At 37.4% G+C, this 57,671-nt stretch carries 61 protein-coding genes (2 of these 61 cut by a window edge); 53 read left to right on the plus strand and 8 right to left on the minus strand.

Annotation, left to right across the window (positions count from 1 at the left end):
- Positions 1–201 carry the end of an ATPase, T2SS/T4P/T4SS family gene (locus CLMAG_RS12495; protein WP_066622527.1) on the plus strand. Its footprint begins 1,296 nt before the window's first position, so the window shows 201 of its 1,497 coding nt (coding positions 1,297–1,497); its start codon lies off the left edge, out of view; the stop codon is at positions 199–201.
- A gap of 5 nt (positions 202–206) precedes the next feature.
- Positions 207–1,172 carry a type II secretion system F family protein gene (locus CLMAG_RS12500; RefSeq protein WP_066622529.1) on the plus strand — a complete coding sequence of 322 codons (966 nt, stop codon included), beginning with the start codon at positions 207–209 and terminating at the stop codon, positions 1,170–1,172.
- Positions 1,173–1,463: 291 nt separating this feature from the next.
- Here the strand turns inward: CLMAG_RS12500 and CLMAG_RS12505 are convergent, their stop codons facing one another.
- Entirely contained in the window at positions 1,464–2,906 is a 1,443-nt protein-coding gene (locus CLMAG_RS12505; protein ID WP_066616982.1) for a DDE-type integrase/transposase/recombinase, read from the minus strand.
- 178 nt (positions 2,907–3,084) lie between these two features.
- Here CLMAG_RS12505 and CLMAG_RS12510 point away from each other — a divergent pair, with 178 nt between their 5' ends.
- From CLMAG_RS12510 to CLMAG_RS12540, 9 genes are all read left to right on the plus strand, one after another.
- Positions 3,085–4,230 carry a hypothetical protein gene (locus tag CLMAG_RS12510; protein ID WP_066622531.1) on the plus strand — a complete coding sequence of 382 codons (1,146 nt, stop codon included), beginning with the start codon at positions 3,085–3,087 and terminating at the stop codon, positions 4,228–4,230.
- 478 nt (positions 4,231–4,708) lie between these two features.
- On the plus strand, positions 4,709–6,001 hold the full coding sequence (iscB, locus tag CLMAG_RS12515) for an RNA-guided endonuclease IscB (RefSeq protein ID WP_082831904.1): 1,293 nt from the start codon (positions 4,709–4,711) through the stop codon (positions 5,999–6,001).
- 82 nt (positions 6,002–6,083) lie between these two features.
- A complete protein-coding gene (locus tag CLMAG_RS32420) occupies positions 6,084–6,236 on the plus strand; it encodes a hypothetical protein (RefSeq protein WP_161486962.1) in 153 nt (50 codons plus the stop codon).
- 213 nt (positions 6,237–6,449) lie between these two features.
- The gene (locus tag CLMAG_RS12520; protein WP_066622533.1) at positions 6,450–7,577 is read left to right on the plus strand and encodes a tyrosine-type recombinase/integrase; all 1,128 of its coding nucleotides are present in this window, start codon (positions 6,450–6,452) and stop codon (positions 7,575–7,577) included.
- The gene (locus tag CLMAG_RS12525; protein WP_066622535.1) at positions 7,578–9,560 is read left to right on the plus strand and encodes a tyrosine-type recombinase/integrase; all 1,983 of its coding nucleotides are present in this window, start codon (positions 7,578–7,580) and stop codon (positions 9,558–9,560) included.
- The gene (locus tag CLMAG_RS12530; RefSeq protein ID WP_066622537.1) at positions 9,560–9,934 is read left to right on the plus strand and encodes a DUF6262 family protein; all 375 of its coding nucleotides are present in this window, start codon (positions 9,560–9,562) and stop codon (positions 9,932–9,934) included. Before CLMAG_RS12525 ends, CLMAG_RS12530 begins: the two co-directional genes overlap by 1 nt.
- Positions 9,935–10,082: 148 nt before the next feature.
- The gene (locus tag CLMAG_RS32425; RefSeq protein WP_161486963.1) at positions 10,083–10,247 is read left to right on the plus strand and encodes a hypothetical protein; all 165 of its coding nucleotides are present in this window, start codon (positions 10,083–10,085) and stop codon (positions 10,245–10,247) included.
- A 75-nt stretch (positions 10,248–10,322) separates the two neighbouring features.
- On the plus strand, positions 10,323–10,787 hold the full coding sequence (locus CLMAG_RS12535) for a hypothetical protein (protein WP_066622538.1): 465 nt from the start codon (positions 10,323–10,325) through the stop codon (positions 10,785–10,787).
- Positions 10,788–10,792: 5 nt separating this feature from the next.
- Entirely contained in the window at positions 10,793–11,254 is a 462-nt protein-coding gene (locus tag CLMAG_RS12540; protein WP_066622539.1) for a hypothetical protein, read from the plus strand.
- Between the two features lie 512 nt (positions 11,255–11,766).
- Here CLMAG_RS12540 and CLMAG_RS12545 read toward each other — a convergent pair.
- Both CLMAG_RS12545 and CLMAG_RS12550 read right to left on the minus strand, forming a co-directional pair.
- A complete protein-coding gene (locus CLMAG_RS12545; RefSeq protein ID WP_066622540.1) occupies positions 11,767–12,927 on the minus strand; it encodes a helix-turn-helix domain-containing protein in 1,161 nt (386 codons plus the stop codon).
- A gap of 21 nt (positions 12,928–12,948) precedes the next feature.
- Positions 12,949–13,713, minus strand: coding sequence for a DUF5986 family protein (locus CLMAG_RS12550; protein WP_066622542.1), 765 nt, complete (start codon positions 13,711–13,713; stop codon positions 12,949–12,951).
- Between the two features lie 356 nt (positions 13,714–14,069).
- Between CLMAG_RS12550 and CLMAG_RS12555 the strand changes: the two genes are divergently transcribed.
- The 14 genes from CLMAG_RS12555 to CLMAG_RS12620 all read left to right on the plus strand — a co-directional run bounded on the left by CLMAG_RS12555 (position 14,070) and on the right by CLMAG_RS12620 (position 28,283).
- Positions 14,070–14,921, plus strand: a complete 852-nt coding sequence (locus tag CLMAG_RS12555) for a hypothetical protein (protein ID WP_066622544.1) — start codon at positions 14,070–14,072, stop codon at positions 14,919–14,921.
- A 226-nt stretch (positions 14,922–15,147) separates the two neighbouring features.
- Positions 15,148–15,807 carry a metal-dependent hydrolase gene (locus tag CLMAG_RS12560; protein ID WP_066622547.1) on the plus strand — a complete coding sequence of 220 codons (660 nt, stop codon included), beginning with the start codon at positions 15,148–15,150 and terminating at the stop codon, positions 15,805–15,807.
- Positions 15,808–15,847: 40 nt separating this feature from the next.
- The gene (locus CLMAG_RS12565) at positions 15,848–16,093 is read left to right on the plus strand and encodes a hypothetical protein (RefSeq protein ID WP_066622548.1); all 246 of its coding nucleotides are present in this window, start codon (positions 15,848–15,850) and stop codon (positions 16,091–16,093) included.
- 24 nt (positions 16,094–16,117) lie between these two features.
- Positions 16,118–16,372 carry a hypothetical protein gene (locus CLMAG_RS12570; RefSeq protein WP_066622549.1) on the plus strand — a complete coding sequence of 85 codons (255 nt, stop codon included), beginning with the start codon at positions 16,118–16,120 and terminating at the stop codon, positions 16,370–16,372.
- 59 nt (positions 16,373–16,431) lie between these two features.
- Positions 16,432–17,841 carry a nuclease-related domain-containing protein gene (locus tag CLMAG_RS12575; protein WP_066622550.1) on the plus strand — a complete coding sequence of 470 codons (1,410 nt, stop codon included), beginning with the start codon at positions 16,432–16,434 and terminating at the stop codon, positions 17,839–17,841.
- Positions 17,842–17,938: 97 nt separating this feature from the next.
- The gene (locus CLMAG_RS12580) at positions 17,939–18,664 is read left to right on the plus strand and encodes a thermonuclease family protein (protein WP_066622552.1); all 726 of its coding nucleotides are present in this window, start codon (positions 17,939–17,941) and stop codon (positions 18,662–18,664) included.
- 528 nt (positions 18,665–19,192) lie between these two features.
- On the plus strand, positions 19,193–19,468 hold the full coding sequence (locus tag CLMAG_RS12585; protein ID WP_278330546.1) for a DUF3888 domain-containing protein: 276 nt from the start codon (positions 19,193–19,195) through the stop codon (positions 19,466–19,468).
- A gap of 532 nt (positions 19,469–20,000) precedes the next feature.
- Positions 20,001–21,059 carry a cyclic GMP-AMP synthase DncV-like nucleotidyltransferase gene (locus tag CLMAG_RS12590; RefSeq protein ID WP_066622556.1) on the plus strand — a complete coding sequence of 353 codons (1,059 nt, stop codon included), beginning with the start codon at positions 20,001–20,003 and terminating at the stop codon, positions 21,057–21,059.
- The gene (locus CLMAG_RS12595; protein WP_066622558.1) at positions 21,040–22,683 is read left to right on the plus strand and encodes a ThiF family adenylyltransferase; all 1,644 of its coding nucleotides are present in this window, start codon (positions 21,040–21,042) and stop codon (positions 22,681–22,683) included. The genes CLMAG_RS12590 and CLMAG_RS12595 overlap by 20 nt, the downstream gene beginning before the upstream one ends.
- Positions 22,664–23,182 carry a Mov34/MPN/PAD-1 family protein gene (locus tag CLMAG_RS12600; protein WP_066622560.1) on the plus strand — a complete coding sequence of 173 codons (519 nt, stop codon included), beginning with the start codon at positions 22,664–22,666 and terminating at the stop codon, positions 23,180–23,182. Before CLMAG_RS12595 ends, CLMAG_RS12600 begins: the two co-directional genes overlap by 20 nt.
- Positions 23,183–23,501: 319 nt before the next feature.
- Positions 23,502–25,190, plus strand: a complete 1,689-nt coding sequence (locus CLMAG_RS12605) for an SAVED domain-containing protein (protein ID WP_066622562.1) — start codon at positions 23,502–23,504, stop codon at positions 25,188–25,190.
- 327 nt (positions 25,191–25,517) lie between these two features.
- Positions 25,518–26,090, plus strand: coding sequence for a hypothetical protein (locus CLMAG_RS12610; RefSeq protein ID WP_066622564.1), 573 nt, complete (start codon positions 25,518–25,520; stop codon positions 26,088–26,090).
- Between the two features lie 902 nt (positions 26,091–26,992).
- Positions 26,993–28,009, plus strand: coding sequence for a DNA cytosine methyltransferase (locus CLMAG_RS12615; protein ID WP_066622565.1), 1,017 nt, complete (start codon positions 26,993–26,995; stop codon positions 28,007–28,009).
- A complete protein-coding gene (locus tag CLMAG_RS12620; RefSeq protein ID WP_066622566.1) occupies positions 27,975–28,283 on the plus strand; it encodes a hypothetical protein in 309 nt (102 codons plus the stop codon). Before CLMAG_RS12615 ends, CLMAG_RS12620 begins: the two co-directional genes overlap by 35 nt.
- On the opposite strand, the gene CLMAG_RS12625 is transcribed toward CLMAG_RS12620, so the two are convergent.
- From CLMAG_RS12625 to CLMAG_RS12635, 3 genes are read right to left on the minus strand one after another with little or no spacing between them, the layout of a single operon-like run.
- Positions 28,264–29,058 (minus strand): PDDEXK family nuclease, encoded by a 795-nt coding sequence (locus CLMAG_RS12625; protein WP_066622567.1) that lies wholly within the window; start codon positions 29,056–29,058, stop codon positions 28,264–28,266. The two genes, CLMAG_RS12620 and CLMAG_RS12625, sit on opposite strands and share 20 nt — an antisense overlap.
- Positions 29,059–29,071: 13 nt before the next feature.
- Positions 29,072–30,040, minus strand: a complete 969-nt coding sequence (gene dcm, locus CLMAG_RS12630; RefSeq protein WP_066622568.1) for a DNA (cytosine-5-)-methyltransferase — start codon at positions 30,038–30,040, stop codon at positions 29,072–29,074.
- Positions 30,041–30,078: 38 nt separating this feature from the next.
- Positions 30,079–30,282, minus strand: coding sequence for a helix-turn-helix domain-containing protein (locus CLMAG_RS12635; RefSeq protein ID WP_066622569.1), 204 nt, complete (start codon positions 30,280–30,282; stop codon positions 30,079–30,081).
- A gap of 273 nt (positions 30,283–30,555) precedes the next feature.
- Between CLMAG_RS12635 and CLMAG_RS12640 the strand changes: the two genes are divergently transcribed.
- The 15 genes from CLMAG_RS12640 to CLMAG_RS12710 all read left to right on the plus strand — a co-directional run bounded on the left by CLMAG_RS12640 (position 30,556) and on the right by CLMAG_RS12710 (position 44,331).
- A complete protein-coding gene (locus CLMAG_RS12640; RefSeq protein ID WP_066622570.1) occupies positions 30,556–32,424 on the plus strand; it encodes an ImmA/IrrE family metallo-endopeptidase in 1,869 nt (622 codons plus the stop codon).
- Positions 32,425–32,899: 475 nt separating this feature from the next.
- Positions 32,900–33,433 carry a sigma-70 RNA polymerase sigma factor region 4 domain-containing protein gene (locus CLMAG_RS12645; RefSeq protein WP_066622572.1) on the plus strand — a complete coding sequence of 178 codons (534 nt, stop codon included), beginning with the start codon at positions 32,900–32,902 and terminating at the stop codon, positions 33,431–33,433.
- A gap of 46 nt (positions 33,434–33,479) precedes the next feature.
- Positions 33,480–33,680: a hypothetical protein gene (locus CLMAG_RS12650; protein WP_066622580.1), complete on the plus strand. Its 201-nt coding sequence runs from the start codon at positions 33,480–33,482 to the stop codon at positions 33,678–33,680.
- Positions 33,673–34,014: an rRNA biogenesis protein rrp5 gene (locus CLMAG_RS12655; RefSeq protein WP_066622582.1), complete on the plus strand. Its 342-nt coding sequence runs from the start codon at positions 33,673–33,675 to the stop codon at positions 34,012–34,014. The genes CLMAG_RS12650 and CLMAG_RS12655 overlap by 8 nt, the downstream gene beginning before the upstream one ends.
- Complete coding sequence (locus CLMAG_RS12660) at positions 34,007–35,155, plus strand: DUF2800 domain-containing protein (RefSeq protein ID WP_066622584.1); 1,149 nt, start codon at positions 34,007–34,009, stop codon at positions 35,153–35,155. The genes CLMAG_RS12655 and CLMAG_RS12660 overlap by 8 nt, the downstream gene beginning before the upstream one ends.
- Entirely contained in the window at positions 35,148–35,696 is a 549-nt protein-coding gene (locus CLMAG_RS12665; RefSeq protein WP_066622593.1) for a DUF2815 family protein, read from the plus strand. Before CLMAG_RS12660 ends, CLMAG_RS12665 begins: the two co-directional genes overlap by 8 nt.
- Before the next feature lie 82 nt (positions 35,697–35,778).
- Positions 35,779–37,719 (plus strand): DNA polymerase, encoded by a 1,941-nt coding sequence (locus CLMAG_RS12670; protein WP_066622594.1) that lies wholly within the window; start codon positions 35,779–35,781, stop codon positions 37,717–37,719.
- A gap of 92 nt (positions 37,720–37,811) precedes the next feature.
- A complete protein-coding gene (locus CLMAG_RS12675; protein ID WP_066622595.1) occupies positions 37,812–38,564 on the plus strand; it encodes a phage antirepressor KilAC domain-containing protein in 753 nt (250 codons plus the stop codon).
- Entirely contained in the window at positions 38,564–38,998 is a 435-nt protein-coding gene (locus CLMAG_RS12680; RefSeq protein WP_066622596.1) for a DUF7768 domain-containing protein, read from the plus strand. Before CLMAG_RS12675 ends, CLMAG_RS12680 begins: the two co-directional genes overlap by 1 nt.
- Positions 38,995–41,361 (plus strand): virulence-associated E family protein, encoded by a 2,367-nt coding sequence (locus tag CLMAG_RS12685; protein ID WP_066622599.1) that lies wholly within the window; start codon positions 38,995–38,997, stop codon positions 41,359–41,361. Before CLMAG_RS12680 ends, CLMAG_RS12685 begins: the two co-directional genes overlap by 4 nt.
- A gap of 217 nt (positions 41,362–41,578) precedes the next feature.
- Positions 41,579–41,860: a VRR-NUC domain-containing protein gene (locus CLMAG_RS12690; protein WP_066622603.1), complete on the plus strand. Its 282-nt coding sequence runs from the start codon at positions 41,579–41,581 to the stop codon at positions 41,858–41,860.
- A complete protein-coding gene (locus CLMAG_RS12695; RefSeq protein ID WP_066622605.1) occupies positions 41,841–43,202 on the plus strand; it encodes a DEAD/DEAH box helicase in 1,362 nt (453 codons plus the stop codon). Before CLMAG_RS12690 ends, CLMAG_RS12695 begins: the two co-directional genes overlap by 20 nt.
- Positions 43,199–43,423, plus strand: a complete 225-nt coding sequence (locus tag CLMAG_RS12700; protein ID WP_175562203.1) for a hypothetical protein — start codon at positions 43,199–43,201, stop codon at positions 43,421–43,423. Before CLMAG_RS12695 ends, CLMAG_RS12700 begins: the two co-directional genes overlap by 4 nt.
- Positions 43,420–43,830, plus strand: a complete 411-nt coding sequence (locus CLMAG_RS12705) for a DUF1492 domain-containing protein (protein WP_066622607.1) — start codon at positions 43,420–43,422, stop codon at positions 43,828–43,830. The genes CLMAG_RS12700 and CLMAG_RS12705 overlap by 4 nt, the downstream gene beginning before the upstream one ends.
- Positions 43,831–43,974: 144 nt before the next feature.
- Positions 43,975–44,331 carry an HNH endonuclease gene (locus CLMAG_RS12710; RefSeq protein ID WP_066622608.1) on the plus strand — a complete coding sequence of 119 codons (357 nt, stop codon included), beginning with the start codon at positions 43,975–43,977 and terminating at the stop codon, positions 44,329–44,331.
- Between the two features lie 135 nt (positions 44,332–44,466).
- Here CLMAG_RS12710 and CLMAG_RS12715 read toward each other — a convergent pair whose 3' ends face one another.
- Both CLMAG_RS12715 and CLMAG_RS12720 read right to left on the minus strand, forming a co-directional pair.
- Entirely contained in the window at positions 44,467–44,652 is a 186-nt protein-coding gene (locus CLMAG_RS12715; RefSeq protein ID WP_066622609.1) for a hypothetical protein, read from the minus strand.
- A gap of 24 nt (positions 44,653–44,676) precedes the next feature.
- Positions 44,677–45,468 (minus strand): helix-turn-helix domain-containing protein, encoded by a 792-nt coding sequence (locus tag CLMAG_RS12720; RefSeq protein ID WP_066622611.1) that lies wholly within the window; start codon positions 45,466–45,468, stop codon positions 44,677–44,679.
- A 259-nt stretch (positions 45,469–45,727) separates the two neighbouring features.
- Between CLMAG_RS12720 and CLMAG_RS12725 the strand changes: the two genes are divergently transcribed.
- From CLMAG_RS12725 to CLMAG_RS12785, 13 genes are all read left to right on the plus strand, one after another.
- Positions 45,728–46,279, plus strand: coding sequence for a P27 family phage terminase small subunit (locus CLMAG_RS12725; protein ID WP_066622613.1), 552 nt, complete (start codon positions 45,728–45,730; stop codon positions 46,277–46,279).
- 4 nt (positions 46,280–46,283) lie between these two features.
- Positions 46,284–47,456 (plus strand): methionine adenosyltransferase, encoded by a 1,173-nt coding sequence (gene metK, locus CLMAG_RS12730; RefSeq protein ID WP_066622615.1) that lies wholly within the window; start codon positions 46,284–46,286, stop codon positions 47,454–47,456.
- A complete protein-coding gene (locus CLMAG_RS12735; protein ID WP_066622617.1) occupies positions 47,437–48,678 on the plus strand; it encodes a site-specific DNA-methyltransferase in 1,242 nt (413 codons plus the stop codon). Before metK ends, CLMAG_RS12735 begins: the two co-directional genes overlap by 20 nt.
- On the plus strand, positions 48,671–50,920 hold the full coding sequence (locus CLMAG_RS12740) for a DNA cytosine methyltransferase (RefSeq protein WP_066622619.1): 2,250 nt from the start codon (positions 48,671–48,673) through the stop codon (positions 50,918–50,920). Before CLMAG_RS12735 ends, CLMAG_RS12740 begins: the two co-directional genes overlap by 8 nt.
- Positions 50,921–51,020: 100 nt before the next feature.
- Positions 51,021–51,773: a virulence protein gene (locus CLMAG_RS12745; RefSeq protein ID WP_066622621.1), complete on the plus strand. Its 753-nt coding sequence runs from the start codon at positions 51,021–51,023 to the stop codon at positions 51,771–51,773.
- Positions 51,770–51,997 (plus strand): DUF4314 domain-containing protein, encoded by a 228-nt coding sequence (locus CLMAG_RS12750; protein ID WP_066622623.1) that lies wholly within the window; start codon positions 51,770–51,772, stop codon positions 51,995–51,997. The genes CLMAG_RS12745 and CLMAG_RS12750 overlap by 4 nt, the downstream gene beginning before the upstream one ends.
- A gap of 147 nt (positions 51,998–52,144) precedes the next feature.
- The gene (locus tag CLMAG_RS12755; protein ID WP_066622624.1) at positions 52,145–53,044 is read left to right on the plus strand and encodes an amidoligase family protein; all 900 of its coding nucleotides are present in this window, start codon (positions 52,145–52,147) and stop codon (positions 53,042–53,044) included.
- A gap of 36 nt (positions 53,045–53,080) precedes the next feature.
- Positions 53,081–53,530: a gamma-glutamylcyclotransferase family protein gene (locus CLMAG_RS12760; protein ID WP_066622626.1), complete on the plus strand. Its 450-nt coding sequence runs from the start codon at positions 53,081–53,083 to the stop codon at positions 53,528–53,530.
- Positions 53,523–53,699 (plus strand): DUF5049 domain-containing protein, encoded by a 177-nt coding sequence (locus CLMAG_RS12765; protein ID WP_066622629.1) that lies wholly within the window; start codon positions 53,523–53,525, stop codon positions 53,697–53,699. The genes CLMAG_RS12760 and CLMAG_RS12765 overlap by 8 nt, the downstream gene beginning before the upstream one ends.
- 118 nt (positions 53,700–53,817) lie before the next feature.
- Entirely contained in the window at positions 53,818–55,419 is a 1,602-nt protein-coding gene (locus CLMAG_RS12770) for a terminase large subunit (RefSeq protein ID WP_066623109.1), read from the plus strand.
- 18 nt (positions 55,420–55,437) lie between these two features.
- Positions 55,438–56,694: a phage portal protein gene (locus tag CLMAG_RS12775; RefSeq protein ID WP_066622631.1), complete on the plus strand. Its 1,257-nt coding sequence runs from the start codon at positions 55,438–55,440 to the stop codon at positions 56,692–56,694.
- Positions 56,691–57,389, plus strand: coding sequence for a head maturation protease, ClpP-related (locus CLMAG_RS12780; protein WP_066622634.1), 699 nt, complete (start codon positions 56,691–56,693; stop codon positions 57,387–57,389). The genes CLMAG_RS12775 and CLMAG_RS12780 overlap by 4 nt, the downstream gene beginning before the upstream one ends.
- A gap of 19 nt (positions 57,390–57,408) precedes the next feature.
- Positions 57,409–57,671: the start of a phage major capsid protein gene (locus CLMAG_RS12785; protein ID WP_066622635.1), read on the plus strand. It continues 937 nt past the right edge of the window; 263 of the gene's 1,200 nt are visible here — the first part of the coding sequence; it begins with the start codon at positions 57,409–57,411; the stop codon falls past the right edge of the window.

Consider the following 57,671-nt stretch of genomic DNA (forward strand, 5'->3'; position numbering starts at 1 on the left):
ATGGTTGACTATATTGGAGAGCTAGTAGTTAATTATGATAATCCTATAAGACCTTTTGAATTACGACCTATTTATCAATGGGATGAAAGTAAAAAGATGGTTATAAAAGTAAGTGACTATAAGCCAAGTCAAGAATTAGAGGATAAATTAAGATACTACGGTTGTTCTGACGAAGATATTGAATTATTGAAAAAGGAATGATGAGTATGCAGTTCATAGAAATAATAAATTATATGGAAGGGAATATACCTGTTTTAATTCTCTTAGCCTTTGCACTTATAACACTCTTATCTATAGTTCTATCAATGATAAGTCCAAAGAGGGTTAAAGTTAAAAAGAGAATAATGCAACAAAACAGTAAGTTTTCTCAAAAAATAGTTAATGTAATCAATAAGGTTTCTATTTTAACTAAGTTAAGGGATTTTGTAAGAATACAACTAGGCTTAATTACATCAAAAAGTGATGTGAAAAATGAGTATTATGCCAGCATGATGGTGTTTTACTTGGGGAGTTTTTTCATTACATCATTTATAGTAACACTTTTCCTTAGCATACCTCTAATGTTTAAGCCACTAATATTGATTTTATGTATTCTAGTTCCTCATCTTTTTATGGTTATGTATATAAAAGGGAAAAGAAAAAAAATATACAATGACTTTCCAGAGCTAGTATCTGTGTTTATATCTAAATATGTAAGCACACAAAATACAAAAGAAGCCTTAAGAAAAAGCATTCCAGACTTGCCTTATAGTCTAAGATATGAGGTAAAAAGGTTAGTTAATAGTATGAATCATGCTGAAAGTTATTTTAAGGCTTTAGATGAATTTGATACTAGAGTTAATTATGTTATGTGTACTGCATTTGTGGCACTTCTAAAAGCGGGATATAAGACAAACAATGATATTATTCAAAGTCTTTTAGATTTAGAAGGCTATATATCTCAGGAAAGATTAGAAAGCCAAAGAAAAGTTGAAGAATTGAAGGACAAAAAAGCAAATATATACTTTTTAATCGCATGTATGGTTGTAACTTATTTTGGTATGGTGAACAGATTAGGAGATAAAGCTACTAATTTCTATTGGCACACAATACAAGGACAGGCAGTAGTAGCAGGCTGCATTATATTTTCAATAGTTTCTATTACTATGATAGTTGTTGAAGATACTTTATAGATAGTGTAAAGTGAGATATGAAAAAAGTAGCCTTAAAAAATATGCTCGTAAGAGCTCACAAAAGTTGAAAAATTTTTTCTAAATAAAATTTAGTTGCTGTAATCGCCACCCTTGACTGCATGACAAATAAATGCTCTGAAATTGGCACCGACGGCAAAGAAACTCAAAAACAGATAGATTTCACCGTCTTGTTCACAGCATTTTAGCATTTATTAGTAATACCATCAAGGGCAAGCCCGAAGGGTGGCTAAGTATTTACCTCTGGCTCAAAAATCTAAAAACAAATAGTAGTTAAGCTACTGGTTGTTTCTGCATATTTAGAATAGTTTGTTGACCAAGATAAATAAGAAGTTGCCATTTAGCTGGCATATTACCAGCATTACTTAAGATATCTAACTCGTTTAGTGGCTTCCAGTAGTTATAAGGATGAGGGCGTAGAAAGTTATAATAGGCAACCCAAAGAGAAACGCCATAGAGAGCACCATTTTCACTTCCATAACCACCGGTAACACGGTAAGAAGATTTGAAGGTGCGATTAAGCCGTTCTACTATTTGCTTTACCCAACGGAACTCTTTAGATACAGCATCATCATTAGTAAGTCCTATAACTTGGGTAATGTCAAAATCCCAGCCACTCTGTATTTTACATTGTTGGCTGGCAAGAGGATATGCACTATAACCATCTGCAATGAATCTTAGAGCTTTACCTGGAAAGGTTTTAAACTTTTCAAAAGCCATACGCATAGTTAGAATGCAAGGACCTACAGCACGGGTATCTGATACTTGATAACCTAAGATAGATTTTTTGCAAGCATCCATTATAATCCAAACATAGTGCTTTACACCTTTAACCTTAATATAAGTTTCATCAGCAGAAAGAATGTTAGAAGGTTTATAATCAAAGGTATCCACAAAAGGCTTTATAACTGCGGCAGCAGTCATAGCATAGTTTGCTACCATGGTATGTGAAATCTTTACTCCATGTACTTCTTCCATAGCATGAGCTGTTTGTCTAGTAGATAATTTAAGGTTTACGTGATAAGTAAGGCAAAGACCCATAATGTGGGCATTGAACTTTTTATACTTAAAGTTAATTACCCTAGAAGAAAGTTCATGTAAGTCCATTTTAAAAAAATCTATGGTGAACTCACGATAGATGTAGTGGAGCTTGTATTTATGTTTTTCAGAACTATCTAAGTCCTTTGGCAGTTTAGCAAGATTGCTACGATAGTAAGAGCACTTTTTATTAACACATTTATGTATTCTAAAATGCTTACGGTCTTTCTTAGGAGTTAAAATACATCCACAATAAGGGCAACGCAAAGCAAGAGGCTTATTATAGATATTTGTTTCGTTAAATAGCTCTCCACACACTTTGCATTGATATTGCCCCTTAGAACCATTGTTCTTATAGATATACTGGTGTGGAGCACCGCAACGAGGACATACAGTGGATTCAGGAACAATTGCTTTCGCTGATCTACGATTTACTGGTTTAACAGTTTTACCGTATTTATGCTCATAGTAGGCTAAAAGTAATTGATAATCAACAGGTTCTGGATTGAAAATTTTAGGTAGCTTATCCACTTTAAACTTTTGGTATTCAGGACTATGTGAATCCTCAAAAGCCCACTGCTTTAGGGGAATATGTTTAGCAATAAACAAAAGTAATTGAGAAATTACTTTCAAAAGGTATTTGTTATATAAAAGTAAATAAGTTATAATTGAATCCATACAATGTCCTTTCCTTTGGATGTTATTTTGGAGGTTCGAAGATTCAATTATAACAGAAAAAAGGGGGGCATTGTTTTTTTTATTCAAAAAACTCTGTAACCCTTGATATATAAAGAATAAATTAAAGAAATAGTGTAAAAAACTTTACACTATCACTTTATAAAGGGGAGGGGTGGATATGACTATAGTTTATATATTGGCTGGAGTAGGGGCATTGTTGTTACTAACATTGATACCCTTACCTAGACAAAGATTGAAGAATACTATTAATAAATACATGTACGAAAAGGATAGCAGAGAGGAATTTATAAGTAAGATTGAGGGATCATTTTTAATTAAAATGATGACACCTAAAAAGGATTCAGTTAGATATGAAAAGGAAAGAAAAAAACTTTTAAAAGCAGGAATAAGACTATCCTTAGAAAAAGTAGCAATTATAAAAGTAGTGTTTTTTATAATATCCTTTATATTCATTTTTGGTGTTTATGTAAATATGAATACCTTAAGAGAAAAGGGGATATTAGAGCAATCAGATAACAATAATGCAGTTACTTTAATAATGGGAAATACAGATACAGATGTAAAAGGAAGTAATTCTATCTATGATAGCTTATTACAAAAAACACTGGAGAAAGCACCTAATTATAAAACCTATTTTAAGAAAAATAAGGTAGGTGAGCTTGCTGCAATAATTGGGGATGCAAGGGAAGAACTCAGCATTCAAGACAATAAAGATGAAACCGCTCGTAAAGTATTACAAACACTACTTCAAGCCTATAACATGACCATTATATCTCCAGCAAATGTAGGTATTTTATTGTTACTTGCTTTACTATCTACAGGGATAATAGACTTAATATTCGGCTTTAGGAAGTCAATTAGAATTGCCAAGATTGAAAAAGAATTTGCGAAAATTGAGGCGGTAACAATACTTCTGATGAATAAAGAGAATATAAACGTTGTTTCCTTGCTTCAGCAGATGAAAGCTCAATCAAAAGTATTAAGATCTAATTTTCAGCAGTGTTTAAATATGTATACTTCAAGTCCAGTGAAAGCTTTAGATGAGCTTGTAACAGAAGTAGATAACTCTGAGTTTACCAAGTTCATTACAATTTTAAAACAGTGCTTAAATTCTGATAAAGCTACTAATAATCAGATTCTAAAAATACAGAGAAATCTACGTTTAGCCATGGAAGAAACAATGAATAAGCAGAAAAATAGAAATAAAAGAATAAGGCTTACATTACTGCAATTTCCATTAATCCTTCTGTTAATATTACTTATCATGCTACCATTCTTTGATATTATCAAGAATACAATATAAAGGTATATGGGTATACAGAGGAAATCCCTTATGTATAAAGGTTTATAAGGTATGACTATACTAGTTGTATGTAATAAGTACGATTAATATGTAAATTAAATAAACATAAATTAAACAACAAAATTATTGTAAATAAAATTGAAGTATGATAAAATATAATTGTATTTAAGAATTAATTAAAGCTTAAATTTTAAAAAATATGGTGTAATGGAGGTGAAGTGTGTGGAATTAGATGTCAACTAACCCCCACTTGAAGAAGTGGTAGCTTGGAGAAGAAATTCTTTGAAGCCCTAGTTGACTAGCCTAAGTAGCGAAAAAAATACTACGTTGGATTGCATGTAGAAACCCAAGAATGATGCTCTAGTTTTTGGCTCTTTCGTGGCTCTGTAAAAGTTCTGAGGGTAAGGAACGGTCAACCACATTGCGAAGGCTTTCCAACATTGGCGAAGGGCAAATAAATCCGAAAGGAGGACGTAACTTGAGAGTATACGTCAAAAATCAAAGAAATCAACCACTAATGCCAACAACACAAAGAAAAGCAAGAATATTCCTAAAACAGAAAAAAGCAAAGATCATAACTTATGAGCCTTTTACAATACAGTTATTATATGCTACGGGAGAAACAACACAGGAAACAATATTAGGTGTTGATGCAGGAAATAGAACAATTGGTTTATCTGCAACAACATATAAATGTGAGCTATTTTCTGCTGAACTAAAATTGAGAACTGATATTGTAGAATTATTAGCAACTAAAAGGCAATTTAGACGTTCGAGACGAAGTAGGAAAACCAGATATAGGCAGCCTAGATTTGAAAATAGAAAAAAAACAGAAGGGTGGTTAGCTCCATCAATAGAAAACAAGATTGGTACTCATTTGAAAGTTGTAAATAAAGTCCATAGCCTACTACCTATCAGCAAAATTATTATTGAGGTAGCAAGTTTTGATATACAGAAGATTAAGAATCCAGATATACAAGGCGAAAAGTACCAGCAAGGAAATCAACTAGGATTCTGGAATGTAAGAGAATACGTAATTTTTAGGGATGGTCATAAATGCCAAGGTAAGAAAAATTGTAAAGGGAAGATACTTAATGTACATCACATAGAATCAAGGAAAACTGGAGGTGATAGCCCCGATAACTTAATTACACTTTGTGAAGATTGCCATAAGGACTATCATTCAGGGAAACTAAAGCTAAACCTAAAACGTGGTCAATCATTTAGAGATGCAGCATTTATGGGAATAATGCGTTGGAGTTTTTATAATAAGCTAAAGGAGTTGTACTCAAATGTAAATTTAACTTATGGGTACATCACTAAAAATACTAGGATAACCAATAATTTACCTAAAGAACATAGAATAGACGCATTATGTATCACAGGAAACTCAACCGTTAAGAGATTAGATAACTGGTATCTTATAAAACAAGTTAGAAAAAAGAAAAGAAGTTTACATGAAGCAATAGCAAGAAAAGGCAGGAAAGAACCGAATATAACATCTAAACGTAACAGCAAGAACACTAAGGAAATAATATCTAAAGGGAAGAAATGGTGTTTGTTTGATAAGGTGAAAATTGGATCAAATACAGGTTTTGTATCTGGATTTACAGGTAATATGGTATATGTGCAGGATATAGAAGGTAACTATTTGCAAGTGTCACCAAAATATAAGCAAATAAGTACGGATAATGTAAGTCTTATAAGCAGGAATAACAATTGGATATACAAAGAAGTTGCTTTGGGAACGGCAAATCATCCCCATTTATAGAAGAAGGAAAAAATTCTTGCCACGATAGGATAAAGCATCTGTTGCCTATCGGCAAGTGCTATCCATCTCCCACCTATAGAGGATGGGAGAATTTCGCACAGGAGGGTTAAAGAAAGCTTTTTATATGATAATCGCAACTGCCGTAACAAAACCTGTTTATACAAAGATAAACGCCCAAACAAGAAGAATCCAAACAGTAGATTTCAGCACTAGCGGTAATGTAGTAGCACCTTAACTTAAGTTTTTAAATAATAATCAATCAAATAAATTATTAAAGATATATAAAGGAATATAGTGTAGTTGATTAGATGATAGTTATAGTATTCTGTAATACATTCTTATATAGATATATAACTTAAATTACTATATAAATAGTTAGAATAAATTTAGTAGCTGTAGTAAACCCTATGATTATAAATCAATAAATCATAGGAGTGTATATAGAAATATGGAAGTAGTAAAAGCAAGAACAGAAGACGATAAAGAGAGATACTTTGTAGCTAATGATGATGGACTACCAATAGAACCTATATTAAAGTTTATTAGGTTTAAAGATAACACCAATTATGCAAGGAATACACTTAGAATGTATTGTCAACATTTGAAGTTATATTTTGAGTATCTACAACAAAGAGAATTAGATTTTCAAAAAGTGACTATTGATGATTTGGCTTTATTCGTGAACTGGTTGCAGAACCCATATAAGAGCTTAAAAGTAATACCAACAAACCAAGTTGATTCAGCAAGAAGTCCAAGAACAATAAATATTATAGTTAATACAGTTTTAGCTTTTTATGACTATATTTTAAGACATGAGGAATATAGCAATAATATTTCAGATAGACTTAAAAAGTTTGTGTCTACTCCAAGCAGAAATTTCAAAGGATTTTTATATGGAATAGCTTATGAACAGAAGAAGATTACAAGCAATATACTAAAGCTAAAAGTTCCTAAGAGTAAACCTAAGACACTTACTAAAAAAGAAATAGGAATGCTCGTAAGAGCTTGTAGTAATTTAAGAGATAAGTTTTTGTTATCACTACTTTATGAAACAGGTATGAGAATAGGCGAAGCTTTGTCATTATGGATTGAAGATATTGATATAAGTGATATGATTATTGACTTACAAGACCGAGGACAGCTTGAAAATAATGCAGAAATTAAGACAGTATCAAGTCCTAGAAGAATAGATATATCACAAAATTTAGCTGATATGTTTATGGAATATATAGCTGAATACCATAATGAAGAAGTAGAGACTAATCATATTTTTATAAAGATAAGTGGCAATAACAAATACAAAGCTATGGATTATGTAGATGTAGATAATCTATTTAGAACATTAAAAAAGAAAATAAATATATATGTTACACCACATATGTTTAGGCACAGCTCTTTGACTCTATTAAGAATGGCTGGATGGCAACCAGAACTGCTTAGAGTAAGAGCAGGACACAAAAATATTTATACAACTATGAACACCTATATTCACCCTTCTGATAAAGAAATAACGGAAGAGTTCAATAAAACTCAACCGAATTTAAACTTAGATATTTATAAAGAGGTGGAAGAATAGGTGAAGAATTTACAGCAGATAAAACACAATGAACAAAGTAAATATGATGAAATAATTGAGTATTTAAAACAAGATGATGGATACTGGTTAAAAAATGATAAGTGGGATTTTACTGAAGAATTTTTTATTGGCAAGAAAGTTTACAAAAGCAGATACATAGATTTTTCTCATATTCATAATGATTCTCTAAAAACGGAATTTAAATTTTTTATCTTATATTTAGTAAAGAATAAATTGTTAAAAAAAGAAACCATATTAAATTACTCTTACAGAATTAATCCTTTAGGAAATTTTTTAGATAGATATTTTTATCAAATAAACTCATTTAATGAAGTTGTTATACAAGAATTTTTAGATAAGTGGAAGTTATATTTATTAAATTATGTTTGTACTAACGAAACATTAAAAACACCAAGTGGAAGTTCCAGCTACATTTCTTCTATTAATCAGTTAATAATGTTTGTTAAGGATTTATATGATGATAGAGAAGAAACTGAAAAAGATATATGGTATTCAAAGAATATTAAAGGGGCTAAAATCCCTGCTAGTGGAGTTCATGGAGTAAATGGTCATATTAATTTTATAAGTATTCCAATTTATTATAGAGATATTGTAAAAAGGTATTTAAAAACTATAATTACTAAAAAAAGTTGGAATCATTGTCACCAGATAATAAGCCATTTAAATTATTTTTTTATTATTTTTTATTCTAATGGGTATAAAGATGGTTTTATAGAAAGTTTATCAAGACAAGATATAGAGAACTATTTATATTGGTTAGGTAATGATTATAAAGATAAAAACCCAACTTATAGATGTAAATTTGTATCTTATTTAAGGACATTTTTAGAATATATTCAAATGGCTCAATATGATAAGTATCCTAAAAAAGAAGTGTCATTTTTAATATTTCAAGATGATATTCCTAAAAGAGAATTAAATAAGGATGAAGTTAAAAAAGCTAAATTCGTTCCAGAGCCTATATTAAAACAATTAGATAACAATATTATGGATTTGGATAGACCTCAGTATATTCCTATTTACATTCTTCTTAGAGAAACAGGTTGGCGAGGCACTGATATATTAAACCTTAGATATCATAATTGTCTAGAGTTAACTTGGAACAGCAAAGAAGAAAAATATAATTACTATCTTTGTGGCGAAATAACTAAAACAGGTATAGCACAACTTAAAATTCCCATTAGGGATAAGGTTGCTGAGATGGTTCAAAAAGCTATTGATAAAGCTAAAGATTTAAGTACAGAAGAAAACAATGCTAAAAAGTATTTATTCAATACTTATAAAGGTAAGTTGAAAGGAAAGCCATTAAATAAGACATCTTTATTACTTACAATTCAAAGACTTATTGAACAAAAAGATATTAGAGATGTTAAAGGTGAGTTATATCACTTTAGACTTCACTCATTAAGACATACAAGAGCTAAAGAGTATGTAGAACAAGGTATGGGAATTAGTATTATACAACAGATTTTAGGTCATCAAAGCCTTCAAATGACAGTTCATTATGCTACTGTTAGTGAAAATGTTCTTTATGAAAAATGGAAGGATACAGAGGATTTAGAATTATTTAAAGTTGACACTAAAACTAACGAACTTCAAAAGATAGATTTAACTTCTGATGCTGGACAAAACCTTATAAGATATGAATATGTTAAGAAAAACTTAGATGCAGTAAAAGTACCGTTTGGAGTATGTTTTAAAGCTTCTAAATTGCCTTGTAAACAACAGATGAATCATTGCTTAACTTGTGCGAGTTTCTGTACTACAATTGAAAATATTCCTGAATATGAGGAAGAAATAGAAAAGGTTAAAAGTCAAATAGAAATAAGTAATAGATGTGGTAGAGAGCTTTGGGCAGAAAAGAATAAACAGTATTTAGATATATTAGAGAAAACACTAGAAAAAGTTAGAGAACACAAATTAGTTCATAAAAACGGTAAATCAAGGGAGGATGCAATCTAATGGCTGGAAGTACTAAAGGATTAAAAGAATACGCAAAACAGAAAACAGAATTAACTTTAGAAAAGGTTGATAAAGCCATTAGAGAACTTTCTTTGACTGAACAGAAGATTAATTTTAATAGTGTATGTAATTTAAGTGGAGTTTCTAAAACTTTTCTTTATAACAATGAAGATATAAAGAAAAGAATTGAAGAACTTAGAGATAAACAAACAAGTAGAACTATGAACCAAAGGGCTAAGTATGATAAGACAGCTAAATCGAAGGATATTATTATAATGGCAAAAGATAAAAAAATTAAGGAACTTGAAGATGAAAACAAGAAGTTAAAGGAACAGTTAGAAATTCTAAGAGGTAAGTTATATGAAAAAATATAATTAATTTATCCATAAAATTATCAATAGGGTATTCACAGAACAATAAATTACGGACTACATAGTTTATATGTAGTCTATGTATAAAATAAGTAAAATCAATCAGTGTATAGGGATATACACTAGATATAAGGAAGGAGATAAAGAAAAAATGGAATTAGATTTAAAGAAAGCGTTTTATATGATTATAGCAATTGTATTATTAGGATTAATCGCAACAGCAGTAGCTAAGCCAGTTTACACTAAGATTAGTGCTCAAACAACAAGAATCCAAACAGTAGACTTCAGTACAAGTGGTAATGTAGTAGCACCGTAAAAATGTATAGAGTTTTATTAGGGGTAGATGAGATTCTATCCCTAAAATTTTATAGATGGAGGGGAGGGGCATTTAATGGATGAAACCTTAGTTTTTTCGTGGACGTTTATAATGAAGTTTATTTTAGGAATGGCACTCTTTGCAGTAGGGATATATTTTGTACACCAAACTCCAATGGTGGATATTTCAAAGGCTTATGCAGAGCAGGCTGCAGTTCAAGGAGGATTTACTGCTCAGAATATTACTGACTTAAAAGCTGACTTAGGGAAGGCTGGCTTCGATACATCAAAACTAACAATAACATTACAAGCTTTTGATATTAATGGAACTAACATTTCAAGTAAGGTCTATCCTGTCACTCCATTTAATCAAACTCCATATCCAGCTACTCCTAACTTTGCACCTAGAGGTAGTAAAATCTATTTAATAATCACCTCATCAGAAGATACAACTATGACTAGCATGAGTAGTTTTTTAGGAGGCAATAGTATTATCAGTCATGGTTCTAAAAGAACTGTAATGAGTGAAAGGTTGAGGTAAGTAATATGGATACGAGTTTAAAGACAATTATGTGGGTAATAATATTTATAGTTTTTTCTGCCTTAGTTTATGATGTGAAGAAAGCTAGTATGTACAAAGAAGAAGTTAAAAATGCTTTAGATATAGCAACTAAGGCAGCTACACTTCAAGTAGATAAAGATCCCAATAAAATTGCACAAGGAATATTTGAGATAGATCCTGTGGCCTCTAAAACGGCTTTTGAGACTTACTTATCAGAGAATTTATCCAGTGCAAAGTCTGATTTGTTTGTATATGTAATAGATTATAGAGCAGTTAATACTCATACTTTAACTAACTATACAAACCCAGTAACAGGAGCTACAAAGGCAATAGACCATCCTACTTTTGTTGCAGTTATGAAGTTTAACTATAAAGGCATTTTTACAAACCAACAGATTGAAATAGATAATTTATCAGGGACAAGGCTTGTTTCTATTGGAAACTAGATGACGTTACGGTGTTTATTAATTATAAAGTCATAAAACTTAAATATTTTTAAACTAATAATAATTAGTATAAATTGCTTAATTTGAAAATACGGATAGAAGCGATAACATCTATAGGTACAGAGCTAATTATTTTATGCACTGCATTTATAAAGTTAACAGTAAACTACTGGTGTTAGATCTAGAGATGGAGGCGAATATATAAGTATTGGTAATATAATTTTAGCTTAAATTTAAGCTAGTAACTTATGATATACTACTGTATCTGGTGTGACAATGAGATTCTCTAGGGGTTAAGTAACAATTTCTCTAATTAATAGTATATTGGTATAGATAGAATTAAGTCGGAGTGATTTTGCGAAAAAGCGGAGAAAAATTATTTTAAACAGGGAAGATAATCCTCAGCATTTAGAGCAAATTGAAACTTCAGAATAAAAATACCTACTAGCAAACAAAAATTGCCAGTAGGTATTTTTATGTGGATTATAATTAAACATTTTTATATCAGAATACTATTTCTTTAATAGTATTTTAGGTTCAGTAGTTGTTGTTATGTTTAAGTAGCCTTTTGGCAAACCTGCCAATTCTTCATACATATCAATGTTTAAGGAACCACAATGTAGTTTTAATTTAGACAACAAGTCTTTTTTTGTTATAACATTCTGATCAACTAGCATCTCAATAGCTTTTCTGAGAAGTGTAGGTTTAGGAATAATAAATTCATCATCAAGAGGTTCATGCGTCCTCCAACCATTTTTTGAGATTTGTTTCATTAAATATTGATACTGATTATAGTTAATTCTACCTAAATAATGTGCTCTATAAATCATTGCCTGTATAGATACTCTCCATTTTTTCTTTAACTCAACAAAAACGTATAAGTTTGGATTTTGTGGCAAATCCTTTAGAAAAGCATCTCTTGGTAATAAAAAGGAAGATGCAAACAAATTAGCATCATGTTCATTCTCCTTATAATCTTCCGTTGAGAGAGAGTCTTCGTCAGAATCCATATGACCTAAAATCCAATGTCCTAATTCATGTGCTAAAGTGAATTGAACTCTACAAAAAGAAGGTATTGCTGCATTATAAGGTGTAATTGGAATTTTTTTTAATCCATCTATAGAAATAAACTGACTGACTGCATCAAATTTAACATCAGGCAACAGAAACTGTGAGAGTAGTATCCCGTTATTTTCCATAAAGTTAATCATATTGCCTATTGGTAAATCTTCCATATTATAATAATTACGAGCATCTTCTGCTAAATTTTCAATAATATCATCACTTAGATGGTCTTCCTTGGATAGCTGAAACAAGTTTAGAGAAGGAAATTCAATGTACTCATCTAAAAAAGAGTACATTTTTCCTCGTATAATATTTAATTGTTTCTGAGCTTCCTTTTGCTTTTTAGTGATGGAAGATCCAGCTCTATAAAAACAGTTTCCAGCAGAAACATCCTGCCAGTTTTCCTCTAAAAAAAAGCTAGTTGGAAAGTTAAGTTTTTGAGCCAATATAAAAAGGTTTTCAGGTTTAGGCTGTACCTTACCTTGATTCTCAAATTGCCAAATAGCTTGCTTAGAAACACCTATTAGTTTAGCGAGCTCAGTGCTAGAAAGACATCTAATTGTTCGAGCTGCTTTTAAGCGTTCTCCATTAAAATTTTCTATAGACATAATCTTGTACCTCGGTTAACTTTATTTTTTGGACCTCACATCTTGTATCCTCCTCTTGATTTTAACCTCAGCAGGAGCATCAAAAGTAGAAACATTATCAACGTCAGTATCCAAATTCCTCTTATCATATGTAGATTCATCATATTCAGGAACCTCAATTGCTTTAATTGAAGAAGTCCAATCTTTACGATACTTAGTAGAAGTATTGTCTGCAACAACATTTACATAAATAGACTTAATACCTGTATTAATATCAGGTTCAAAAGTTATAACAACGAAACGGTTAGCAGATCCATTTATCTTCTGTATTATTGTGCCCTTAATAGAGTCTTTTTTATCTTTTAATTTATCACTTTGTGGTAAATCAAAACTTATCTGTCCATACACTTGAGGATATGATTTCAAGTCATTGTTGATAAGTGTTAGACACTTCATATAATGAGTATCACTTACAGAACCTCCTGAAATAACCTTATTAAAATTGTTATCCTTCATCAAGATATATACACAAGATGATGATGTATTTAAGATAGTAATAAATTCATAAATTCCTCTATGGTGCATTGTAACAATGTATCCATCATTAAATGTTGCAGCACATTTAGCATTAATAGAATCCCATATATCATTATATCTAGCATTATAGGTAGGTGATGGAAAAAGGTTACGTTTCGCACGTACATCTTCAGTAGAACCCTTTACAATACATTTAAAAATTTCATTAATGTTCTTTTCATCTATACCTAGTTCGGATTCAATTTGTTTTTCAATTTGAATGGCATTCATAAGCGTTGTTCCTCCTATGACTAATTAATATAATTATTTTACCAAAAATGTACTAAAAAGTCAAGTAACGAACTATTTGAATATTACTGGACAAGTTAAAATGATACTAAACGTAATATAACAAAGTAGCTTGAGATAGATAATCTATCAGAAACAAGGCTTCTTTTCACTGATAATTAGATAAATTAAATATGCTAATTTGGGAACCTTTCCTTGGTGGGAAGGTTTTTTTATTATATAGGAATTCCAATATAAATATTAGGCTATTAGATTATTATTACTGGATAATGTTAATGGTATGGTATTAAAAGTATGGTATGATTTTCATATAAAAAATGTGAGTAAAGGGGTATACAATGAAAAAAGTAATGTCGTTTAAAAAAATATTTATATTCTGTATTGTAATAATAGCATTGTATAAAATAATTATGTTATTAGATACATTACCTCCTATGTTTCTTTATGGGGATATAACATATCATATAGCAGAATCCATATTATATGTTATTAATCAGCTTGCAATAGGAGTGGCTGGAGCAATTATCTTTTACTATCTAAATTCATTTTATAATACAAAGTTAAACATGGCGCTCTACTATGATTTGCGAAAAAATATACTATTTATACTTTATCATCATATGGACATTCTAAAAAATGTAGATTATTTTAAGGAACTAGGTGATAAAACTCAGTTCTTATGGCCAGACTTTATTGTATTGCTCAGCATTATTGATAAAAGCTTAGAGGTTGATGATGGATATGTTTACGATAAAGATGCTGAAAGTCAAAGTGATTATGAAATTAAATATAAGTATGAGCAGGCTGTTGGAGAATATCTTTTACAAGTAAATCAAAGCAATCTAATACATAGCATTGAGCAGTTTAATAAACCTATTGATGATTTATGTGCTTGCATTTCAAGTTACGGTATTAATAACCTATCTTCTTTTTATCAACTTAAAGGAGGTAAGGATATAATTGATACAGTGACTTCTGATTTTTATTGTGATGATTTAATAGGGTATATTGATTGTCTCAAATACGATGATTCCGAAGAAAAAGAGAATCTAATTATTTTTAGAAAATATATAGGTCTTTATTATTTGCAATTTCTTAATGAAACAATAGATTTTTACAACACTATTAATGAGTTTATAGAAACAGTAGAAAAAAATAAAATAATTAAGTATACAAATTTAATTTATTAGTTTGAGAATAAGTCCAAGTGTGATTCATCAAGGCAGTAACTATTTTTAAACTATATCAGTAAGATGAATTTATTTTAAACCGGGGAGGGAGTACAACCACTTCGGTTTTTTATAGTCACTATTTAAATAACAAAGATGTATTTGAATAAACAAATTTATTGTGTTATAATTATATATATGATATAAAAGAAAATAAATAAATTTTACGAAAGAAGGTGGAACTACAATGAAGGGACAAAGCCATGCAATAGCTGGAGTAGTTACAGGAGTAGCTTTAACACATTCAATGCACTTAAACATCAATCCAATAATAGTAGTGGCAGCAGCTTTGGTAGGGGCTATGATTCCAGATATAGATGAAGAACATTCAAAAATAAATAAGTGGTTGTTCCCCGTTAGTGCAAAGCAAAGAAATATTGTTAAGGGATTAGCCGGAGCCATTTTAATATCTTCGCCAATAGCAGTATTGAAATACATAGGGATTATCCTAGTAATGTCAATTCTTTCATGTAAAGTTAATTATAAATTTAGCATATGGAGTGGACTTCATATGTTCAGTTATCACAGAACAATATTCCATGATCCAATACTAGGAGGACTATTATTAACAGTTCCATTATATCTTTTAAGTTTACCTAAAGAATACATTATACCTTATGCATGTGGATTAGCTTCACACTATCTTTTAGATATGTGTACAAGCAACGGATTAGCTCTTTATCTTCTAGGTGGCAAAAGGATTAGAATACCTCTTATAACATATAAGAGCGGAAATGATTTTATGGAATATGGACTTTTAGCAGTATATGTTCTAGGAGTGCTTTCAGTATCATTAAAATCAACGATTACTGTAAATCAATTTTTATCAAATATAATTAAATTTTAGGAGGGAAGCTATGTTTTCTATGTTTGTACTAATTTGATGTATGTTTTTTGTAGTTTGTGGAGTGGTTATATTTGGGTTTATATCAAATGCAAGAAAGGGCAATCATTCCTCAAATAATTGTATTAATGATATTCAAGTTAAAGAAGAAATGGAAAGGCAACAACATCAACAGTTTGTAGATTGGTCTATGGAGAAATCAAGGAAAAGTGTAACTCCTTTTGAAAGTGGTGGGTATGACATGCATAACGGAAATAGCTTCAATGATCCCCACAATGGAGGATTTTAATTTTAATTAATGGGAGGGCAAATCATGCCAAATAAATTTAAAATAAGTTTAAGCGTTTTTGTTATGGATATATGCTATTGTATCATTGCTTTTGTTGCCTATAAGTTAAGAATGGAATACCCAACTTATACTCTAATAATTTTGGGTTGTCTTGTTTTAGGAGCTATTACAGATACTATAATGATTAAGAAAAGCAGAAAGACAATGGAGTGGACATATCAGATGTTGCAGATACATCCAGAAATAATGGAATCTATGAAAAATCAGAATAAGCAATAATAATATCAGCCTCTCTCAAATGGGAGGCTTGAATTTTATATAAGAGGGAGGATATGAGTTTGGGCTTTAAGGATTTATTCAAAGCGTTCAAGAGGGAAGTTAAAAACGTGCCATCAGCTCTGCAGATAAATATATACAAAGAAGAAGCGGAAAAACCGAATACATCTCCTTCTGATAAAGAAGTTCCCAAACAAGTAATTCAAAGTGCCCCTACTGTAAAAGTTACTGCAGATTTATACTATATGAGAACTCCAATAGCAGATTATAAATATAAAGAAGTAAGACTAACCTTATATGAGCAGAGGGATTTCTACAGAGAAGAAAAAGAAAAATTATTAAGAATATCTGATAACATCAATGTTTATAAGCAATATTATAACAAGATTAGTAAGATTGCTCCCCTTGCGAAAAGTGCTGATTACAATAAATTGCCTCACCTTAGAGGACTTCAACTAAATGCCACAATTCCTGTTTTAAAGAATGACTTAGGGATACTCATAAATGAATATGAGAGGGCAGTAAAAGGGGCTGCCAAGCAATCCTATAATGCTAAAGTAGGAATTTACGGAGAAAACTCTGTAGATAGAGAGCTGGACCTATATAGGGATAAATTATTAAATCTAAGTAATATAAGGCTAATTGTAGAGAGTAATACTGTTGAATCTGATAATTTAGTTATAAGTGAAAGAGGAATCTTTTGCATAGAGGTCAAAAATTTTGGAGTAGGGCGTAGAGGCAAGATTAAGGTTAGCAAGGATGGTCTTTGGAGCCGACTTAGTGCTGAAGGAGATGTAATGGAGGTAAATGATGTTACAAGTCAGACTTACAGGCATATAGGCTTAACACAAAGATTATTAAATGAAGAATTGAAAAGGCAAGGTGTGAATTTACCTTATATCAACATCAACCCTATTATTGTATTTGTTAATCCGGCCATAAAGATAGACAACCAATCTGATGTGCCAGTGTTGAGATTAAGTAATATTTATCATCATATATCTACCTTCAAAACTGATACCAGGATTGATGAAAAGTATTGGGGAGTAATTGAAAATATTTTAAATGCACATAACCAAGGAGCTAAGCCATATCCAGTAAAGTTATGTGCTGATAAAATAATTCAAAATTATATGGAAGTTTATAACAAGTTAAGATACTTTGATTGCATAGATAAACAGGTGAACTTAGAGAAGATATTGCAGCAGGCTGTTTTTATAGGTAATGACCGGTTGATTTCCTGTTTTGAAAAGTATTCATCTGATGATAAGGAGAGCAGAAAGGTTAGTCATCTTGAAATAATCTCTTTAAGAGCTTTAATAGATGAACTTGACATTAAAGGCAAGGGAGATAGAGGAATGTATGAGGGCTTGATATTAAAATACTTTAATGTAGATAACCTAAGTGACCTAAAATTAGAGGCTTATGAGTACATTTATCAAGCATTGAATAAAGAAATAAGGAGAAAGTAACACTATTCATATTTTAGCTATAGTAGTTGTGATAGTTTTGGTGGTGGAGGAGATTCAACTAATTTCTAGATTTAAAATTATTGATGTGAGGTAAATAATGATAAAGCATAAGATAACTAAGACGCAAAAGAAGATAAATGTATTAGTATACTTAATTTTTTGTGTTTTTATATCCAGTTGTTATTATTTCATAAGCAGAACTCCCAAGCCTCCCAATAATCTTATATCTGATATTAAAGGAACAGAAGGAATGGCATCTATAAGTGGAACAGTAGAGAAGGTCTTGGATGGCAGCACTCTTATAGTGAGAACAGGGGATAAGGTTGAAACTGTTAGTTTATTAGGGTTATATATACCTGTAGAAATGAAGGATAAGGCTATGGAATTAACTAAAGCTGAATTACAGGGGCAGGTGGTAGAACTCTATTACTATGAAGAGAAATATAGTCCTCAGATAAGGGAGTATGGCAAAATAGCAGCTTATATTTATATAAAACACATTTTATTTGGTGGTGGCTTGTTACGTACTGGACTTGCTGTTGCTATCACAGCTCATGATTTAAAACAGAATCCTCAAACTAGCCAGTATTATCTATCAGTTGAAAATAATGCAAAGGAAGAAGGAGCGGGGATTTGGCAGTATGTTAAGGATAAGGGAAGCATAACAATACAAGATACTGTAAGCCCAACTACCAAGAAGGTTTCAGATGTGATAAAAAGCGAAGTGCCTAAAGCAACTGAAACTGCTGCTGATGAACTGAAAAAAGGCATTAGTAGTGGTGTAAGTTCAATGAAAGATGCTATTAATAATATAGTAAAATAACTAAAGGAAAACAAAAAAACAAGGCATCCTACCCCCATAGTATGCCTTGTTTTAAGAGTGTTTAAAAATGTGTAGAAATGTTTTTTCTAATAATATATACCATATCACTGCATTCGTTTTCAGTAGTAAGTAATGGAAGTAGGGTAGGTATAATATAGGAAATAAAAAAAGAGCAAGGAGACCTCTCATTATCCCTTGCTTAATAAACGCTATCATATTGGTATCGTTTACTTTTCGCTTAATTGTATTATATCATATATATTTGTCCTTTTTAAGTAGTAAGTAATGGGAACGGAGAGAAATGTGTACTTTTGAGTGTTTTATTTTTCGATTATTCCATATTAGCATATTTTTTTTGAGAAAAACGTGATATAAAAAAGAAAATAGATGAGGTACTGAAGCACCATGAGCAAAATCTACAAAAGTTTTTAAGAATACAGAAAGATTACTGATAAAGAAAAGACAAGGAGTATCAATAATATTATTTAAAAGTCTGTCGAAATTTCAAAGTAAGAACTATATCAAGATATTTTCTGCTCTCTACTTATGCCATTTATACAGAAATCAGTAGAGGATTATTTTACAAAATTTCTAACTGATGTACCGACAGTTGCCCCTTGGAACATTGATATTTTAAGAGTGGAGAAACCTAATGCTTATCGTTCATTCATTTTTGTACTTAAAATACGGATAAAACCATATGTCGGACAACAATCTTGGATTAGGTGTTGTTTGTTTAAAATTGCAGTGCATGGAGAAGGGGATGTTGAAGTAAATAATTTTCAACATATCAAAAAGTATTAATTACCACCGCATTTTCAACATACTATAAAGAAGAATTTTAAGCATATCTATTAATCAAATATGACGAAGCATTCTTATCTTGTGTCACCAGTATAAGATTATAAGAATAATAGACTGAATATTTATATAAGGTAGCGAGGGGGCTACCTTTTTTAAGTTTGGTATTAAAATAGTACAAATTTAGCTGTGTATGGAGGAATTTAGGTTAATTTGTAGAATTTGTATTATATGCAAATTAATCAATGAATTATGTAATATATCTAATGTCTATAACCGGAAGTTTAAGAAGGTATTAAATTATTGATAACAGTTCATTATCTGTGTAACTTGAAAATTTTATTTAATTCAATTATGAAAGGTCGTGTTTTAATGATTTTAGGCCAAGAATACTTATAAGTTCTATATTAAGTGAAAGTTTGAATACCAGATCTGAAATGAAACATTTTTCTCAAGTATAGGTGTAGCTGTTTTATCTATTCAAATAATCGTTCACAAAAATGACTGGTAATAAAAAGTTAGGAGGAGTTACATTATGAAATTAAAAAAGCAGTTTGAAGATTTCTACAAAGAAATTACAATCGACACAGAGGTTGAAGACCTTATAGAAAAAAGGGAAACTTTGGAGAATAATTTTAAGAGTAATTTTCCATCGGAATGCGAAAAACATGATATTGAAGTAAAAAAGAGTGATATTGAAATATTTGATCAGGGAAGTTATAAGTTGCATACTACAATTAAGAATAATCATGGTGGAAGTATTGATAGAGATGTTGCAGTTATGTTTCCACTTGATATCGATCAAAATAGTGATCCAAGAAAAATTAAAGGATATGGTAGGGATGCGATAAATTTATGGAATAGATCTGTTACTATTAAAGAACCATGTTTAAATGTATCCTATGTTGAAAATGGAACTGAATGGATGCATATAGATCTACCATTGTATGCAAAGCATAATGGGAATATATATCTTGCCAGAGGTAGGGAATTTGCAACTGAAGGTAATTATTCATGGGAACCAGCAGATCCTAAAGGACTAAATGACTATCTTATAGGTAAGATCAATGGTAATAATCAACTAAGAAGAATCATCCGCTATATTAAGAAGTGGAAATTAGAGAAATATTATAATTCAACTTTGGATCATGAAGTGCCACCAAGTATAGGACTTACTCTTCTTGCATGCGATTGCTTTATTGCAAGTACAAGCTCCGAAGGAGATGATGATTTATCATCCTTACAAAAAACAATTCAAGGTATTATTAACAAATTTTCTTTAACATATGAAAATGGAGTGCTTGTAAAAGCAAATATTTCAAGATCTTTACCTGTAACACCGTGGACAGATGTTTTTAAGAAGATGAAAGATAGCAGTGATACATATGGAGTTAAATTTTATGATAAATTAAATACGGCATTACAAAATTTAACTGATGCATGTAATGAAGAATCTGAACACGATGCAGGGTTAAGTGTACAAAAAGTTTTTGGCGATGAATTTAAAGTGCCGGTAAAACAAGTAAATGTATCAACATCATCAAACGCATCTAGTAAAAAGGAGCATAATTTTGGTGGAGAATCAAATTATTAAAGAGATACTATCTACATATGATGAAATACAAATTTTATGCGAAGAAGATGATATTGTATTTTTCAAACTCAAGGATAAGGAATATGGCATTTGGTATTCAAAAGAAGAAAAAAGGACTAGCAAACCATTTATTTTAGTAAAGAATGATAGTCAATATGATTATCCGCATATAATGCAATTTGAAATTCCAATAGATAAAGATAAGCAGAAATATCGTTTAGTATGTCTTCATGAATCAGGAGATATAATTAATTACTTAATGTCATACGAAGAAAAAATAATTGATACCATAGACCGTCTTATTCATCTATTATCTTTATCACCATTGGAAATAGAGGAAGAATTTCAAAAAGAATTTTTGTACTATTGGAATCAACTAGTAAATTATGATATTCCTTTGAGATTATATGTTGCTTCGGATAGAGTGTTTCAAAGTATGAATGTTTACCAAAATAAAAATAAGATGTTTAGAGCCGTAACAAATGGAATTAAGCTGAATGACAAAGATGCATGGAGCTTTGTACATAATATATGTGCATTCTATATTCCAATTACAGATAATAGAAGGATATTGCCACCAGTAAAAGATAAGCTTTGGAAAATTGATGAGATTTTGAAAATTGTTAAAGGAAGAGATGTAGCACGAATAGGCCATGAGACATATGAATCTATAAAAAAAGTAAAGGTAAAATCTAATAGAGCGTTTCTTATATTTGAAATGATGGTTTTAAATCATAGAATTAACTTTTGCTGCCTGGTATATTTTAAAAATTTAAAAACAGAAACACTTATGGATAAATTGGGAAATGCAATTGAAAAAATTGAACTAGTAGAAACAAAACGTTGCGATTATTTATTTTTAAATGAACAAATCGGAAATGATACATCAATAGTTGATAAAAAGGTTGCCATAGTTGGTGTTGGATCCCTTGGAAGCTATTTGGCAACAGAGTTGGTGAAGTTAGGAATAAAGAATTTAACTTTATATGATGAAGACACATTAGAAGAAGCAAATATAATGCGCCACAGAGCAAGGCTTTCATGGAGTAATATCAGTAAAGTGATAGCTATGAAATATGATTTGGAATTAATGCATCCGGAAATTATTGTAAATGAAAAAGATGAATACCTCACTCAAGAAATTCTAAAAAAAGATATGCATGGTTTTGATATGATAATTTTTACGGTAGGGAACAGTGATGTCCAACTTATGGCTAATACTGTTTTTAAAGAGTTTAACTATGATAAACCAGTAATATATTCTTGGCTTGAAGCAGGAGGAACAAATAGCCATATTTTGAAAGTTGACTATTCAAAGAAAGGATGTTTTGAATGTTTATATACCAATAAAGAAGGCGATTTAGTAAATAATAGCGCAAATAAATTACCAGATGAATTAGTAACACAAAACACTATTAGAAATGGCTGCGGAGCTACAAGAGTTGCTTATGGTACTGAAATTCTATTAAGAACGACGAGTGTTATATTAGATACGGTTAAGAGAACCTTTAGGGGTGAATTTGAAGATAATTGTTTAATAGATATAGAGCCTACTTCTGTAATTAATCAAGGAAATACTTTTAAAGAAGGGAAGTGTCAATGCTGTGGCGATAGAGATAGCTAATAGATGTATAAAAATGAAACTTCCAAATGGAAAAGTAGTAGATATATTGCCAGAAGTATTTCAGGAAATAAGCAAATGGATTCAAAATGATGATTATGCACCTGAAGGTGGAGGTTTTATATTAGGATACAAGCATGAAAGAACTGGGAACATTTCCTTGGAATATGTAACATATCCTCAGCCATTGGATATTTGTAGCAGAATTCATTTTAAAATAAAAGATCCTATCCATAAGCTATTTCTATTAAAGGCACGAGTCAGAAAAAGCTTTTATATGGGGGTGTGGCATACTCACCCACAAACTATTCCTAACCCATCGATAGTAGATTGGGATGATTGGAATGACACATTGATAAAAGATAGAACTGCTAGTAAATATATGTTTTTTCTTATAGCTGGTACAAAAAGTATTAGAATATGGGTTGGTGATTTTGAGACAAAACACATTGTGGAAATATTTGAATGTGAGAAAGATGGTGATTTATATAAAAAAATATAAGTACAAACTAAATGGGGGCTATTATAGGTTCTTTTATAAATATTGTAACGTTAATACTTAGTATAAAAATATTCTTTATGATTTTATGTAGAATTTATGGTTTAGGAAGGGAATTGGTATACTCATCCAGTTGATATACCAGATCCTTCTTGGATAGATATAATGTCATGGAAAAAAGCTTTGATAAATTGTAAATCCGGAGAAAGTCGATATGCTTTTTTTATTATAATTGGAATAATAGAAATTAGGGTATGGAGTGGGGATATTAATACAAAAGAAGTAAAGCTGACTTAATAAAATTTTACGAGGAGAAAAAGATATGAAACATAGATGGTTACACTTATCAGATTTACACTCATATTGTAGTGGGATAAAAACTAAGGTAATGAGAGATGCTCTTATTAATGAAGTAGAAGAATTAAATAATGAAGAAAAATTTGATTTTATTATTATAACTGGGGATATAAGTGATAAAGATTCTGGATATGATTTAGCGGAAGAATTTATATTAGATTTAATTTATAAACTTGATATAGCTAAAGAAAGAGTATTTATAGTACCAGGTAACCACGATTTAAGTAGAAATATTCCAGATAATAGAGAGGATATAGTAAAAGAACTATGGGGAAGTGGTATACTAGATGAAGAAAGTGAAAGTAATAATATAAGCTTATTGATAGATGCTCAAAATAATTTTTTTATAACATACAAAAATCTTTTGGGTAGAGATTATCCAAAAGAAAATATACATTTTGTTGAGAAAGTAATTGAAGGAGTAAATATTATCCACTTAAATACATCATGGATGTGCTATGATTCAAACGTAGAGGATGGCAGAATTCACGTTGGACTAAATAATGTATATAAGTGTTTAGAAACAATAAATAATGAAGATTTTAATATTGTAATAGGTCATCATAGATTAGAAGATTTAAATCCACAAGAAAGAAATAACCTGAAATCTATATTTAGAGCTAAGGGGATTGATATGTATCTAGGAGGGCATTGCCATCAAGCTATTATAGAGCACGATAGAAATGCAGATATGGAGTTATGCTTTTGTAAACAAGCAAGAGCAGAATTTGATGATTATCCAGCAGGGTTTATTTTAGGTAACATTGATGTTGATAATAATCAAAGTTATTATATGTTTTATAATTGGAGTACATCATTTGCAAAATGGATGTATGATTATTCAGTAGAGGCAGCCAAGCATGGTAAGTATTATTTAAAGGGAGAGAAGTATAACAAGGAAAAATCAAAGAAAATAGATACAATTATTGACTTTAAGTTGATGGGTATACCTTTAGATTATGAAGAAATAAACAGGAGATATAATCTTAAAAATACATCTGATTATAAATTTGGACATAAAAATATTTATCCAAAATCAGATTATGATTGGAACAAATATTTAAAAGATTTAGTGATTTTTTATGATTCAATAATAGCTGAAATAAAAACTGATAATGTTCATATATTTCCTATAGCACAGATACCATTACTAGTTTCATTAGGCTATTTAATGCAAAATGATTCACCCAATATAAAGATATATCAATATAGTGAAAATGAGGAAAGTTGGGTATTTGATGAAAAAGATGATAATATATCAGTAAAAGAGAATTTTATTAATGGTAGTAATGATATTCTAGCTGTAGCGCTAGAAGTAAGTTCAGAAGTAAAACAAGAAGATATTAATCAAGTTATAGAAAAAGAATATGATTTATTATCATTTAAAGTTGATAGTCCAAGATTAGGATACTTGAATTATAGAAATGATGTATTAAGAGTAAAAAATATTATTAAAAACAAATTAGATAGTATATATAGCAAATATGAAGAGATTCATTTATTTATTGCAGCACCTGCAGGAATGTGCATAGAGATTGGAAGAATAATAAGAGAGAGTATGTATCCTGATACATATACTTATAATTATAATAGAAATGATGGAATACATTATAAAAAGGTTTGTAATTTAAAAACATTACGAAATAATCAATAAAAAGGTTTATTAAATAGTTTAGTATTTGATAGTTATTGGAACAACTAGCATATAACGTAAGTTAAAGAAACATATTTACAAATTAAAGTTTAACTAGTTAATAATTTATATTGCAGATATTAGCAATATTGTTTGCAGGTTGAATCATAGGTAATATGAGTTTTTTGCGTACAGTTGAACTTCACATTATTCATATAATTGGACGTGTGCTGTTGTCATTCTGATAATAACAGAAAGTTAAAGTATATAAACATTTTATTTATGAAGTATCGTCAATGTAAATAGTAATTTTGTAAATTGAAATCTATAGAAAGTATAGGAGATATTATGGATATTAATAAAATTTCGTCAGATGGTTGGTTATCTTTTATAGGATCTATGATTGGAGCTGTTGCTACAGTAATATCTATATTAATAGCTATAAGGATGAACAATAAGCAAATAAAACAGCAAAGTATAAAATCAATTAGACCATATCATGACGCGTTAAAAAAGTCACTACCAAGCTATGACAGTATTATGACGCAATCTGATTATTTGGATGAAGAAGATAATTTGTTAGGTGGATCTGTGACTGTAGAAGGAAGACTTTCTATTTTAGAAAAGTATTTGAATGATGATGAGAGAACAAATGAATTATTAGAATATAAAATAGAGCGACACAAAAAGTATATAGAATACTGGAATAAAGCTAATTCAAACATTGAAGAGTTTATAAATAGTGGTTTTTATAATGCAGTAAAAAGTGCATGTAATGGTGAAGTAATAAAATGTTATTATGATTTTGTTGTTGCTTTTCATAATGAACATTTTTACTCTGGACCGATTATAGATACAGATTTGTTGAGAATCAATTTAAGCAGACTATTCGAAGCAATTAAAAAGGCCGAAAAAATTTAGTGGTAAACAAATAACGATAGTGCTGTGTTAAGGCTATTGTGTGTTCGATAAGATAATGCATCAAGATTTATTTGAAGTAAAATCTGAAAAAGAAAAATTTATATAAGTAGACTAAAGCGTTTATACCTATTAAGTTAATAATAGGCAATTGATGTAGTCAGAAAAAGGTTCCTAAATATTGAATTAAATTTAGGATAATAAAGGATGAACTGTAGAAAAAGTTATTAATGGAAGTATTGTTGAAGTAAAGGTAGGAGATCAGCTTGAAGTGGTTCGTTTATTAGGAATTTGTATTCCTATTGAACTGAATGACAAAGCCATGGAGTCTCTTAAAAGCGAAAACAGGTGGAAATTTGGGGGATTTAATACTATGAAAATAAATATTCTCCAGAGTTAGGGAAATAAGGAAGGCTTGAAGCCTATATATTTTAAACATATTTTAATAAATGGAAGCTTAATTGAAAAGGGACTAGCGATAGTTCTTTCAACTCACGTTGTCGCATCTTCATTGTAGGATATGTTTCCAGTGACGAAGCACGTTGAGTGTGTTGTCTTGATGTCAAGGGTTTAGAAATAAGGACTACTCAAAACACTGATAAATAAAGGGTTTCCGAGATTGGAAGATATTCTGCCTGTTATTCGGCAGTACCTTTTAACCTCAGAAATCCTTATTTTTATGTTTTGAGGAAACAAATCCACTGTAAAAATGTGCGTAGGGTCGAGGAGATAGAATGGATAATTTCTTAGGGTTGTGGAGATAGGATAGATGTATAATATAGGAACAAGAAATACAGATTTTGATTGAGAAAAAACTTAGTGATATAGAGATGAAGTGCTTGATTATTATAGCGCATTGCGCTATAATAATGAGGAATACTTAAACTTTAAAAAGGAGATTACTTATGATTGATATAAAGAAAAAGTCACTTACTGATTTTACATTTATTGATTTATTTGCTGGATTAGGTGGTTTTAGAATTGCATTGGAATCACTGGGTGCTAAATGTGTATATTCAAATGAATGGGATGAACCCGTACGAGAAGTTTATGCAGATAATTTTGGAGATATTCCAGAAGGGGACATCACACAAGTAGATGAAAATTCTATTCCAGAACATGATATTTTATGTGCTGGATTTCCGTGTCAGGCTTTCTCAATAAGTGGAAAACAGCGTGGATTTGACGACAGTAGAGGTACGTTATTCTTCGATGTAGCAAGAATTATAAAAGCTAAGAAGCCAAAGATTGTTTTTATGGAAAATGTTAAGAATTTTGCTTCTCATGACGATGGTAAAACTGTTTCGGTTGTGAAAGCCATAATGGAGGAATTGGGGTATAGATTTCATCAGAAAGTTTTGAATGCTGTTAACTATGGAATTCCTCAAAAGAGAGAACGTATCTACATGGTTTGTTTTAGAAATGACATAAACATTGAAGATTTCAGTTTTCCAAAGTCATTCCCATTAAAAAGGCACGTTGAAGATTTTTTATTAGAGGATGAAAATCAGGTAAAGGATTTATACATAGAACGTCCAGATACTTATTTTAATGGGGTTGAAGATAATCAGTACAGTAACAAACCAATTAGACTAGGTATAGTAAACAAAGGTGGTCAAGGTGAAAGAATATACAGTACAAAAGGGATAGCAATTACGCTTTCGGCTTACGGAGGAGGAATATTTGCTAAGACTGGTGGATACCTAATTAATGGAAAGACCAGAAAACTACATCCCAGAGAATGTGCAAGAATAATGGGATATCCTGATAGCTATAAAATTTGTAAAAGTTCAAATCAAGCATATAAGCAATTTGGTAATTCTGTAGTTATTGATGTTTTGCAACTGATTGGTCAAGAGATAGGAAGTGCCATGGAGGGAGCAGCAAATGAACGAGATGGAATTCAGACAATGGCTATCTGAAAATGATGTGCCGAAGAAGATACAAAGTGATTTTGTATCAAGATTGAAACGTTTTGAGAGGGCAATAGAAAACTGCGATATTGATGAGCAATATCGCAGTGATAAATATCAATATTTGTTTTCGCTTTTTCAAAACAAAGGGATAAATGACAACATGAAGAAATATAAAAATGTTGATTTACCAATAGGAAAATACCAGTTTAGTACATTTAAGCATGCACTAAATAAGTACAAACAGTTCCTTGAGGAAGGGCTTACTTCAAAGCCTGTGTGAACTCATTTGAGTCTATTCCTTTTTTAGTATTTTTTAAATTAATTGAAAAAATTACATTTGCATTAAAAGTGTTAGAAAGCTTTCTAATTTCATATTCGGAATCACGCAAAGAGAACATATACTCATATCCACGTAATATAAAACGCTGATTATGAAGAGATTGAGTTGAAGCTACAAAAAGTTTACCACCTTCTTCTCTTGTACTTTTAATAACATAGTTATGGGATCTAATGTAGCTTAGAACATTGGATATATTACTTTTCCCACAATCACTAGATCCGCTGCGTTTAATTCTATATTTAGCAGTAACATAGAAGTACTCACTAAATCTCTCAATAGGTAAAATAGTATAGTTATTTGTTATAAAATAGCGGGTTCCCTTGTTTCTATAGGTATCAATAATCCAGTTTGTAAATATGTCAGAGCCATTATTCATTATTATTTCTTTGCCGGCTGTTCCAGCCTCTTTAAACTCGTCAAATTGAGCATTCATATGTTCCATGATTTTTACTGCGTAAGCATTGATTCGATTGGAATTTTGCTGACTATAATTGAATGTGCCGGATGCAATATCCGGAAGCAAAACAAACTGACCGCATTGTGCTGGAGAGTGTTTTGCATCAATGTAAAAAGTACTGCCAGATTTAGTTTTTACTTTAATGTCTGGAACGGTAGAATCAGATCCACCTTCATGTTTAAAGCTTGCATATTCACCGAATTTTCTATTTAAGTATTCGGTACAGTCAATTTCAAAATCTTCCCATATTGATGACATAATAATTATCCTCCTATTTTTCAAGATGATTGATGATGCAATCACCTAATTTTTTAATGACATTAACTGTCATCGCATTTCCAGCCTGCATAAGTAAGTGTCTATTTGTAACACTGTCTTTTACCTTTTCTGCGTATTCAACAGGAAAACCTTGTAAAAGTAGTGCTTCAAAACCTGTTAGTTCCTTAATTGAATGATTTTTTATGTAAAAAATGCCGTCTCTCTGCGAGCGTAATGTTGGCACCTTTCCACGGTATAACCTTAAATCGGACATTCTTGTGTCAATTATAAGTTTTTCTTCATCCAGGAAATCGGTTGGTACATGTTTTCCTTGATTTGTTGGATTTTTTAGGTAGTATGTAAATTTTTCAAGATTAATCTCTGATATATCATTGTTTGAATCAATTAAATAGTTTTCTAAATCAAGAACAGGTTCAACTGTTGGCCACTCGAAGCCATCAGCAGATAGATTGGATTTCTTATCAAATCCAATGAAATATACTCGTTGCCGCATTTGAGGGACTCCATAATCAAGGCTGGTTAGTACCTTGTAAACAACTGAGTATCCGATATCATCATACTCACTCATAATTTTTTTTATAGTTGTACCTTTATCATGGCTCACAAGCCCACGTACGTTTTCTAATATGAAGCATTTTGGGCGAGTTTCATTAAGAATTTTTATAAGATGGAAAATTATTTGTCCTCTATCATCATCAAAACCTGCTTTTCTACCTATGACAGAGAATGATTGGCAGGGAAAACCCGCAATTAAAAGATCAAATGATGGCAGGGCTTCACATTTAATTTTTTTTAAATTCCCAAAGTTCTTTTCATTTTCAGTGTTAAACATCTGTTTGTATGTTTCAACCGATAGTCTACTTGTATCGGAATAACCGACACATTTTAATCCACTCTGCTCTAAGCCTAGCCTTCCGGCTCCTATACCAGAGCAAAAGTCGAAAAATGTATTTATCTTCATTATTACCCCCCGATGTATTTAAAGATATTTGCTCAATATCAGTCTTTTATCATTTCAACAATATCAGAAATATCACAGTCAAGTGCCTTGCAAACTTTAGTTAACGTTTCGGTACTTATATTTTCATTTTTTGACATTTTAGTAATGGAAGAAGAGCTTATTCCAGCGGCAATCTGTAAATCCTTCTTTTTCATATCTTTGTCAATAAGTAATTTCCATAATTTTTTATAACTTATGGACATTGATTTCACCTCTCAACTTTTACATTAAAACAAGTGAAGTGGCTTAGATAAAGACCACTTTTTAAAGTGCACTTTTTAAAGTATAACATCTCAAAATGTAAAAAACAATGCTTAATGAATGAAAAATCATGCGATAGCAAGAATATTCTGTTGAATTGATTGAAAGTTCTTTCTTTGGATGTTACAATATTATCCAAGGGGTTAAATGAAAAACGCAAGATACTTTAAAAAAGCATAATATGATTTATTACGCTACTTATTGGAGGGGTTATTATGGCAGGCAATCGTTCATTTAAAGATTATGTGGCAGATAGATTTTATAATGAGTTGTTTGCTGCCATACAAAGCTATACTGCAGATAACTACGATAATCTAGACTTACGGCTATACAGAGTTCGAACAATCGGTGGCATAGAATTGTCAGATATAGATGTAAAATTTATATCTATTAATGACTTGCCGGATATGAAAATAGAATTTGATGTTGCGGTAGAAGCTGAACTGGAAGCCAGGGAGTCGGATTATCACTACGATGAATCGGAAACGTGCAAGCAATGGTTTATGCTGAAATGTTCCGGTAATTTGGATTGCAATTTAGATGACTTTACAATCTCCAGTGTAACTGAATATACTAGCAAAAATAGGCAGCCAAAGCCTATGTCAGACTCTCTGGTTCCTATCATTAATAGAGAACAATTAGAATCTGTTGCTACAGATATCCTTCGAAGGAATTATCCTGAAGCATTGCAAACACCGATGGCAGTAGAGCCACAGAAGCTTGCAGAGAAAATGGGTCTCGAAATACAAATGCGAGAAATAACTAAGGATTTTTCTGTCTTCGGACAGATATATTTTCATGACTGTGATACTGAATTTTATGATGAAGACAGCGATGAAATGGTCCAGGCCCATGTGGATGCACGTACTATTTTTGTGGACCCAAAAGCATACTTCCTTCGTAATCTCGGCTCAGTCAACAATACCATTGTGCACGAGTGCGTTCATTGGGATCAACACAGAAAAGCATTTGAGCTGGAGCGGCTATATAACAGTAGTGCCACACGAATCAAGTGTCAAGTAGTCGGCGGTATTAAAGACAATAGCAGGGATGCGACTGACTGGATGGAATGGCAGGCAAATGCTCTCGCACCAAGGATTCAAATGCCACTTTCAACGTTCAAGACCAAAGCGTTTGAATTTATCAAGCAGTTTCGTGCAGAACTTGGAACGTTTGAACTTATAGATATAATGGAGCCAGTTATTGATGCCTTGGCGACGTTCTTTACTGTATCTCGTGCCTCAGCAAAAATCCGGATGATTGATGCCGGATTTGAGGAAGCTATCGGAACCTTTACATATATAGACGGTCGCTATGTCAAGCCGCATAAATCTAAAAAGGGTACCTTGCAAAGAAATCAGACATTTTCGATTGGAGCGCAGGATGCTGCGATCCAAAGCATAACCAACCCTGCAATGAGTGCTCTGATAAGAGATGGTAGCTATCAATATGTTGATTCTCACTTCGTTTTAAATCATCCGAGGTATTTAACGCAGGATGAGAATGGAGTTACCATATTAACCAATTTTGCACGAAACAATATGGAAGAGTGCTGTTTGGTTTTCGATTTATCGGTCAAGTCTGGTTGCAAGGAAAGATACCATAGTGAGTGTTTTCTCAATCGTGACAAGGCATCGGATATTGATTTCGACATAAAATATTGTAATGGTTTTGAGTATGCAACTCCAGAAAGGAAAGCCAAAATACTGGCTGATACATTGGCGGACGAAATGCGAGTCTACAATGAACTTCCAACAAGTTTTACAAAGTCCCTTCAAATGGTATTTAACTGGAAGAATGTTACCTTTGTAGAAATAGAAAAAAGAACAATGCTGAGTTCAAAAACGGTAAGTCGCATTGTCAACGGAGAAAACCAAGGGTCAATTAATTCCATAATTTTGATTTGTCTAGGACTTCATCTGCCTCCTGAAATCAGTAAGCACATTATTGATAAATCACCGTTCTCATTGAGCTTCAGCAATCAGAGTCATCTTTGGTATAATTTTGTATTGACTCACCTTTATACAAAGTCGATGGACGAAATCAGAGCCTTTTTACAAGAACACGGTGCAGAGGCATTATAAAAATTAAAAATACTTTTTGAGAAGCGGACACGGGATGTCCGCTTTTTGCATCTGAAAATCTATATGAGCCATACATGAATCCTATTAAGGGGTTTGTGTATGGCTCTTTTTTTGTTGTTTTGTATGTTTTTATACGAAAAAGGCATCTTTCTAACCTCAATTATAACGGACATGAGGTGTCCGACCAGGCTGTCCTTTTTTAACTTACAATAAAAATAGACGGAGGACAAGTTCTTTGTAAGTAGAAAATACGACCGCTCCTCGTCTATAAAAAAATATCAAAATGCCTGATTTGCAATAAGGCAAAGGATACATATTGTTTCGCTCAAGTCCGCAAGGACTGTGGCGTTGCAATAGAAGTACCTTCCCTTGTTGCGCTCATTTTCAGGATAAAAGGGTCTGTGTACTTCAAAGCACAGACCTTTTTGTGTGTATCCTTTGCCGCCAATGCAGTCCGGCGGAAAGGACGCAAAAAATGAGGATTAGAATTCTGTACGACAACAAACCCACCTATCTGGAGGTACCGGACAAGGACTGCACCGTAATGATTGACTCAGATTATGAAGAGCGCCTCTCATCTGCCGAAGACAAGGAAACTGTGGCTCGCCGTTCTGTGCAAGAGATTATGGAGGAGCGTTTCAACAAACCTGAGTACAACAACTGGCATAAATTCAACCGCCACTACGGTGAACCAAAGAAAAAGTTCCGCAAAGACGATGAGGCTGAGGATAAATCCGATGCAATGGATTCTTTTCCTGACAACTCAGATGAAGAGACCTGGGAGAAACAGGCAGAGTATGAATATGTCTGTGAAATTATTCGTAAGGCTCTCAAGGAAAAACAGGCAGAGCTACTGATAGCTATCGTCATGGATGGAGTTTCTGTAACAGATTATGCAAAGCGTGAAGGTGTCTCAGTCAGTGCCATTTCACACCGTATGGAAACAGCAATTAAGAATTTCAAAAAAGTTTTTCCGAAATCCTCAACTTTCCCCTCTTCCCAAGGCTAAAAGGTAGAGGGCAGCAAATAAACGCTCTCAGAAAGAGGTGAACAACATGAAACATAATTTGCGAATCAGTGTTTCAAAACATCCGCAGTCTGGCGGGATTGTATCCTGTCGCAATGTCACCATAAGGGAGCGTTTCCTTCGTTTCTTCCTTGGGGATATTCAGAAACTGACCATCCTTGTTCCAGGTGATACCGTACAGGAACTTGCCATCTGCGAGACTCAGGAAGGAGGAAAAAGCCATGAGTAAAATCAAGTTGCTCCTTGATGTGGTTTCTGATATTCGTTCTTTGGCAGACAGCTTGCAGGCGGTTGCAGATGTGATGATGGAAAATGAACCTACCGAAACAGCAGTACCAACCACAGCTAAAAAAGAGCCGGTGCCGAAGAAATCAGAAAAACCCAAGATGAAGGAAATCACTCTGGAGGAAGTAAGAGCAAAACTTGCAGAAAAGAGTCAAGCCGGACTTACCGCTGAAGTGAGAGAAATCATCAAAAAATACGGTGGTTCTAAACTGAGCGAAATTGCCCCGGAGAATTACGTAGACATCTTGAAAGATGCGGAGGTACTTAGCAATGAGTAATCACGCAGTGCTTTCTGCATCCGGGTCGCATAGGTGGTTGCACTGTCTTCCATCTGCACGATTGGAACTGGAGTTTGAAAATAAGGAATCCAATGCAGCAGCCGAAGGCACTGCCGCCCATGCTCTTTGTGAGCATAAACTTCGCAAAGCACTTCACATGAGGAGCAAGCGTCCTGTTTCGGATTATAACACCGATGAGATGGAAGAACACAGCGATGCTTATGTTCAATTCATAATGGAGCAGCTTGAAGCGGCAAAGCAAAGCTGTAAGGACCCATTGGTACTTATCGAACAGCGCCTAGATTTTTCCTGCTATGTACCACAGGGCTTTGGAACCGGTGACTGCATCATCATTGCGGATAAAAAACTTCATATCATCGATTTCAAGTATGGAATGGGTGTGTTAGTGGATGTGGTGGAAAATCCGCAGATGAAATTATATTCCCTTGGTGCTTTGGAAATCTACGATAGTCTGTATGACATCGAGGAGGTTTCCATGACCATCTTCCAACCACGCAGGGAGAATGTCAGTACGTGGACTATCTCGGTAGATGAATTAAATGATTGGGCAGAAAACGAGCTGAAACCGAAGGCGCAGAAAGCATATGACGGTGATGGTGAATATCTCCCTGGAGAGTGGTGTACCTTCTGCCGAGCAGCGGTAAAATGCCGTGCAAGGGCGGAAGAAAAGCTGAAACTGGCAGAGTCAGAGTTTAAGATGCCACCACTACTTACGGACTACGAAATTGAGGGAGTTCTGTCCAAACTATCTGACCTTACAAAGTGGGCAAATGAAATCATAGCTTATGCCACGGATGCCACTATCAATCATGGTAAGGAGTGGCACGGGTTTAAGGTAGTCGAGGGCCGATCTGTCCGCAAATATAAGGATGAAGATGCTGTTGCAGAAGCAGCCAAGGCAAATGGCTACAAGGATATCTTCCGTCAGAGCCTCATTACCCTCACGGAAATGCAGAAGCTGATGGGCAAGACAAAATTCCAGGAAATTCTCGGTGGCCTCATTTATAAACCGTCGGGCAAGCCGACTCTGGTTCCAACATCGGATAAGCGTCTGGCTATGAATGTATCAAACGTATATAACGAATTTAACGAAATATTGGAGGAAAAAGATTATGAATAATCAGAATAGCACTAAGGTAATTACAAGCGTAAACACCCGTCTCAGTTACTTCCACGGTTGGGAACCAGTATCCATCAATGGTGGAGCGGAAAAGTACAGCGTATCGGTGTTGATTCCCAAGACAGATAAGGAAACCATTAATGCAATCAACGTTGCAATAGATGCAGCTATCGAAGAAGGTATTGCAAAGTTTGGCGGTAAGAAACCGAATAAGGCTTCCATCAAGATTCCACTTCGTGATGGTGATGTAGAACGTGACGATGAGGCTTACAAGGGGCATTATTTTGTAAATGCCAACAGCAATACTGCACCTCAGATTGTAGACAAAGCAGTCAGACCTATCCTTGACCGTAACGAGGTATACAGCGGTTGCTATGCAAGAGTATCCTTAAATTTCTATGCTTTTAACTCTAATGGCAACAAGGGTGTAGCCTGCGGACTCGGCAATATACAGAAGATTAAGGATGGCGAGTCTTTGGGTAACAGAACCAATGCTGTAGATGATTTCAACACTGTTGCAGATGATGATTTCTTGGCATAGCAGTAGAATAACTAATCGGGCGAGGTGGCGGAGGATGTTCCTCTGCCACCTTGTTTGCATTGGAAAGGATGGTATTTAATAAATGAAATCTATTTCTATTGATATAGAAACATTTTCAAGTGAAAATCTTCAGAAGTCTGGGGTTTACCGTTATGCTGAAAGCCGTGATTTTGAAATTTCATTATTTGGCTATTCGGTAGATGGTGGCGAAGCGCAGGTGGTTGACCTTGCCTGTGGCGAGGAAGTCCCTGATGAAATTATCGATGCTCTTATAGACGATTCTGTTACCAAATGGGCCTTCAATGCAATGTTTGAACGTGTTTGTTTATCAAAATGGCTTAACCTTCCTCTTGGAGAATATCTTGACCCCGCATCTTGGAAATGTTCCATGATATGGTCGGCATATATGGGACTTCCTCTTTCCCTTGAGGGAGTCGGTACTGTTTTAGGATTGGAAAAACAAAAGCTAACGGGAGGCAAAGATCTCATCAGATATTTCTGTACACCTTGTTCTCCTACGAAATCAAACGGAGGTCGTAATCGTAATCTGCCAGAACACGATACGGATAAATGGGAGTGTTTCAAAGCATATAACCTCCGCGATGTGGAAACCGAGATGGCGATAAAGCAGAGACTGAGTAAATTCCCTATGCCGGAGAATGTCTGGGAGGAGTATCGTCTCGACCAAGAAATCAATGACCGTGGTATTTCCATTGATATGACATTTGTGAAACAAGCTGTTGCAATCGATGAAAATTCTCGTGAAAAGCTGACTGCTCTTATGCAAGATATGACCAATCTAGAGAATCCAAATTCGGTGCAGCAGATGAAAGGTTGGCTTGCTGATAACGGGATGGAAACAGATACCCTTGGGAAAAAAGCGGTTGTCGAAATGTTAAAGACAGCTCCCGAACCGCTAAGTGAAGTGTTGGAACTTCGTCAGCAGCTTGCCAAGTCCTCGGTCAAAAAATATACAGCGATGGAGAATGCGGTATGTCATGACGGTCGTGCCAGAGGAATGTTTCAATTTTACGGAGCTAATAGAACAGGCAGATTTTCCGGCAGACTGATTCAATTACAAAATCTCCCTCAAAACCATATGCCTGATTTAGAACAGGCTCGTGACTTAGTTCGAAGCGGAAACTTTGATGCACTTACATTCCTATATGATTCTATACCAGAGGTGCTATCGGAACTTATCCGTACTGCCTTTATTCCCCGTGATGGTAAGAAGTTTATTGTTGCGGACTTTTCGGCAATTGAGGCTCGTGTCATTGCTTGGCTTGCAGGCGAAAAATGGAGAATGGAAGTATTCCAAAACGGCGGTGACATTTACTGTGCCAGTGCTTCCCAGATGTTCCATGTACCCGTAGAAAAACACGGCGTGAACGGGCATCTCCGTCAGAAAGGAAAAATTTCAGAACTTGCCCTTGGCTACGGTGGATCTGTTGGAGCATTAAAATCAATGGGTGCTTTGGAGATGGGAATTGAAGAAGATGAACTTCAGCCTCTTGTAACGGCTTGGAGACAGACCAATCCCAATATCACAGAACTCTGGTGGGATGTCGACCGTGCCGTAAAAACCTGTGTTAAGCAAAAAACTCCTACAGAAACACACGGTATTAAATTCACCTATCAAAGTGGAATGCTCTTTATTACCCTTCTTTCCGGTAGACAGCTTTCCTATGTGAAACCTCGTATGGGAGAGAATATTTTCGGCGGTGAGTCGGTTACTTACGAGGGTGTCGGCGGTATGAAGAAATGGGAAAGAATCGAAAGCTATGGTCCCAAGTTTGTAGAGAATATTGTTCAGGCAATCAGCCGTGACATTTTATGTTATGCCATGCAGACTTTAAAGAATTGTTTCATTGTAGCTCATGTACACGATGAAATTATCATCGAGACCGATATGAGGATGTCGCTTTCTGCAGTCTGTGAACAGATGGCTAGAACACCAACCTGGGCAAAAGGGCTGTTACTTAGTGCCGATGGCTATGAGTGTCAGTTTTATAAAAAAGATTAAATTCATTTTTGAAAATCCTCAACTTTCATTACCTCCTATGGCTATTAGGTAGAGGGGTTTCCTCTCTGACTATATTACAGGAGGTAATTCGTATGGACGAATTAGTAAGAATTAAATATGAAAATGACCGCCCCACAGTGCTTGGTCGTGATTTACATGAGGTCTTGGAAGTAAAAACAGCGTATAAAGACTGGTTTCCAAGAATGTGTGAGTATGGATTTGTGGAAGGTACAGACTTTAGCTCATTTTTGAGCGAAAGTACCGGTGGCAGACCGAGCATGGATCATCAGCTTACCATCGACATGGCAAAAGAGTTATGCATGATTCAGCGTACTCCAAAAGGAAAGCAGTGCCGCCAATACTTTCTTGAAATTGAGAAGGCTTGGAATTCCCCAGAGGCAATTATGGCGAGGGCATTACAGTTTGCTAACCAGAAGCTAACTCAAGTAAGACATCAAAATAAATTGCTTGAGGGTACGATTGCCGTTCAGAACCAACAAATTACAGAAATGAAACCGAAGGTATCTTATTACGATGTGGTGCTAAATTGCAAAGACCTTATTTCTACATCGGCAATTGCCAAGGACTATGGCAAGTCTGCTATCTGGATGAACCGTTATCTTCATGAAAAGGGAATTCAATTTAAGCAAGGAGACATCTGGCTTCTATATCAGAAGCATGCTGAAAAGGGTTATACCAGCACCAAGACACACAGCTACCTGGGCAGTAACGGTGAACAACACACAAAGGTTCATACCTACTGGACCCAAAAAGGCAGACTCTTCATTTACGAGTTGATGAAGGCAGACGGTATCTTGCCTAAGATTGAAATGGAGGCTTTGTGATGGGAATCAACAAATACAATTCAGAAGGTTATTATGACCCGACTCCCCATGAAGCACTGTCCAATATTATCAGAGAGGAGAAGGCAGAAAAGAAATCTGCCTTCAAGCCTCTTGTGTATATCTGCTCCCCATATTCCGGGGATGTGGATGAAAATGTGAAAAAGGCTCGTGCGTTCTGCAGATTTGCCTTGGGGCAAAACTGTATCCCTATTGCTCCCCACCTTATGTTTCCGCAGTTTATGGATGATGCAAACCCAAAGGAACGGGAACTTGCCTTATTTATGGATATCGTGCTGATGGGCAAATGCTCTGAGGTATGGGTGCTTGGTAATTCCATCTCAAACGGTATGACCACGGAGATTGAAAAAGCCAAGAAACGCAGGCAGACGGTCAGATATTTCAACGCAGGGTATGAGGAGGTCGAAGACTTATGAAAATTGCAGTCGGCAACAGTCGAATGGATAGAAAGTGGAAAAACAGTGACATCTCATGGGAGGCTTTCTGTTCCCGTGTGAAGACCACGCAACGTACCACGGAAACGGTGGAAGAATATCGCAAATTAATAAGAGGTCAACAGGATGATATCAAAGACGTGGGTGGCTTTGTCGGAGGGCATCTGAAAGAAGGTAGGAGAAAGAAAGGCAATGTTTTATGCCGTTCTTTACTGTCTCTTGATATGGATTATGGTACAGCTGATATCTGGGATCAGATTACCATGCTTTTTGATTCCAAATGTTGTGTCTACTCTACACATAAGCACACTCCGGAACAGCCGAGGCTCCGTCTGATCATTCCCCTTGCCCGTGAAATTAGCGAAGAAGAGTATGCGGCCGTTGGCCGTATGGTGGCAAAGGAAATTGGTATTGACCTTTTCGATGATACGACCTATGAGGCTCATCGCCTTATGTATTGGCCGTCCACATCCTCAAACGGTGTATTTGTCTATGAAGAAACCGATGGTACTCTTCTTGACCCGGATGTTTATCTTTCTAAATATGAAAACTGGCATGATACCAGTACTTGGCCTGCATCTTCTCGGCAATCAGAGATCATTAATCGGAATCTGAAAGAACAGGCAGATCCGCTTTCCAAGGAAGGTGTAGTAGGAACGTTCTGCCGTACCTACACGATTCGTGAGGCAATTGAGAAATTCTTAGGTGCTGTTTATTCCCCATCCGCAATGGAAGGGCGCTATGACTATATCCCGGCTGACAGCAGTGCGGGTGTAATTACTTATGATGATAAGTTCACATATAGCCATCATGCCACCGACCCTGCAAGCGGTCTGCTCCTCAATGCCTTTGACCTTGTGCGTATCCATAAATTCGGTTCCCTAGATGATAAGGTGTCGAGGGCTACGGCTCCAGGTAAGATGCCGTCTTATGTAGCAATGTGTGAGTTTGCTATAAAGGATGAAGCCGTGAAAGCGGAGTTTGCTAAGGAAAGACAGGAACAGGCTGAGGATGAGTTTGGCGGTGATGATTGGCAGACTGCTTTGGTACTAGATAAGCAAGGCCATGTGAAGGACACACTGGATAACATTGTACTCATTCTGCGGCACGATGAAGATTTGCAGCACATTGCCTTCAACTGCCACCGTGACGGTATTGATGCCAAAGGCGGTCTGCCTTGGGATCAGATTAAGGGTGGTTGGAATGACTCGGACAATGCACTTTTGAAGGTGTACTTAAGCAGTGTGTATGGACTGTATTCTCCGACCAAGACCAAGGATGCCGTGTTAGCGGTAGCTTCAGAAAGAGCCTACCATCCAATCCAAGAGTATCTGAACTCGCTGCCGGAATGGGATGGTATAAGCCGTGTGGAAAATCTTCTGATTGATTATTTCGGAGCAACGGATAACTCCTATACCAAAGCAGTCATTCGCAAAACGATGGTTGCGTCGGTAGCACGTATTTTTAGACCGGGTACAAAGTTTGACAGTGTCCTTATATTAAATGGTCCACAGGGCATTGGTAAGTCAACCTTCTTTGCAAAACTCGCTGGGGATTGGTTTTCAGATAGTTTGACTATTACGGACATGAAAGACAAAGCCGGTCCTGAAAAGCTGCAAGGCTATTGGTTGCTGGAACTTGGCGAACTTGCCGGAATGCGTAAGACCGATGTGGAGGTTGTAAAGTCCTTTATCTCCCGTTCAGATGATAAGTACAGAGCAAGCTACGGTGTCAACGTAGAAAGCCATCCCCGTCAGTGTGTAATTGTAGGTTCTACCAATGCAGAGAGTGGTTTCCTTCGTGATATTACGGGAAACCGCAGGTTCTGGCCTGTGCGGATAAGTGGTAACGGCAAGAAGAAAGCCTGGCAAATTACTAAAGATGAAGTGCAGCAGATTTGGGCAGAGACACTTGTGCTTCATGAGAAGGGCGAAAGACTCTACCTTGAAGGCGATGATGTATCCCTTGCAACCGGGGAACAGGCAGATGCAATGGAAACCGATGAGCGAGAAGGTTTGGTTAGAACTTATCTGGACACGTTGTTGCCAGATGACTGGGAATCCATGTCTTTGTACGAGCGTAGAAATTTTCTCGGCGGTAGCGAATTTGGCGGTGGTGCCCGTGTTGGGACGGTAATAAGAACCCTTGTCTGCAATATGGAGATTTGGTGTGAGTGTTTCGGTAAGGATGCATCCTCTATGAGAACATCTGATTCCTATGCTATCGGTGCCATTATGAGAAAGATCAGTGAATGGAACAAGTACACCGGGAACAAGAACGGAACAAGCCACTTTCCTATCTATGGAAAGCAGCGAGCTTATTCCCGAAGCGAGGAACAAGGGTAAGTTGTTCCATACTTTGTTCCAAAACTGGTTCCTATAAAAAAGCCAGTAATTCCAGTTAAAATCAGCGGTTCGGAACAGGTGGAACAAGATGTAATCTATTTATTTATAAATCATAAAAAAGAAGAAATTTAGCCTGTGCATACACACGTACACGCGCGTATAGGAAAAATGGGTTAAAGTTGTTTTCCTGTTCCGAGCCTTTCTATAGGAGGCAATTATGCTTGAGAAATATATCGAAAAGAAGCTAGTGGCGACGGTAAAAAAGATGGGAGGCATTGCGGTGAAGTTCGTAAGTCCAGGTTTAGATGGGATGCCGGACCGTTTGGTGCTTTTACCTAATGGGAAGATGGCATTTATCGAATTAAAGGCTCCCGGTAAGAAACCCCGCCCGATACAGATTAGAAGAATAAAGCAGTTACAGAAGTTAGGCTTTGCCTGCTATGTAATTGACAGCACTGAACAGATTGGAGGGATACTCGATGAAATACAGTCCTCATAAATATCAGACCTATGCGACCAACTTCATTTTAGAGCATCCCATAGCTGCAGTATTTTTGGAGATGGGTCTTGGCAAGAGCGTGATTACACTAACTGCCATCTTCGACTTGTGCCTTGACAGCTTTGAAATTGGAAAGGTTCTGGTCATTGCCCCTCTAAGGGTAGCAAGAGATACTTGGCCTGCTGAGATAAATAAGTGGGAACATTTAAAAGGCCTTAACTATTCGATGGCAATCGGTACGGAGCAGGAGCGTTTAGCAGCACTTAAGAAACCCGCCAGCATTTATCTTATCAACAGAGAAAATGTGGACTGGTTGGTAAACAAAAGCGGTGTTCCTTTCATTTTCGACATGGTGGTCATTGATGAACTCTCATCCTTTAAGTCCTATGGTGCAAAGAGGTTCAAAAGCTTACTTAAAGTCAGACCCTTGGCAAAACGTATTATAGGTCTTACGGGTACACCATCCAGTAACAGCTTGATGGATTTGTGGGCAGAGTTTCGTATCCTCGACATGGGTGTAAGACTCGGCAGGTACATAACTCACTACCGCAGTTCCCTCTTTACTCCAGATAAACGTAATCAGCAAATGGTGTTTTCATATAAACCCCTGCCAGGTGCAGAAAATGCAATATATAGGCTTATTTCGGATATTACGATTTCCATGAAGTCAGTTGATTTTCTAAAAATGCCGGAATGCGTGATAAATGAAGTGCCTGTGTATTTGAGTGAAAAAGAGCAGTCGGTGTATGAAGGTTTTCGTGAGGAGATGGTTCTTGAGCTTGCTGGTGAGGAAATTGATGCCATGAACGCAGCTGTCCTTTCAAACAAGCTCCTGCAGATGGCAAATGGTGCTATCTATGATGAAGAGAAAAAGGCTCATTTCATTCATGACCGTAAGCTTGATGCCCTTGAGGATTTAATCGAAGGCGCAAACGGCAAACCTGTCCTCATTGCCTACTGGTATAATCACGATTTGGTGCGTATCAAGGCAAAATTAAAAGTCCGTGAAATTAAGACTTCCAAGGATATCGAGGATTGGAACAACGGAGATATTCCTGTGGCAGTTATCCATCCGGCATCAGCAGGACACGGTCTTAACTTACAAAGTGGCGGTTCTACGCTGATTTGGTTTGGACTCACTTGGAGTCTGGAACTATATCAGCAGACGAATGCAAGACTTTGGAGACAAGGTCAAAATGAAACGGTGGTAATCCACCACATCATTGCAAAAAGTACAATTGACGAGGATGTCATGAGGGCTTTGAAACGAAAGGAAAAGACACAGTCCGACCTTATCAATGCGGTCAAGGTAAACTTAAGGAAAGCGAGGGATAACGTATGATGGATGCTTATGAAAAACTGGCAAATGCCATTGTTCTGCAGGCGGTCAAAGATTACCGGTTTGCACTGAAAAGGTTGGTGAAACATCCACATACAGATTCAGCCTTGTATACGAAACGAGAGGTTGAGAGTTTCTTTCGTTCCGGGTTATTCTCTATGCTGACCGCCATTGATCCTGAAATGTTAATCAAAAAACTGAATGAGGAGGTGGTGCGACGATGATGGCAAAGGAGTTTTTGAGACAGGCATACCGTCTGAATGAACTGATAAATTCCGACCTTGAGGAACTGCAAAATTTAAGGGAGTTATCAAGAAGTATTTCATCTCCGGTGTTTGAGGAAAAAATCAGTGGAACAAAGAGTACTGACCCGCCTTTTGTAAGGTATGTGGGAAAGATTATAGACCTGGAAAAACAGATACAACAAGAGGTTGACCGTTTGGTAAAGCTGAAGAGTGACATTCGTGAGGCAATTAATCAGATGCAGAACGTTGATGAAAAGCTACTGCTCCGTTATCGCTACATCAACTTCCTTAACTGGGAAGAAATCTGTGTGAACCTTAATGTGTCCATACGTACTGTACACAGACTTCATTCGTCAGCTCTACAGCACTTAAAAGTACCGCAATAAAAAAGTTGGCACACGATGGCACAGTATGTCACTGTTTGTCCACTGTGAAAGCAGTATAATGATAGTATAGAAAACTATCAAAAAGCCTTCATGGGAGTACTTCTCCTGCGAGGGCTTTTCTTATGCCCCAAAGGAGATGAATCGATGCCCTACAAACCCAAGCGTCCCTGTGCTTACCCCGGCTGCGGTCGGCTTGCTGAACGCGAGCAATACTGTGTCGAGCATCAAAAAGCAATGGACAAACAATACAACCAATACGAACGTGACCCCGCTTCCAATAAACGATACGGCCGTGCTTGGAAGCGCATCCGCGACCGCTACATCAAGTCGCATCCTCTTTGCGAAGAGTGTCAGAAGCAAGGAGCGCTCACCCCTGCCGAAGAGATACACCACATCCTCCCGCTCTCCAAGGGCGGAGGCAATGAGAAGAGCAACCTTATGGCTCTTTGTAAGTCATGCCACTCGCGTATTACTGCTGAGAGCGGCGACCGGTGGGGGTAGTCAAATCTCTAAAACTAAAATTATCGGACAGCGGCGTAGGGCTTCGTGTTAAAAAACGCAGTTTCAAACGAGGTAATAGACCCAACATAGAAAAACCCCTCACCATATAGGCAAGAGGCTTCTGAAAGTAGAATATTAAGAAACACGTGAAAAATCAAATTTCCCACTTGCCCAGTTAAAGGAGAGAACTATTCCATTGACTATTTGTAAACTAACGCAGGAATGTTCAGGGTTGATTTGAAAGGCTTTAACTTTTGCCATTATATCCATAGGGTTGATTATAATATGGCTGTTCTTATAAGTAAGTTTGTTGTTGTTCATGCTACGACATCCTTTCTTTTAAATTTAATCGTTATTAAACAGGTTCAGAAGTTTTCGGGCATCTTCGCCCAACCTTGTGACGGAGGAATTGTCCCTGGCGATTTGATACAGATCTCTTAGCTTGGAGGATATGTATTCATTCCAATCGACAGAGTTGCAAAGGAAATGTGCTTCATCAGCATTGACCAGGTATGCCTCAATTATGTCGGTTAGTTTGTGCTGTCCGTCTGTATCGGTGTAATCTACCCTATACAGATATAAAGTGCTGTTGATTTTTTCTATATTGGCATAGAAAAAATCATCCGTGATGTATTCCTTGGAATAAATGGTTTCTCCAATTTTTCGACCGTTACCCAATGATAACCATCCAATCCACGCATATTTATACGAACGGCTCTCTGGGTCATACTCGCCAGTCTCAAATACTCTTTTTGAAATTGGTCCGAGTTTATCAAAATCATCCGGATCATTAATACTGTCAATCTGCTTGTGGGTAAAGACATTCCAGAACTGCGTGCCATCCACCGACATGGTATAGAGGGATTCGATAAATTCGATGAGAGCATTTTCGTCTGTGGTGTTATCCATCCCATCAAGCATCAGGTAATCCATGGATACCTTTAGTCCATCTGCGATTTTTTTAAGTAGTTCATAACTCATGTTAAGACCGTTGTCATCCGGATTTGCTTTTTTCAAGCGGGATAGATACCCGCGGCTGACCTCGACCTCGTCCTCAAGAGAACTACGTTTGATGTTCCTCTTTTTGAGAAGCCTGTCGATGTTTTTCATTATTATCTGCTGCTGTTTGTGTTCCATGACGCTCACCCCCTGTGTTCTGATTGTAGATTATCCTAATTGAAGTAATATGTCAAGTTTTTGCAGATTTGAAGTATTTGAAGCTTAGCTTCAATAAAACGATTGATTCCTGTGTTTTTAGGCTTACGAGATGTCCATTAAGTACAAAGACAGATTGCCTGAATAGAAAAATGTGACAGGTTTCTGCCTATGTAAGAAATCTGTTTGAAGCAATGCTTCACAAAAATTTTTTATAAAAATTTTATGAGGAGGTGTTTTGATGGCCAAAGACGGTACAAACCGAGGTGGTGCTCGTGTCGGTGCGGGTGCAAAAAAGAAACCACTCACCGACAAAATAGCCGAGGGCAATCCCGGCGGCAGAAAGTTGACCGTTATGGAGTTTTCGGATACCGCAGATCTCAAAGGTCAGGCGATGCCCGAACCGAACAAGATGCTTGAAGCCGTCCAGAAAGACGGAAAGACGCTTGTTGCGAGTGAAATTTACAAGTCCACATGGCAGTGGCTGAACGAACGTGGATGTGCTGCTCTCATTTCTCCCCAGCTTCTGGAACGATACGCCATGAGCGTGGCACGGTGGATTCAGTGCGAGGAAGCGGTTACTGAATACGGATTTCTGGCAAAGCATCCCACCACGGGAAATGCCATTCAAAGTCCATATGTTGCAATGGGTCAGAACTATATGAATCAGACTAACCGCCTGTGGATTGAGGTTTTCCAGATCGTCAAGGAAAACTGCACTGGTGAATACAGTGGTGCAAACCCGCAGGACGATGTGATGGAGCGGCTTTTATCCGCTCGGAAAGGAAAATAAAAATATGACTACTTATAAAACAGCAGAAAGTGTATGTGCCGGACATCCAGATAAACTATGCGATATCATTGCAGATAGCATTTTGGAAGCCTGCCTGCGCAAAGATAAGGCTTCACGCGTGGCTTGCGAGGTTATGGCGACCAAAGGAAAAATTATCGTGGCGGGCGAGATCACCTGCAGCGAAAAAATTGATATTCGTTACATTGTCAGAAACGTGTTGAAAGAAGTGGGATACAATTCCCTGAAGTTTTTGATTTATGTATATGTACACAACCAGAGTGCAGATATTGCCGCGGGTGTTGACAGTGCGCTTGAAACTCGAAATGGTGTAAATGAGCAATATGGTTCTGTTGGTGCCGGTGATCAAGGTACCACGTATGGATATGCTACAAAGGAAACACGAGAGATGCTCCCCTTACCCCTTGTACTTTCCCACAGAATCGTAAAGAGACTTGATGATTGTCGTAAAGGAAAACTAATAAAAGGCATTCTTCCTGATGGAAAAGCACAGGTAACTGTGGAATACAAAGATGATACTCCGGTGCGAGTGAAGACCATTGTAGTATCGGTACAGCATGATAAGGAGAAAACCCAGGCGCAACTTAGGACGGACATTCTAAATAATGTCTTGTGGCAGTGCTTTGAAGACTTCCCTTTTGATGATGAAACAGAAATTCTCATCAATCCTTCCGGCAAATTTATCCTTGGAGGACCGGCTGCTGATACAGGCTTGACTGGTAGAAAACTGATGGTGGATACCTATGGCGGCCTTGCATCCCATGGTGGCGGAGCTCTTTGTGGTAAGGACCCAACAAAAGTTGATCGTAGCGGTGCTTACATGGCTCGGCATATTGCCAAGCACATCGTATGGTGTGGTTATGCCAAAAAATGTGAAGTAAGTATTTCATATGCCATTGGAAAGGCAAATCCGGTAGCCTTTTCTATAAATACACTTGGCACAAGTACTGTTGCTGATGAAATATTGGCTATTGCAGCACAGGAGGTTTTCAACCTTAGACCTGCGGCAATCATTGAAAAGCTACGACTGCGAAATGTCATCTACTCTGATACAGCGGTTTATGGGCACTTTAATAGCTGCCTGTTCCCTTGGGAGGATGTAAATAAATTTAGTGAATTTAGAAAGGCGGTGGAAAAGTATGCTGATAGAGAAGATTAAAACGAAACTACTTATTCCCGCTGATTATAATCCGAGGAAGGATTTAAAACCAGGCGACCCCGAGTACGAAAAACTAAAGCGCTCTCTTGAGGAGTTTGGATATGTAGAACCCGTTATTTGGAATAAGACCACTGGCAGAGTCATCGGTGGCCACCAGCGTTTGAAAATCCTGCTGAGCATGGGCATGGATGAGATAGAATGCGTGGTTGTTGAAATGGATGAGGAAAAGGAAAAAGCGCTTAATATCGCACTGAATAAAATAGGCGGTGATTGGGATAAGGAAAAACTAGCACTTCTCATCACGGATTTGAATGCTTCAGACTTCGATGTATCTCTGACAGGTTTTGATCCCGGAGAGCTAGACGATCTTTTCAAAGATTCGCTTAAAGATAAGATAAAAGAAGATGATTTCGATGTAGACAGCGAGCTGAAAAAGCCCGCTGTTTCTCGTTTAGGGGATGTTTGGATTCTAGGACAACATCGACTGGTCTGCGGAGACAGCACAAAGAAAGACACCTTTGATGTCTTAATGAACGGGAAAGCCGCTAATCTTGTAGTAACGGATCCCCCGTACAACGTCAACTACGAGGGAACGGCTGGCAAAATAAAAAATGACAATATGGATAATGAAGCGTTTTACGATTTTCTGCTTGCGGCATTTACGAACACCGAAGCAGCAATGGCGAAGGACGCTTCTATTTATATATTCCATGCCGACACCGAAGGATTCAATTTCAGAAAAGCCTTTGTGGGTGCGGGGTTTTATCTTTCCGGCACTTGTATTTGGAAGAAGCAGTCTCTCGTTCTTGGCCGCTCACCTTATCAGTGGCAGCATGAACCGATACTATTTGGTTGGAAAAAGAAAGGAAAGCATCTGTGGTATTCAGACCGCAAGCAAACCACCATCTGGGAGTTTGAGAAACCGAAGAAAAGCGGAGACCATCCAACTATGAAGCCAGTAGCACTTGTGGCATACCCCATTATGAACTCAAGCCTTACCAACTGTATCGTGCTCGATCCTTTCGGTGGCTCTGGAAGTACACTCATTGCCTGTGAGCAAACGGAGCGTATCTGCTACACCATTGAGCTTGACGAGAAATATTGCGACGTCATTGTGAAGAGGTATATTGAGCAAGTCGGAAACTCTGATGGAGTACTTCTTTTAAGGGATGGCATGGAACACAGATACTGTGATTTGCCAGAGGTGAATGCAGATGATTAAATTGACACTCGGCTCACTATTTGACGGTAGCGGTGGTTTTCCTCTGGGTGGTATGCTCTGTGGGATTGAACCGCTGTGGGCTTCGGAGATTGAGCCGTTTCCCATCCGGGTCACTACAAAGAGAATCCCGCAGATGAAGCATTACGGCGACATTTCCACGCTGAACGGAGCGAAATTACCGCCGGTTGATATTATATCTTTCGGCTCGCCATGCACCGATATGAGTGTAGCGGGCAAAAGAGCCGGTTTGGACGGAGAGCAATCCGTCCTTTTTTATGAAGCGATACGAATCATAAAGGAAATGAGGTGTAAAACCAATGGACGATATCCAAGGTATGCAATCTGGGAAAATGTCCCCGGAGCGTTCTCATCAAACAAAGGAGCCGACTTCAAGGCCGTCCTCGAAGCGGTCATCGGGATCCTCGAACCGACCGCTGAGATGCCTGTGCCTGATAACGGACGGTGGCCATACGCTGACGTCTACATGGGAAACGGATGGAGCGTGGCTTATAGAACTATCGACGCGCAATATTTCGGAGTGCCCCAACGCCGCCGCAGAATCTACCTTGTCGCAGATTTTGCAGGCGGATGTGCCGGAGAAATACTATTTGAGCGCGAAGGCATGTCAAGGGATTTTACGCCGAGCGGCAGCCCGTGGCAAAGAACTGCCGGAAATGCTGAAAACAGCTCTAGAAAAACAGGCAGTGGCATAACTTGCCTAAATGACCAAGGCGGAAGAGTGATGTCTGTATCGGAGGATGTTTCCGCAACGCTTCGAGCAGAGGAACATGGACATCAGCCTTGTGTAATGCAATCAAGTGGTTTTTGCACCGAACACAGTGCCAAGAGCAGAAGTGTCGGTTATGAGGATGAACGCTCCCCGACACTTCGAGCAGGTGTTGTTCCGGGTGCAGTCATGTCCTTTGAACCTGGTGCGGTTTCACGCATTGGCGGACATACAGATGAGAACCTTAGCGGATCGCTTCGTGCAAACATGGGAGATAATCAAATAGCTGTTGCGATAGAGAATCATCCCACAGACAGCCGTGTAAAACTCGCCGAGGATAATAAAGTACAGACGCTGACCTCTCGTATGGGAACAGGCGGAGGCAATGTACCCCTTGTTATGAACGAGCGTCAGTATGCTCTGACGATAGGTAAAGATGTAGCAAATACACTGACAGGTACAGATTATAAAGGAACGCAGTGTGTATTTGAGCCAACTCCTAAAACACTGAAGATCCGCTCTGGCTGTGATGGTGGCGGTAAGGGTGCATTGATACAGGATGATAAGTCTGCGACCCTTGGTTGCAATAATGATCAGACTGTTTTTGTACCTACTGCATACGGCATCTGTTCTGATAAGAGCAACTCTATGCAGTCAAGCAATCCACACAGCGGTATCTATGAAGCGGATACATCTCGTACCATTGATGCTAATGGTGGAAATCCGGGATGCAATCAAGGCGGTATTGCAGTGGTTGCCCTGCAAGGCTCGATGATTGGAAGAGATGATAAAAACGGTCCCCAAGGAAGCGGTATTGATGAAGAAGTTTCATTTACACTGAATACCATTGACCGTCATGCCGTTGCCTATGCTATGACTACCGGAGGCTATGCACAGGTTGAAAAAGATAAATCACCTACGCTTTTATCAAGAGATTATAAGGATGCTCCAATAGTTTCGCACCCATCTTATGGCATTGACCGAGCGGCTTTCAATCAAGGGCAGAACGCTCTATATAAACCAAGTATTGAGGAAGAACAGCAACCCACACTCACGGCAAAAGGTCCTGGAGTTGTGGCGCAGCCGGCCTCTTTCTATCCGCAGATGAAAGCTGAAAGTCAATGCTTTAGGCAGGACGGCACTTCAAATACGCTTGTCAACGGTACAAATCCAGGTTTTCAAAACGGTCTGGTTGAGCCGGATTATATCGTCCGTAGACTCACACCAACGGAATGCGCCCGGCTTCAAGGCTTCCCTGATTGGTGGTGCGCCGAACTAGGTACGGAAAACCTCACCGAAGATGAGATTGCGTTCTGGACTGAGGTTTGGGAAACCCACCGCAAAATCATGGGTGTGAGTAAAAAACCCAAAAGCCAAAAGCAGATTATCAAGTGGTTGCAAAATCCACATTCCGATGCAGCCGAATATAAGATGTGGGGCAACGGTGTGGCACTACCGTGCGTCTGTTTCGTACTGACTGGCATTAATTTATCAACACAAAATACCGCTGATTAATCGGACAGTATTTTCTACAGAAAGATGCTCTAAATGACTTGATATTTACAGCGTTTAGAGTGATATATGTAGTACCGAAAAACGAAAGGCGGTATGAAAAATGCAGATTATCTATAATGTTACAGGTCCAAAAAGAAAATCACTGGTTAGTGCAATCAGCCAGGAACTGAATGCTACGATAAAATACCTTGGCGCACCTACCTTCGCTTACGAGGTGGCTGGCTACCACATCGATAAAAACGGGATGCTTGATGGCGAGGATAATTACGGTCTGGTTGCTGACCTGCAGGGATTGCACGACTTCAAGGCGGTCACGGAAAAATACGACACACCGCTCCTGGAAGCAGAGCCTATTCCGGATGGTTTTCACGATTATGAGGAGCCTACCGCATACGATGAAACCGAGATATATGAGACAGCCGAATCCTCCCGACTGATTATACAAATGCCGAGGTCAGCTTTTACCAACACGGCACTTGAGAACCTCAAGGGATTGGTGGAAAGCAAAGCGTCCCTCATAAAGAAAGCGCTGGGTACGGATTCCATTCCCATCATTGAAAATGAAGAAATTGTTACCTTCCCTTGGTTTCAAGGTGAGTGTTCTTCGGATGAAGTCAAGGCTTACACCCACTTTATCACGGCACTCTGCGAAATAGCGAAAAAACAGACAAGGGTCAATTCCACCGAAAAACCCGTGGACAACGAGAAGTATGCTTTTCGCTGTTTCCTTCTCCGACTCGGTTTTATCGGCTCGGAACATAAAACTGAGCGAAAGATTCTCCTCTCCAAACTGACAGGAAGTTCTGCTTTCAAAAGTGGAACTGCCAAGCATGAGGAGGTGAATGAGCAATGAATATTATTCATCCCGAAATATTAAAGTCACTTAAAAACTATTACACTCCAGGAACGAGAGTTGTGCTTGTGATGATGAATGACCCTTATACTAAACTTCAGCCTGGTGCAAAAGGTACGGTCACTGGTGTTGATGACATGGGAACCATCCATGTGAGTTGGGATTCCGGCAGCTCCCTTGGTGTGGCATACGGCGAGGATTCTTGCAAGAAAATCGAGGAGTAATATAAACATATTATGACTTAATAAAGTATAGAAAACTTGTGTAAATTACATCAATTTATATCTCGAAATTGTCTGGATATACCTCTCTTATGACGGTAATATGTGACTACCGAAAGGGAAAACACACCTTCAAAGGAGAGAAAAACAATGTTTACAAAGAGGTTTGGAATTGAGATTGAATTTACAGGAATCACCAGAGCAAAAGCGGCAGAGGTTACCGCAGCTTTTCTAAACGGAACAGTTGAAAGTACCCACGATTACTACGACACCTATAAGATTAGCGCACCCGACGGACGAACTTGGAAGCTGATGAGTGATGCTTCGATTGACTGTCGCCGCAAGGAATATGGCAGAGTGGTTTCAGCCACCCGTGAATACAGCGTGGAACTGGTCAGTCCGATACTGACCTACCAGGAAGACATCAAAGACCTGCAGGAACTGGTTAGACGGTTGCGCAAAGCGCAAGCCTTCACCAATGCCTCTTGCGGGATTCACATTCATCTGGACGGGGCAGACCACACACCGAGAAGTATCCGAAACTACATCAACATCATCGCAAGTAAAAATGACCTTTTTTATAAGGCTTTGCAAATTGCGCCGGAGCGGATGAGTTACTGCAAAAAGATGGATAGTCTTCTGGTAGAGAAAATAAACCGTCGCAAACCGAAAACGATGGAAGCTATTGAGAACCTTTGGTATGAAGGCTACAGCGAAAGCACCAGCCGCCATTACCATTCAAGCCGATACCATTTTCTCAACCTACACAGTTTTTTCACAGGTAACCAAACGGTAGAGCTTCGGGGCTTCAACAGCGAGCTTCATGCAGGCAAGATAAGAAGCTACATTGTTCTTGCCCTTGCCCTTAACCACCAGGCCCTCACACAGAAATGTGCATCGGCAAAGAAACCGCAGATCGAGAATGAGAAATTTGCTATGAGAACCTACCTCAACCGCATCGGTTTCATCGGCGAGGAGTTCGCAAACTGCAGAGAGCATTTGACCGCAAATCTTGGCGGGTCAGCAGCTTGGCGATTTCGGGCCGCCTGAACAATTGCCCCGTAAAAACAAGGAGGATACAAATCAATGAATAAGACGTTATACCTTGCCTACGGCTCAAATCTCAACCTTGAGCAAATGGTGCACCGCTGCCCCACAGCGAAGCCTGTCGGGCCGGCGCTTTTGAAGGACTACCAGTTATTGTTTCGAGGTGGACACGGCGGCTCTGTGGCGACCATAGAACCTTTTAAGGGCAAGACAGTGCCGTGTCTGCTATGGGAGATTACCCCGGCTGACGAAGTGGCACTTGACCGTTACGAGGGTTTTCCATTCCTCTACCGAAAGGAAATGGTCAAAGTCAAACTCGGCAAAAAGAACGTGGAAACTATGGTGTACATCATGAACGAAGGTCGACCGCTCGGTGCTCCAAGCTGTTATTATTACAGCGTTATCTTGGATGGCTATAAAAGCGCGGACTTCGACATCGGAATTCTGAAACAGGCTGTCGAGGATTCTAAGGAGGACGGAAATGGATAAAAAAATTAAGGAACAGATACTTTTCATTCGCGCCACAGGTGAAACAAATATGTTTGATGTGCCAAAGGTGCAGGAAATAGCTTTGCGTGAGGGGTACGCCGAGTTACTTACATTCCTTACTGAGAACACTGGTGCCTATGCCCGTTTCATTCTGACTGGTGAAGAGTAATAAATAACTAAACACCAACTAGAGAACAGTGCCAAAAACGGCTCTGTTTCTCGTACAAATAGATTTGAAGGCTTGCTTATTGCGGGTCTATTTTTATGCTCGGAAGGAGGCGGTGGATATCCGAAAACTCAAGAAATACACTCCGACACAGTTCAAAGCTGCGGATTCAGTTTATGACAAAGCCGCCGCCGATTATGCCGTAGCTTTTGTCGAAGCCCTCTCACATACCAAAGGTACATGGGCGGGAAAGCCCTTTGATCTGATTGACTGGCAAGAGCGGATTATCCGCGATGTATTCGGAACTCTGAAGCCGAACGGTTACCGTCAGTTCAACACAGCGTATGTGGAAATACCAAAAAAGATGGGAAAAAGTGAGCTTGCGGCAGCTGTTGCCCTGTTGCTCACATGCGGAGATAACGAGGAGCGCGCCGAGGTCTATGGCTGTGCCGCTGACCGCAACCAAGCATCCATCGTTTTTAACGTGGCAGCGGATATGGTGCGGATGTGTCCGGCGCTGTCAAAACGGGTAAAAATCCTTGATTCAATGAAGCGGCTCATCTATCAGCCGACAGGCAGTATTTATCAGGTGCTTTCCGCTGATGTCGGCAACAAGCACGGATTCAATACCCACGGTGTGGTGTTCGATGAACTACACACTCAGCCGAACCGAAAACTCTACGACGTTATGACCAAAGGCAGTGGTGACGCACGAATGCAACCGCTGTATTTCCTTATAACCACCGCCGGAGACAACCAGAACAGTATCTGCTGGGAGGTACATCAGAAGGCGCTAGATATCATAAACGGCAGAAAGCATGACCCGACCTTCTACCCAGTGATATACGGTGCCGCTCCCGAGGAGGATTGGACTGATCCGAAGGTGTGGAAGAAAGCGAACCCTTCCCTTGGTATCACGGTCGGAATCGATAAAGTCAGAGCAGCCTGTGAGAGTGCAAAGCAGAATCCTGCCGAGGAGAACAGTTTTCGTCAGCTTCGCTTGAACCAATGGGTCAAACAGGCAGTGCGCTGGATGCCAATGGACAAATGGGATAAATGTGCATTCGCGGTTGACCCTACCGCGCTTGAAGGGCGCGTCTGCTACGGCGGACTTGACCTCTCGTCCTCCACAGATATTACGGCATTCGTGCTTGTGTTCCCCCCACTGGATGAAGAAGATAAATACAACGTAATGCCCTTCTTCTGGATACCGGAGGACAACATCGACCTCCGAGTCCGACGCGACCATGTGAATTATGATGTTTGGAAAAAGCAGGACTTTCTGAAAACTACCGAAGGTAACGTGGTGCATTACGGTTTCATTGAGAGTTTTATAGAGGAACTCAGTACGAAATACAATATCCGAGAAATCGCCTTTGACCGCTGGGGCGCTGTGCAAATGACACAGAACCTTGAAGGCATGGGATTTACGGTCGTGCCGTTCGGACAGGGCTTCAAGGATATGAGTCCACCCACCAAAGAACTGATGAAACTGACCCTGGAGCAGAAAATTGCCCACGGTGGGCATCCGGTACTTCGATGGATGATGGATAATATTTTTGTTCGTACAGATCCTGCCGGAAATATAAAAGCAGATAAGGAAAAGTCCACTGAGAAAATCGACGGTGCAGTGGCAACGATTATGGCACTTGACCGCGCAATACGGTGTGGAAATGACAACGGCGAGAGCGTATACGACAATCGTGGACTTCTCGTATTTTAAATAAGGAGAGTGATGTCTATGGGAATCCTACAAGGTATATTCAAGGCGCGCGACAAGCCTAAGGACAGCTTAGGTGGCAGTCGTTACAGTTTTCTTTTCGGCGGTACAAGTGCCGGAAAACCAGTCAACGAGCAAACCGCCATGCAAATGACGGCGGTGTACTCTTGCGTGAGGATATTATCTGAAACGGTGGCGGGGCTTCCGCTCCATGTATACCGCTATAATGATAGCGGAGGCAAAGAGAAAGATATCACCCACCCGTTATATAAGCTGCTCCATGATGAGCCAAACCCTGAGATGACTTCATTTGCGTTTAGAGAAACGCTGATGAGTCATCTTTTATTATGGGGCAACGCATATGCACAGATTATTCGGAATGCTCGCGGTGAGGTTATCGCCCTTTACCCTCTGATGCCGAACAAAATGACGGTCGATCGTGATTCAAACGGCCGGATTTTCTATTTGTATCAGAGAAGCACCGATGATGCGCCCATGCTCGGAAAAGACAGTCAGGTCTACCTTGCACCCTCGGATGTGCTGCATATTCCAGGTTTAGGTTTTGACGGTCTGGTCGGTTATTCCCCCATTGCAATGGCAAAGAATGCCGTGGGATTGGCAATTGCCACCGAGGAATACGGAGCGAAATTCTTCGCCAATGGCGCTGCACCAGGCGGTGTGCTTGAACATCCTGGCACAATAAAAGATCCGCAAAAGGTCAAGGAGAGCTGGAATGCCGCCTACCAAGGCTCGCAAAACGCGCATCGTGTGGCTGTGCTTGAAGAAGGCATGAAGTACCAAGCCATCGGCATTTCACCCGAACAGGCACAGTTTCTCGAAACACGGAAGTTTCAGATTAACGAAATCGCCCGCATTTTCAGGGTGCCGCCGCATATGCTCGCCGACTTGGAGAAATCCTCGTTCAGCAACATCGAGCAGCAGTCGCTGGAATTTGTGAAATACACCCTTGACCCATGGGTAGTGCGCTGGGAGCAGGCTATGTGCCGTGCATTGCTTATGGGAAGCGAAAAGCCGACCGTATTTATTAAGTTTAATGTGGACGGTTTGCTTCGTGGCGACTATGTATCCCGCATGAGCGGTTATGCAACCGCACGACAGAACGGCTGGATGAGCGCCAACGATATCCGTGAGCTTGAAAATCTCGACCGTATCCCTGCGGAGCTTGGCGGAGATCTCTATCTTATCAACGGTGCGATGACCAAATTACAGGACGCAGGTGCGTTCGCAAATACTACAAGATTGGAGGAAACCGAATGAAGAAATTTTGGAACTGGGTAAAGGACGAAGAATCCGACACCCGAACACTCTACCTTGATGGCGTAATTGCTGAAGAAAGTTGGTTTGACGATGATGTCACCCCACAGGCGTTCAAAGTTGATTTGACCGCAGGCGAGGGTGACATTGTTATTTGGCTCAACTCTCCTGGCGGCGACTGTATTGCGGCAAGTCAGATTTATGCGATGCTGATGGACTACAAAGGCAAAATAACCGTCAAGATTGATGGCATCGCAGCATCTGCCGCAAGTGTGATTGCAATGGCGGGAACGACTGTGCTCATGGCTCCAACTGCTTTGATGATGGTGCATAATCCGCTGACCGTGGCAATCGGTGACAGCGAGGAAATGCGGAAGGCCATCTCCATGCTCTCGGAGGTCAAGGAAAGCATCATCAACGCTTACGAAATCAAGACCGGGCAGTCGAGAGCGAAGCTATCCCACCTTATGGATGCTGAAACATGGCTGAATGCCAACAAGGCAATCGAACTCGGCTTTGTGGACGGTATTTTGGAAGATGAGAAAAAGCGTGTGCAAAAAGATAGTGTCACTTATGCTTTCAGCCGCCGGGCCGTAACAAATTCACTGTTAAACAAGGTATGCCCAAAGAATCTGCCTGTAAAAACGGGCACACCCATCGAGCAACTTGATAAGCGGATATCTATCATTCAACACTAAATTATTAGGAGGAAAAACAATGAGTAAAATTCTTGAATTGCGCGAAAAGCGCACAAAGGCATGGGAAACGGCTAAGGCTTTCCTAGATACCAAGCGCGGTACGGACGGGATCGTCTCTGCCGAGGATACCGCCACCTACGAAAAAATGGAGAACGATGTGGTCGCTCTCGGCAAGGAAATCGACAGACTCGAAAAGCAGGAAGCCCTCGACCGTGAACTTTCAAAACCGCTGAACGCTCCGCTCACCACCAAACCCGCTGTTCCTGGTATGGACACCAAGAC

This window comes from Clostridium magnum DSM 2767 (assembly GCF_001623875.1).
Classification (GTDB): Bacteria; Bacillota; Clostridia; order Clostridiales; family Clostridiaceae; genus Clostridium_AM; species Clostridium_AM magnum.

Bases quoted from the DNA above. Each gene is read 5' to 3' on its own strand.
- CLMAG_RS12655 (WP_066622582.1), top strand. From the start codon at position 33,673: ATGAGTAAAATCAAGTTGCTCCTTGATGTGGTTTCTGATATTCGTTCT.
- CLMAG_RS12615 (WP_066622565.1), top strand. From the start codon at position 26,993: ATGATTGATATAAAGAAAAAGTCACTTACTGATTTTACATTTATTGAT.
- CLMAG_RS12590 (WP_066622556.1), top strand. From the start codon at position 20,001: ATGAAATTAAAAAAGCAGTTTGAAGATTTCTACAAAGAAATTACAATC.
- CLMAG_RS12640 (WP_066622570.1), top strand. From the start codon at position 30,556: ATGGCAGGCAATCGTTCATTTAAAGATTATGTGGCAGATAGATTTTAT.
- CLMAG_RS12550 (WP_066622542.1), bottom strand. From the start codon at position 13,713: ATGAATGCCATTCAAATTGAAAAACAAATTGAATCCGAACTAGGTATA.
- CLMAG_RS12680 (WP_066622596.1), top strand. From the start codon at position 38,564: ATGGGAATCAACAAATACAATTCAGAAGGTTATTATGACCCGACTCCC.
- CLMAG_RS12570 (WP_066622549.1), top strand. From the start codon at position 16,118: ATGCCAAATAAATTTAAAATAAGTTTAAGCGTTTTTGTTATGGATATA.
- CLMAG_RS12710 (WP_066622608.1), top strand. From the start codon at position 43,975: ATGCCCTACAAACCCAAGCGTCCCTGTGCTTACCCCGGCTGCGGTCGG.
- CLMAG_RS12535 (WP_066622538.1), top strand. From the start codon at position 10,323: ATGGATGAAACCTTAGTTTTTTCGTGGACGTTTATAATGAAGTTTATT.
- CLMAG_RS12580 (WP_066622552.1), top strand. From the start codon at position 17,939: ATGATAAAGCATAAGATAACTAAGACGCAAAAGAAGATAAATGTATTA.
- CLMAG_RS12745 (WP_066622621.1), top strand. From the start codon at position 51,021: ATGCAGATTATCTATAATGTTACAGGTCCAAAAAGAAAATCACTGGTT.
- CLMAG_RS12625 (WP_066622567.1), bottom strand. From the start codon at position 29,058: ATGTCATCAATATGGGAAGATTTTGAAATTGACTGTACCGAATACTTA.
- CLMAG_RS12705 (WP_066622607.1), top strand. From the start codon at position 43,420: ATGATGGCAAAGGAGTTTTTGAGACAGGCATACCGTCTGAATGAACTG.
- CLMAG_RS12765 (WP_066622629.1), top strand. From the start codon at position 53,523: ATGGATAAAAAAATTAAGGAACAGATACTTTTCATTCGCGCCACAGGT.
- dcm (WP_066622568.1), bottom strand. From the start codon at position 30,040: ATGAAGATAAATACATTTTTCGACTTTTGCTCTGGTATAGGAGCCGGA.
- CLMAG_RS12540 (WP_066622539.1), top strand. From the start codon at position 10,793: ATGGATACGAGTTTAAAGACAATTATGTGGGTAATAATATTTATAGTT.
- CLMAG_RS12520 (WP_066622533.1), top strand. From the start codon at position 6,450: ATGGAAGTAGTAAAAGCAAGAACAGAAGACGATAAAGAGAGATACTTT.
- CLMAG_RS12545 (WP_066622540.1), bottom strand. From the start codon at position 12,927: ATGTCTATAGAAAATTTTAATGGAGAACGCTTAAAAGCAGCTCGAACA.
- CLMAG_RS12750 (WP_066622623.1), top strand. From the start codon at position 51,770: ATGAATATTATTCATCCCGAAATATTAAAGTCACTTAAAAACTATTAC.
- CLMAG_RS12620 (WP_066622566.1), top strand. From the start codon at position 27,975: ATGAACGAGATGGAATTCAGACAATGGCTATCTGAAAATGATGTGCCG.
- CLMAG_RS12635 (WP_066622569.1), bottom strand. From the start codon at position 30,282: ATGTCCATAAGTTATAAAAAATTATGGAAATTACTTATTGACAAAGAT.
- CLMAG_RS12715 (WP_066622609.1), bottom strand. From the start codon at position 44,652: ATGAACAACAACAAACTTACTTATAAGAACAGCCATATTATAATCAAC.
- CLMAG_RS12560 (WP_066622547.1), top strand. From the start codon at position 15,148: ATGAAGGGACAAAGCCATGCAATAGCTGGAGTAGTTACAGGAGTAGCT.
- CLMAG_RS12565 (WP_066622548.1), top strand. From the start codon at position 15,848: ATGTTTTTTGTAGTTTGTGGAGTGGTTATATTTGGGTTTATATCAAAT.
- CLMAG_RS12665 (WP_066622593.1), top strand. From the start codon at position 35,148: ATGAATAATCAGAATAGCACTAAGGTAATTACAAGCGTAAACACCCGT.
- CLMAG_RS12555 (WP_066622544.1), top strand. From the start codon at position 14,070: ATGAAAAAAGTAATGTCGTTTAAAAAAATATTTATATTCTGTATTGTA.
- CLMAG_RS32425 (WP_161486963.1), top strand. From the start codon at position 10,083: ATGGAATTAGATTTAAAGAAAGCGTTTTATATGATTATAGCAATTGTA.
- metK (WP_066622615.1), top strand. From the start codon at position 46,284: ATGACTACTTATAAAACAGCAGAAAGTGTATGTGCCGGACATCCAGAT.
- CLMAG_RS12695 (WP_066622605.1), top strand. From the start codon at position 41,841: ATGAAATACAGTCCTCATAAATATCAGACCTATGCGACCAACTTCATT.
- CLMAG_RS12780 (WP_066622634.1), top strand. From the start codon at position 56,691: ATGAAGAAATTTTGGAACTGGGTAAAGGACGAAGAATCCGACACCCGA.
- CLMAG_RS12685 (WP_066622599.1), top strand. From the start codon at position 38,995: ATGAAAATTGCAGTCGGCAACAGTCGAATGGATAGAAAGTGGAAAAAC.
- CLMAG_RS12755 (WP_066622624.1), top strand. From the start codon at position 52,145: ATGTTTACAAAGAGGTTTGGAATTGAGATTGAATTTACAGGAATCACC.
- CLMAG_RS12605 (WP_066622562.1), top strand. From the start codon at position 23,502: ATGAAACATAGATGGTTACACTTATCAGATTTACACTCATATTGTAGT.
- CLMAG_RS12610 (WP_066622564.1), top strand. From the start codon at position 25,518: ATGGATATTAATAAAATTTCGTCAGATGGTTGGTTATCTTTTATAGGA.
- CLMAG_RS12700 (WP_175562203.1), top strand. From the start codon at position 43,199: ATGATGGATGCTTATGAAAAACTGGCAAATGCCATTGTTCTGCAGGCG.
- CLMAG_RS12725 (WP_066622613.1), top strand. From the start codon at position 45,728: ATGGCCAAAGACGGTACAAACCGAGGTGGTGCTCGTGTCGGTGCGGGT.
- CLMAG_RS12675 (WP_066622595.1), top strand. From the start codon at position 37,812: ATGGACGAATTAGTAAGAATTAAATATGAAAATGACCGCCCCACAGTG.
- CLMAG_RS12690 (WP_066622603.1), top strand. From the start codon at position 41,579: ATGCTTGAGAAATATATCGAAAAGAAGCTAGTGGCGACGGTAAAAAAG.
- CLMAG_RS12500 (WP_066622529.1), top strand. From the start codon at position 207: ATGCAGTTCATAGAAATAATAAATTATATGGAAGGGAATATACCTGTT.
- CLMAG_RS12645 (WP_066622572.1), top strand. From the start codon at position 32,900: ATGAGGATTAGAATTCTGTACGACAACAAACCCACCTATCTGGAGGTA.
- CLMAG_RS12760 (WP_066622626.1), top strand. From the start codon at position 53,081: ATGAATAAGACGTTATACCTTGCCTACGGCTCAAATCTCAACCTTGAG.
- CLMAG_RS12510 (WP_066622531.1), top strand. From the start codon at position 3,085: ATGACTATAGTTTATATATTGGCTGGAGTAGGGGCATTGTTGTTACTA.
- CLMAG_RS12720 (WP_066622611.1), bottom strand. From the start codon at position 45,468: ATGGAACACAAACAGCAGCAGATAATAATGAAAAACATCGACAGGCTT.
- CLMAG_RS12735 (WP_066622617.1), top strand. From the start codon at position 47,437: ATGCTGATAGAGAAGATTAAAACGAAACTACTTATTCCCGCTGATTAT.
- CLMAG_RS32420 (WP_161486962.1), top strand. From the start codon at position 6,084: ATGGGAGAATTTCGCACAGGAGGGTTAAAGAAAGCTTTTTATATGATA.
- CLMAG_RS12530 (WP_066622537.1), top strand. From the start codon at position 9,560: ATGGCTGGAAGTACTAAAGGATTAAAAGAATACGCAAAACAGAAAACA.
- CLMAG_RS12740 (WP_066622619.1), top strand. From the start codon at position 48,671: ATGATTAAATTGACACTCGGCTCACTATTTGACGGTAGCGGTGGTTTT.
- CLMAG_RS12670 (WP_066622594.1), top strand. From the start codon at position 35,779: ATGAAATCTATTTCTATTGATATAGAAACATTTTCAAGTGAAAATCTT.
- CLMAG_RS12650 (WP_066622580.1), top strand. From the start codon at position 33,480: ATGAAACATAATTTGCGAATCAGTGTTTCAAAACATCCGCAGTCTGGC.
- CLMAG_RS12660 (WP_066622584.1), top strand. From the start codon at position 34,007: ATGAGTAATCACGCAGTGCTTTCTGCATCCGGGTCGCATAGGTGGTTG.
- CLMAG_RS12505 (WP_066616982.1), bottom strand. From the start codon at position 2,906: ATGGATTCAATTATAACTTATTTACTTTTATATAACAAATACCTTTTG.
- CLMAG_RS12775 (WP_066622631.1), top strand. From the start codon at position 55,438: ATGGGAATCCTACAAGGTATATTCAAGGCGCGCGACAAGCCTAAGGAC.